Below are 57,671 nucleotides of genomic sequence, written 5' to 3'. Positions count from 1 at the left end.
CTGCTCCAGCTGCTGCTGGGCGTGTTGCTGGTGCTGGTGGCGCTGAGCTTCATGCCCGCCGCCTCGGCCGAGTCCACCGCGCGGGGCGCGCTCACCGCGGAGCAGACCCGGGCTCCCCGTGAGACGCCCACGCACCCGGGGGAGTCCGCGCGCCCGGGAGCACCACTCCCCGAGCGCTGCCCGGCCGACACGCTCTGCCTGCCGAGCCGCTGACACTCAGCGCTGCGGCAGGATGGCGGCGGCCACCTGGTTGACGAGCTTGAGCTGTCCGCGGGACATGCGCCGCAGCGTGCGCAAGAGGCGCCGCATCTCCGGCAGGTGGTCCTTGTCCCGCGAGTCCTCCTCCCACAGCGCCGCCCCCACCGAGGCCGCCGTCACGAGCCCCAGCCCCACGTCCGCCGACAGCCGCAGCGCCAGGCAGAGCCGGAACAGCGTGGGCACGCTGGGCATCATCTTCCCGCGCTCCATCCGCCCGTAGACCTCCGCGGCGATGCCGATGCGCTCGGCCACGTCCGCCTGGGTCAGCCCCGCGCGCATCCGCGCCGAGCGGGCCTCCTCGCCCACGCTCACCGCCAGCCGCCGCTCCAGCTGCTGACGCGACTGACGGGCACGGTCGCTCGGTCGGCCCTTGCTGGACGCGCGGGACGACTTGCGAGGGGTGGAGGAACCTGCAGGGTGGGTCTTCACCGCGTCAACCTTGTGAGTTCGGACCGAGGCCCCGGCCTGCACCGCCTCAGGCCTCCCTCGGACGTGTGTCCGGACCGGCTTATAACCCACCACGTCATCAGGCGAAATACCGATACGCCGGGTAGTCCTCGGACCCGGGTCCCGCCCTCCCAGGTCCTGGACATCCCTCGGAGCCCACCTCACACCTCCCATTCGCAAAACTGAAAATCAAGACTTCGGCCCAAGACTGTTCAAGGTCGGAAACAGGAACCACCCCGGGCAGGGGCTCCACCGTCAGCGGACGGATGGCGCGCGAAAGGAACGGGCGCTGGGAGCCGGCCGCGGTGGACGGGGCACGCACTACCCATGGGGTGACTTCCAGCCGGAGGACGAACATACTTTTCACGGTGCGCCCACGGGCCCATCGGGCCCATCGCCGTCGCAAGGAGAGCCGACCATGTCGCCCCCGTCGTCCGACGCCTCCAGGCCTCCGGAAGTCCTGCTGCGCTCCGGCCGCGCGTCGTATGAGTTCGTGAAGTCCTTGGGGGCCGCGCACCACGGGGAGTTGCTGCTCGCCCGTCGTCGCTACGAGGCGGACTTCTGCGGCTACGCGGTCATCAAGCGCCCGCTGGGCGAGGACGCCGCGGCCATCCACCGGCTGCTGGAGGAGGGCCGGCTCACCGCGCTGCTGCACCACCCCAACGTCGTCTCCGTGCACCACCTCAAGGGCCCGGACGACACGCCGGTGCTCGTCTTCGAGCACACGCCCGGCCACCGGCTGGACGCGCTGCTGGAGGCGTCCTCCCGCTCGCGCCTGCCCTTCTCGGAGGGCTTCGCGCTCTACGTCGCCGCTGAGATCGCCGAGGCGCTCCACCACGCCCACACCCTCACCGACGAGCACGGCCACCCGCTGCGCGTGGTCCACCGCGACGTGGCGCCCCACAACATCCTCGTCACCGAGCACGGCGCGGTGAAGCTGCTCGACTTCGGCGCCGCCACCTGCGTGTTCTCCGGGGACACCGCGCGCGCCGCGCCCCCCGTGAGCCTGGCCTACGCCGCGCCCGAGCACGTCGCGCGCCAGCCGCTGGACGGCCGCGCGGACCTGTTCGGCCTGGGGCTGGTGCTGCTGCAACTGCTCACCGGCCGCCACCTCTTCGAGGGCGCGGACCGCTTCGAGGCCGAGCGCCGCCACCGCCACGAGCGCGCGCTCACCCAGCCGCCGTCCGACGCCGGCGAGGCGCTGGAGGACGCCATGAAGAACGCGGTGGGCCTGGCCGCCGCCCGGGAGCTGCGCCGCCGCATCCGCGCCTACGGCCATGATGATTTGGAGGACGCGCTGCGCTCGGTGCCGGCGGCCTTCCAGCCGCTTCTCAGGGGCACGCTGGCGCCGGCGCGCGAGGAGCGCTTCTCCACGGGCGCGGAGCTGGCGCGGGCCCTGCGGCTGTACGCGCGCCGCGCGGGGCTGGTCTTCGGCCGGGCGGAGGCGCTCGCGGAGGTGACGGGCCTGCGCTACGCGGCGCTGCGCGTGCAGGCGGGCGAGTCCCCGGAGGAGGTGCTGGAGGACAGGCTGCTGCCGGAGGAGGACCCCGCGAGCTGAGCTTCGCTCACCTCCGAATCGCCCGATGTTCACGGGTGGACACCCGGGGCGTCCACGCGAGGACGTCTCGACGCGCCGCGGCTGGCGGATGTCGGACGCCGGTACGAGGCTGAGTCTCCATGTGCACGCCCAGCCTCGTCCTCCTGGTGGAAGACCACGTCGACAGTCGGGAGCTCCTGGAGGAGTTCCTCACCCTGGAGGGCTTCGCCGTGGAGACGGCCGGCAACGGCCAGTCCGCGCTGGAGCGCCTGTCGCGGCCGCCCTGTCCGGACGCGGTGCTGCTGGACCTGATGATGCCGGTGATGAGCGGCTGGGAGCTGATGCGCCACGTGCGCGAGGATGACCGGCTCAAGCAACTGCCCGTCGTCGTCGTCTCCGGCGCGGGCAACCACCAGGCCCTGCCCGAGGGCATCCAGGGCACCGTGCCCAAGCCGGTGGACCTCTCCGAGCTGCGCGCCACGCTGGCCCGCGTGGTGAGCACGCAGGGCTGAAGGAGGCCCCGCCCTGCTTCAGGCCGGCGGCGCGCGCGGCAGCGTCACCCGGAACACCGTGCCGGCCTCCTCTGTGGACGTCACCTCGATGTGGCCCCCATGGCCCTTCACCACCTGCTCGACGATGTAGAGCCCCAGGCCCAGGCCCCCGCTGTTGCCGCCTCCCTGGTGGCTGTGGCCCGCGCGGCGGAACGGGTCGAACAGGTGGGGCAGCGCGTCCGGGGAGATGGGCTCGCCCGGGTTGTGCACCTCCAGCACCACCGTGTCGCCCTGGTCCGTCAGCGTGAGGGTGACGGGCACATCCGCCGCGCTGTACTGGAGCGCGTTGCCGCCCAGGTTGCTCACCACCTGCAGCAGCCGGTCCGCGTCCCACTGCCCCTCGTAGCGCCCGTTGCCGCCCGCCACGCGCAGGGTGCGCTCCGGCCACGCGGCCTCCAGCTCCTCCACGCCCTGGCGCACCACGGCGCGCAAATCCCCCGCGGTGCGGTGCACGGGGATGCCGCCGCCCAGCCGGCCGCGCGTGAAGTCCAGGAGCTCCGAAATCATCCGCGTCATCCGCGCGCTGGAGCGGGCGATGCGCGTGACGAGCCGGCGCTCGCGCTCGGGCAGGGCCTCGCTGTGCAAGAGCTGCGTGGTGGACAGGTGGATGGCGTTGAGGGGGTTGCGCAGGTCGTGGCTGACGATGGCGATGAGCCGCTCGCCGAAGCGCGCCGCCTGCAGCGCGGCCTCCTGGGCGCGCCGGCGCTCGGTGACATCCGTCAGCGTGGCCACGCCCGCGATGATGTCCCCGTCCCTGTCGCGGATGGGCGCGCTGGAGACGAGCACCGTCATCGAGCGGCCATCCTCGTGCCGCAGCATCCCCTCCTCGCCCTGCACCACCTCGCCCGTGCGCAGGCTGCGCGACAGGGGCCACTGCTCCGGCGCGTACGGGCGCCCGTCCAGGTGGCAGGCGCCGTAGTCCCCCGCGAAGGCGTCCACGCTGGACATGGGCTGGAACGGGCGGCCGGTGAGCGTGGAGACCTGCCGGTTGGCGAGCGCCAGCCGGCCGCTGGCCGCGTCCGCGATGACCACGCCCGCGGGGAGCTGCTCGAGCACCGCCGCCAGCCGCGCGCGCTCCGACTCGATGGTGGACAAGAGCCGCTGCCGGTCCGTCTCCACCGCGCGCCGCTGGGTGATGTCCATCACCGTGGCCACGCGCTGGGACACCTTGCCCGTCTCGTCGCGGAAGGCCGTCACGTGGGTGAAGGCGGGGAAGCGGCTGCCGTCCTTGCGCAGGTGCAGGGACTCGTACTCGTGCGAGGGCTTGGAGCGCGCCGCCGCCGCGTGGCGCGGGAGCATGCCGCGCGCCTCCGGGGCGATGACCGTCTCCAGCGGCTTGCCCACCAGCTCCTCGGGCGCGGCCCCGTGCATGCGCGAGAAGGCGGGGTTCACGTCCAGCAGCACGTCGTGCTCGCCGGCCACCACCACCACGCCCACGCCCAGGCGGAAGAAGACCTCCTCCCAGCGCTTGAGGCCCGCCTCGCTCTCGCGAAGCCGCCCCAGCGACACCTCCGCCTCCTCGTGGGCCTCGCGCTCGCGGGCGTGCGCCTGCGCCTGCGCGAGCAGCGCGGTGGCCCGGTTCGCCATCGCGCGGAACAACAACAAGTCCTCCTCGGACAGCTCGCTGGTGGCGCGGCTGCCCATCAGCGCCACGCCGATGAGCGCGTCGTCGAGCACCAGCGGCACGCCGTACAGCGCGCGCACGTCGGAGGTGCGCACCACGTCCGAGCGGGCGCGCGCGTCACGGCTCGCGTCGTGCACCAGCAGGGGCTTGCGGGTGGCGGCGATGGTGCCGGCGAAGCCCTGGCCCACCGGGACGCGGCCCCCCACGTCCACGCCCTCGCCCACGGCGCTCTCCACGCGCAGCAGGTCGTCGCCCTCGCGCAGCAGCACCACGGCCACGTCCACCGCGGCCACCGTCTCGCGCAGCACCTGGAGCAGCCGGGGCAGGAAGCCCGCCACGTCGGGACTGCCCAGCGCCGCCGCGCTGATGCGGTCCAGCGCCTGGAGCGTGCGCTCGCGCGCGCGGGTGTAGCGGCTGACGGACGCGGCCACCGCCTCGTCCATGGCCTCGTGGAAGATGCGCTCCTCCTCCGGCCTCGGCGTGGCGCTCCCGCGCGAGGACCACAGGCGCAGCACGCACGAGCGCAACAGCCGGTACTCCGCCACCACCTGACGCAGGTCGAAGCCCTCGCCCAGCCGCTCCAGGGCGTGGTGGTCGCTGATGGCGCCCAGCCCCGTCGTCAGCTCCGGGCGGGGCTCGCGCATCATCAACGCGATGGTCTCCAGCAACCGGGGCAGGCCGTTGCGCAGCGCGGGGCCCGCCAGCGCCTGGGCGGCGGGGATGGAGCGCACCTCCACCTCCCAGGCCGACATGATGGCGTCGCGGTTCTTCAGCAGGAAGTCAGCCAGGGGGATGGGCAAGGGCGTGTCGGGGTGGGGTTCCGGGCACAGGGGCCCTCGGGTCTAGGTCACTCACGGAGCCCGGACAACCACCGAGATGGCTTGCACCATCCAGCCCACACTTCACGCCCTGTCCCTCACCCCCACGGGGAGGTGGGCGCGGTGACCTCCGTCAGCCGCAGCAGGCGGTGCTCCTGCTCCAGCAGGTAATGGACCCGGAAGCCCGACCCCAGGACCACCAGGCCCGCCTGTCCTGGAGACAGGGGACCTTCCAGCGGCAGCCCCGCGGCCAGCGCGGCCAGCTCCCCCTGGAGCTGCTGCCGGACCGGCGCGGAACACTCGCGGAGCGTACACAAGGCCTCGGGCATGAGCTGGAGTCGCAGTGCCATGGTCCATGTCAGGTTGACCACCTGCCCCCTCTGGAACAAGACGTGCCTGGGGTCCAAGGCACTCGTTCGTTTCCAACTTCCACGAATCTGGATTCCCCGCGAGCCGCCGCGCGTCAGTGCCCGGCTGTCCTCCAGCCAACGACGGGATTCGGCGGCCGCGAGCGCGAAAAGGTGGCGCGCGCTAATGAGAACGGGTCTCCTCCCCCCCATCCCTCATGTCTCACTCCGTACGCCATCTCCTCCTCGTCGAGGATGACCCTTCCTGGAGGAAGCGGTTGGCCGAGGCCGCCCACGCGGAGGGCGTCGCCGTGAGCCACGCCTCGGACGGCGTGGAGGCCCTGGACTGGCTGCGCACCCACCCGCGCGCCGGGCACCCCGACCTCATCCTGTTGGACCTGATGCTGCCCCGCATGGATGGCTGGGAGCTGTACGGGCAGCTGCGCATGGATGCGCGGCTGCGGCACCTGAACGTGCTGATGTTCTCCGAGGCGCTGCACGGTCAGGAGGTGCCGCTGGGCGGCGTGGTGGGCTACCTGCACAAGCCACCCGTGCCCGAGTCGATGATGGGCGCGGTGCGCTCGCGCCTGCGCTTCGCGGCGGAGCTCCCCGCGCGCGAGCCGGCCGGCGCGTACTCGCTGGAGCTGCGCGAGGACGTGTCCCTGCCGCTGCGCCTGTTGCCCGCGCCGGTGGGACACTCGGTCCGCATGCACCTCTTGCGCGCCGCGGAGCTGGTGGGCTCCGAGCTGCCCATGGCGTCCACGTGGCTGATGGCGCTGCCGGGCACGCCTCCCGCGCTGCTCGTCTCCATCGAGGGCGTGCGCGTGGTGCTGGACGTGGACGACGAGGCCCGCGTGCTGCGCGGCACCTCCGTCGATGTGCCGCCGGACCTGCTCACCCGCTCCTGAGCGTCCCCGTCGTCACGCGGCGACGACGTGGCGCACGGTGCCGTGCTCCAGGTCCAGGCACAGCACGCGGCCATGCACGTCGTACACGAGCAGCGTCGAGCCTCCCAGCCGCACGCGCGGCGGCGTGTCTCCCTCGAAGGTGAGGGTGAGCCGGGCGCGCAGGCCCCCCCGGGCGTCGAGCAGTCGCGCGTCCCAGCCCTCCACGCAGCGCACCACCTCCGCGCGCCACGTCGAGGTGAGGACCTGGTGCACGGGCTCACCGAGCCCGGCGTCGGAGACCCACGGCGTGGCCTGTCGGGGGATGTTGGGCGGCAGCCACAGCCAGTCGACGCGGCGGAACAGCGGTCCTTCGTCGACCATGAGCACGGCCGCGCGGGCCTCCCCGTCCGGCGTGAGCGCGCAGGAGCGCAGCCCCAGCACCTCCTCCGCCGGTCCCGACACCAGCGGTCCGCGCGCGCGCAGCGTGGGGCCGTTGCGCAGCTCGTACGTCCAGCGCTCCAGGTGGCTGGTGGCGAAGCTCAGCCACGCGTCGTCCGCGGCCAGGGAGCGCACGGTGCCGGGCACCTCCGCCACGCGCCACAGGGCCCGCGCGTCGGGGGCCTGGGCGTCCAGCATCATCACCGTGTGGCCGGACACGACGAACCAGCTCCCGCCGTCGTAGGTGGGCGCCCAGCTCTCCATGGCGAGGTCGCACCAGTGCGTGGCCTTGCGCGCCATCACGTCCACGCGGGACACGCGGTGCAGCTCGCCCCGGGGCGCCAGGGCCAGCACGCGGTCCGCGTGCAGCGAGGCCACCAGCGAGAAGGCGGGGACATCCAGGTGCGCGAGCCTGCGCCCCTCGGCGTCGAGCAGCACCGCGCCCGCCTCCCCCAGCGCGAGCAGCACGCGGCCGCCGGACAGCGCCACGGCATCGTGGACGAAGTGGGCCCCCGCGTCGGCGAGCGAGGCGGACACGACGACGGGAGGCAGCTTCGGGTCCGAGCCCCAGGCCGGGAGGCGCTGCGCGGGCAGCGTGGGCAGGTCCGCGCGCAGGGCGCCGTCGAGCAGCTCCTTGAGCAGTCGCTCGAGGAGGTCGACGGTGACGTGCGCGCGGCCCGCGGCGCGGTCCTTCAGCAGGGCGCGCACCGTGGGCTGGAGCAGCGTCGCGCGCGTGGCGGAGACGGACTCCTGTGACAGGGCCTCGGCGAAGGCGACCCGCTCCAGGCCGCCCTGGGGTGTCTCGTCATCCAACAGGGCCGACACGCGAGCGCGGGTGGAGGACAGGCCCTCCGGGAACGCGCAGGCCCAGCGGGCCAGCAGCCGCGAACCGGTGGGGCCCCCCACTTCGACGCCGCGCTCCAGCCACCCGCGCGCGAGCTCGCGCTTCTCCACCACGGGCCAGATGACCTGCACGGCCTGAGACCAGTTGCCCGCGTCGGCGTGGTCCTGGGCCCAGAGGAGCCTGAGCGCGCGGGCCTCCTCGGGGTGCGTGCGCTCCAGCCGGAGCACCGCGTCCGCGAAGCAGCCACTGCGCCGGGCGATGGCCACCGCGCGTCGGGGGTCCTTCGCGAGGAACCACTGGCGCACGACGAGCCCGGGGCCCAGGCCGCGGCCCTCGGCGAGCTCCGCCGCGAGCTGGAAGCGGCCGTGCTTCTCCAGGAAGGCGACGGCCTCCAGGTGCGCGCCGAGCAGCTCGGAGAGCACGAACACGGCCTCGTCGATGCGGCCCTCGCGCTCGAAGCGTTGGAAGGCCGCGCGGTAGCGTTGGCGCAGCGCCTCGTAGAGGTCCTCGCCGCCCGCGAAGGTGGTGGCGGGCCCCCGGGGCCCCAGCTGCAGCGTGAGCTTCTCGCGAGGCCCCGGCAGTCCGAGCGCCTCGCGGGTGTTCGCATCGGGGGCACCTCCGCCCAGCGGCACGGCGTGGCGCAGGGCTTCTCGCAGGTCCCCGTCCTCGAACATCTCGAAGAGGCGGCGCAGGTACTCCGCCTTGCGGCGCAGGAGCAGTTGGCTCAGCGGAGACTGGTGGATGAGCCATTGGGACAGGCGAGAGAACACCCCCGGGCTCGGAGGAGCGGGACGCGGCCCCGGAGCCTGGGCGTGAGCGCCCGAGGGTTGCGCGTCCTCCACGGTGGAGAACAGGGACGACAACCATCGACCCAACCAGGACGGCTTCCCCGGGATGAGCGCGCCGTCGCTCGTGGTGCCACCGCTCCCGAGCCATGCGGCGAACCGGCCGAGCCAGCTGCCCGTGCTCCCACCGGAGGCCCGAGTCAGCGCCGCCGGCTCACGTGCCTCCGCGCCGGCAGCACCTCCGCCGAACGCGGCGCGAAGCCGACTCCACCACCCCGCCGAGCCTTCACGCCTGGCGGCGGACGAGCTCGACCTCGAACCTGGACGAGCGCCCTCTCCTCGCCCGAAGGCCGCGCGCAGTCGCGACAACACCCCAGGACGCGTTCCTGAACCATCGCTCCCGCGCCGCGACAACCCACCAGGCCGCGCCTCATCCCCCGGTCCGAGGGCCGCGCGCAACCGCGACAGCAAGCCACCACGCGCCATCGCACCACCCCGCCCGAACGCCGCGCGCAGTCGCTCCCTCCACCCCACGGGCTTCACCGTGACGGGCGCCTCCACCACGCGCCCCTGCATGCGCGCCAGCACCTCCTTCGCCTCCGTCGACAGCTCAGGGACCGCGGAGCCGAAGAAGGCCCGGGTGAGCGGCGCCTTCGGCTCCACCACGGACGCCACGGGAGCCGGTGGCGCACCCAGCCCCCGCGTGGGCACCACCGTCCACGCCGACACCTCCAGCCACGAGGCCACATCCACCGGCAGCGCGCCCGTCACCGGATGCACGCAGGCCCGGCCCCCTCGCACGAGCACGAGCGAGCCTGGACGCGCCTCCACCCGCTCCCACTCCGCGGACGACAGCGGCGCCGAGACGAGCACCCCTCGCTCCAGCGTGAGCGCGAGGCCCGGACCCGTCCCCGCGTCACAGCGACGCGCGACAGGCAGGCGCAGCAGGTAACCGTTGGCGACCCACAGCACGGAGGCCCCCGGCGCCCACAGCGACATCACCCGCCGACGCGCCTCGCCCTCCGAGAGCAGCACCGGGTCGAACCAGAAGGCCACGGCGCTCACCGTGCCCCGATGCAGGTGCTGACGTGGCGAGGGAGAAGGACGCATCACCTCCCTCCCGTCGTCGAGCGGTAGAGCACCCGCCCCATCGTCAGGTCCATCACCACCAGCTCTCCGCTTCGCGTCAGCCACGCGAGCAGCGGCGCGGAGTGGCTGACCTCTGCGTGTGTCACCACATCCGACGCCTTCCTCAACACGGTCTCGCGCTTCTCCGTCAGCCACAGGAGCGTGCGCTGGTCCTCGGCCAGGACGAACAGTCCCACCTGGTGCTCCGCGACGTGACAGCCGCCCACGCCCACGACCCGCGCCCCCTCCGGCACGGTGATGTCCACCTGGTGGTCCGCGAGGAACATGCGCCACACATTCGATGCGTGTCGCGCCGCGAGCAGCCCCATGCCCTGGACCACCGGGACATCACTCGCCCAACCGAAACAGGCCTCGCCCATTTTCACGTTCAGCACCACGTCCTCGGCATCCCAGGTGCCCATGACGTGCAGCGACGTCCGGGGCGGAGGCGCGGGCGCATCCTCCTGCGGCGCGAGCACGAACACCGGCTTGCCGGCGTCCCCCGTCTGCCACGGCTCACGCCTCAGTCGCTCCAGCCGCGAGCTGACGGGCACCTTCGCGCCGCCACGGATGTAGACGAGCTTGTTGCCCACCTCCACCATCGCCGTCACCGGGTAGTCGAGCGCCACCATCTCGATGCGCTGCTCGGCCTCGACGCGATACACGAGGAAGAGCCCACCGGTGCGCGTCAGCAGCAGCACCATCTCGTGACGGCCCCGGTCCCGCCAGGAGAACAGTCGCCCCGGTCCCGGAGTCGCGGAGGGGAACGTGGGCGCATAGCCGGACGACCACCCGCCGATGATTTCGGCCGACCCCACGCCCCGGTGGATGCGCGGCTGGGACAGCGTGCCGTGGAGCACGTAGCGGTCCTCGCGCTCCATCAACGTGAGCAGCCCGCCGTTCGGACGCCAGCCCGCGGCCAGCACCGTCTGGTTCGGCTTCACCTTGATGCGCCGGGGCTTGGGGAGGGTGGCCGTCGGCGAGGCGGGGATGGCCATCGCGGACACGCTGCCATCCGCGTGGAACGTCACCAGCCGGCGGCCCTCCGCGGAGAAGTGGAACGACGTGGGCCGGTCCTCGGACAGGCGCACCACGGGCTTGGCGACGCGCGCCTGGAACGGGTCTCTCAGGAGCCGGACGCAGTCGTCCGCGGGCGGCAAGTCCAACACCACCGAGCGCACCTCACGCGACGCGGGGCGCACGTCCACCTGGAGCTTGCGCTCGCCAGGCTCCATCACCTCGCCCACCTCCACGCGAGACAACCCGCGTGCGCTCGGAAGCCGCGCCAGCCGGGCATCGCCGACAAGCCACGCATCTTCCGGAGTGGCCTCCAGCGCGAGCGCCTCACGCCACGCGGCGAGCTGCTCCTCCGTTGGCGGCGCGAGGTCCCTCGCGCCGAGCCAGGACAACACCAGCGACGACGTCACCTCGGAGTACGGGCGCTGCTTCGGAGGAGGCGCCTGGAGCACCCCCCACGTGAACGCCGCCCCCGCGGCCTCGGCGCGGCGGGCCATGACGATGAGCAGCGCCAGGTGCGCGATGCGCGGGTTGCCGAGCTGGTCCGGCCCCGCGTCCAGCAGCACCACCGTGCGACGCGCGCCCTGCGGCTGTCGGAACGAGGGTTTCAGGTACGACAGCTCTCCGAAGGCGGCGCGACGCACCAGCTCCTCGGGAGCCTCCAGCGCCCAGAGCCACTCACTGACGAGCAGTCGGTCGAACGAGCCGCGCCGGGACAGCCCGTCATAACCCTCGGGCTCACCGCCCTCCATGTTGGAGCGCGAGCGCATCCCACCCACGGCCGCCGCCAGTCGCGCGACATAGGCGCCGACGTGGAGCGACAGGGGCTCGGGGAACAGCGACAGGGACTCGGCCCAGGGACTCAGGGAGGGAGGCAGCGCGCTCATGAAACCCCGCCCTCCTCGTCCGCGAGCCACGCGGCGAGCGTGGCGCGGTGCACCGGCCGGGCCGACGCGACGGACAGCAACCAGGGCCCCGAGGGCAACACGGCCCACGGCGTGCCACCGACCTCCACGCGCGAGAGCAGCGCCCGCTCCAGCACGGACACCAGCACCTCGGGAGCCACCGCGCACGGCAACAGCAGCGACGGCGCGGAGACGTCTCGCCCCAGGTACGTGACGCCATCCACCCACGGCAGGGACTCGGAGGCGCCCAGCAGCACGAGCACATCCCGTCCCGCGACGCCACTCCACGTGGACAGCCGAGCGTCATCCTCCAGGAGCACGCGCCGGGCGAGCGCACGGGCCACGTCCCCCACGCCCACCACGGCCAGCGGCTCCAACGGCTGCGCGCGCGGGCCCCACCGCACCGGCAGGGCACCTTGTGTCTCACTGCTCATGCCCGTGCTCCACCCTGCGCGCCATCCGACGAGCAACGCCGAGCGCGAGCCTGCCGCACCCACGAAGCGCCCCACGACTCACCACGCATGTCCGTGCTCCACCGCGCGCCGCCCGACGAGCAAGGCCGAGCTTGAGCCTGCCGCACCCGCGAAGCGCCCCACGACTCACCACGCATGCCCGCGCTCCACCCTGCGCGCCGTCCGACGAGCAACGCCGAGCGCAAGCCTGCCGCACCCGCGAAGCGCCCCACGACTCACCACGCATGTCCGTGCACCACCGCGCGCCATCCGACGAGCAGACCGCCGCACCCACGAAGTGCCCTGTCTCCCACCGCGCCTGCCGGGGTTCCACCACACGCCTCGCACCAAGCACTCCGAGCCGAAAGCCTGCCGCATCAGCGTGGCATCGTGCGCCCCACGGCGCCTGTCCGTGCTCCGCCGCACACCCGCCCATCGTCCGCTCCCGGCGAGCACCCGCGTCACGCCGCGCCTGTCCATGCCTCGACACACACGCCTCCCCACAGCCTGTCCTCGCCAGGGTCCGAGCACCGGGGCCAGAAGACCCCTCGGTGCGCCTCAGACCCCTTGCACCCGGGCCACCGTCTCGGAAGTCGCCGCCCCATTCACGGCGAGCGCCTCGGTGAGCCCCGCGCGCAGCACCTTCAGGTCATCGCTCAGCGACTCCGGAGCGAAGCTCGCGTCCATCTCCCGCGCCACGCCCTCCAGCTTCAGCCGCCAGACCGCGAGCGCCTCCGCCGAGTCCGACGCGGGCCGCTCCGCGAGCAGCGCCTGTCCCGCCTGCGCGAGCCGCTGCGCGCGAGCCCGGGGACCGGCACTCGCCTCCAGCGCCGCCGCCGCGAGCGCCGGGTTCTCCGACGAGGCCAGCACCTCTCGCAGCACATCGCGCGCGAGCGCCTGTCCCTCCTTCGTCGGCACCACGTACACCAGCGGCCACAAATCCGAGGCCGTGGGCACCAAGCGCCCCGCGAGCACCCCCGCGGCCGCCACCAGCCGCTGCGCCTTCACCGCGCGCCGGTCCGACAACCCCAGCCCCGCCGCGCGCAGCGAGCGCAGCGCATGCGCCAGCTGCGGCCGGACGCCCGCGAGGTCCGCCTCCCGCGCCGCTCGCGAGAGCACATCGAGCGTCTCCAACGACACCCACCGCCCGCCCTCCGCGTCCCACGGCATCGCGCCGCCAGTGAGCAGGTCCTCCAGTCGCGGGTCCGGCACGGGCTCGACGAAGATGCGCGCCAGGAACCGGTCCGCGAACGCCGCGAGCGACTCGTCCTCCGGCAGCGCGTTCGCCGCGCCCACGCAGACGCGCAGCGGGCACTTCATCCGCGTGTGCCCCCGCCGGAACGTCCGCTCGTTGAGCAACCCCAACAGCGTGTTCAGGATGGCCGTGGAGCCGAGGAAGACCTCGTCGAGGAACGCGACGTCGGCCTCCGGCAGCATGCCCGTGGTCTGCGTCTCCACCAGCCCCTCGCGCAGCTTGCGCAGGTCCACCGGACCGAACAGTTCCGACGGCTCGGTGAAGCGGCCCAGCAGGTACTCGAAGTAGGAGCCGCCCAGCGCGCGAGCGGTGCGACGGACGGCCTCGCTCTTGGCGGTGCCGGGCGGCCCGATGACGAGCAGGTGCTCACCGGCGACCGCGGACAGCGCGATGAGCTCCACCATGGCCTCGCGCTCGACCAGCCCCCGACCCGCGTCGGAGAGGGCATCGCGGACGGCGCTGGCCGCGGCTTCGAAGGTGACGGACATGCACGAAAGCCTAACCGCCGGACTTGGCCGGCGCGAAGAGTCCCCGGACACCCTCCAGTCGACACACACCTGCCTCGCGGTGCCGGGATTCCAGCGCGAGAGGAATGGCCACGAGGCCGACCGGGGGCGCCTTCGTGACGGGACGCCGCCGGCCTTCATGACACGACACACCTCTTCATGCCCCGGCGTCGGGTCGGACATAGACTGCGTTCCATGAAAAAGATGTCGAAGTGGGTGGCGCTGGTGGGCGTGCTTGGTGTGGGCACGCAAGCGGTGGCGGATGGCTGGCATGGCTACGCGTCGCTGGGAGCGGGCATCACCCTGGACCACCTGAGCGACCTGCGCGCGAAGGGCCCCGCGCTGCACGGCTACCTGGGCGTGGAGTCGCCGCCGGGGCTGTCCATCGGCCTGCTCGCGGAGGTCTCCGAGACGTGGGGCAACGAGCTGCGGGACGCGGCCCGGCAGGACCGCCTGGAGCGGACGCAACTGGATTACAAGGCGGTGGGCATCGAGGCGCGGCTGCGCTTCTTCCGGGACAAGCCCATCAACCCGTGGGTGGGCGCCAGGCTGTCGAAGAGCTGGGGCAGCACCTTCGCGCCGGACGAGTTCGGCACCTTCCTGCGCAAGAACGTGGACACCACGAGCATGGCCTTCCGCGTGGGCGTGGATGGCTGGTTCAGCTCGCGCTGGGGCATCTCCGCCGCCACCGCGTTCCAGTTCTGCGACGTGAAGCTCACGCGCGAGTCGGTGAACGAGTGCGCCAAGCTCCTCCAATCCGTGATTGTCGGTCCGGTGGTCCGCTTCTGAGCCTCACCTTCCATCGTGCGCACCCTCGGCCGGACGGTGTAGACCTCCACGTGTGAGCGAGAGCTGGGAGCAGCGCAGACGACGCGAGGCGCGGGAGATGGACGCCGCCATCCGGAGCACCTTCGCACGCAGACAGTCCAACGCGGAGCTGCGCGCGGCGCTGGAGGCGCTCGCGCAGCGGCCCTGGTTCCGGGAGTTCTCCTGGCTGTGGGGCCCGTCGCTGCACGTGCGGGACCGCGTGCTGTTCCGTCCGCTCATCCTGTCGTGGCTGAGAGCGGGCAACCTCACCGCGACCGGGAAGTGGGTGGACCCCTGGCAGGGCGAGAACGCCGCCGCGCTGGAGACGTGGCTCGCGGACGCGGACCGCCACGACGACGTGGAGGTCTTCCGTCGGCTGTACGAGTGGCGGCAGCAGGGCCTGGGCCTGAAGAAGGCCGAGGCCCGCTGGCGCGAGGACCTCACCCAGCGCTTCCGTGATGCCAGGACGCGGGCGGCTCGGCAGCTGGTGCTGACCAAGCTGGACGTGGAGACGGGGCGCCTCGACGAGGCGACGGCGCTCGCGCTGGATGACGTGGACGCGGAGCTCGCCCGGCCCTTCATCCGTCAACGCCTGCCCTTCGCGTGGGGTCCCGGGGTTCCCCAGGAGAAGCAGCACGCGATGTGGACCACGCTGCGGGAGCGGCTGCTCGCGCGCGGCGACACCGAGCTCGCCTGGGCCCTCTATCGCCGGCTCGTCACCGAGGACGCGTGGCGCGCGGACGTGTTCGCGCTCACGCAGTCGGTGAAGGACTCCCAGGCGCTGGTGCGCGCGCTGGAGGAGCACCACCCGGACGTCGCGCCGACGGGAGCGGCGGAGGTCTTCGTGGAGCTGGCGGAGAAGCGCGGGCGCGACGTGGTGCCCTACCTGCTCGCGCACCTGTCCACGGTCTTCCCGCGTTGGGCCGGCCTTCGCGCCAGAGCCAAGAACGCCAAGGGCCTGCCGGACCTGCTGGAGCTGTGCCGGGTGCGCGGCTGGGAGGACGTATGGGGCGCGGCGCTGCGCACGTCGGCGACGGCGGAGACCTTCGACCAGGAGGTGCTCAAGCTGGTGCACGACGCGAAGGCGGACCCGGCGGTGACGCGCGGGCGGCTGCTCCAGGTCGCGGGCACCGGCGGCGAGTGGAACCGGCCCGGCCTCGGCGTCACCCGCGTGCTGCCGCTGACGGACGCCACGGCGGTGATGCTGTACGCGCGCTTCCCGGAGCTGCTCCGCGGCCCGTTCCGCATGCACGTGTCCTCCGGCTGGCACTCGTCATACCCGGAGCTGGTGGGGCGCGCGCTGGAGCGCCGGGACGAGGAGCTGCTGGACTTCCTCGCCAGCCGCGCGGCGACGCAGGCCCAGCCCACGCACGCGGGCAACAAGCGTCAGCGCGAGTGGGTTCGGGTCCTGGACGCGCTCGCCACACACTACGAGGAGCTGCCGAAGGAGGACGGCGTCTTCGCGCGCCGCGCCGCCAACGTGCTCGGGGCGATACCGGCGTACGCCATCTGGGCGGACAAGACGCTCCTGTCGCAGAACCGGCTCGCGCGGCTGTTGCTCATGCGCTCGGATGACCTCTACCTCGCGGACCCGCGCGCGGTGAGGGACCTGCTGGAGTCGCCGCAGATTCACGTGCAGGCGCTCGCGTTCCGGCTGCTCGGTCGCGACTCACCGCGCGCACGTGAGCTGGCCGCGAGCAACACGGACGTGCTCCAGGCCGCGCTCCTGCGTCCCCTGCACCGTCGCACGCGGCTGATGGCCTTCAGCGCGCTGACCAACGCGGCGCTGCATGACGTGGACACGGCGCGAAGGCTGCTCGCCCGGATGCGCGACGCCTTCGCTCTGCCCGACCAGCGCTATCCGAAGGAGGAGCTGGTGGAGCTGCTGGCGAAGGTGCTCCAGCGCTGGCCCGAGCTGCGCGGCCCCGCCGAGACACCCCGCGTCTTCTCCGCGTCCACGAAGGAGGCCTCGCCGTGACGACCTTCGGCCTGTCGTACGCGACGCCCTCCGTCTTCGAGTCCACGCGCGAGCGTTCGCTGTTGGGCCTGTCGGTGGACCAGCACCGGCCGGTGCGCTTCCACGCGAAGGTGGCGAAGGACGTGCTGCCCTTGCGACTGGCGCTGCAGGCGCTGGGGCAGCTCATCTGGCACTCGGACGAGTGGACCTCGACGTGGTGGGGAGTGCTGGACCCCATCATCACCGTGCACCCGGACCGGGTCTTCTTCGAGGCGTTCAGCCAGGACCAGAGCGCGTACGGGATGGTCATCGTGGACCGCGAGTGCTTCGAGCCCGAGGGCGAGGTGGCCTGCGGCACGACGAACGTGGACTTCACCGCGTGGCTGTGGTCCGCGCTGGGGGAGCTGCGCACGAGCCGGGACACGCACCTGCGCGTGGGCGCCGAGGGCTTCGAGGTGCGCACGGAGCGCGCGGGCGGACGCTTCGAGCAGAAGGTGGAGGTGCCGGACGACTGGGTGCGAGGCTTCCTGCAACTGCAGGGCGGCATGGCGATGCCGGGCACGAAGCTGACGGTGCGTCCGGTGGACCTGCTCGCCGCGGTGCGCTTCCTCACCTTCACCAAGGCGCGGGTGTCACCGCGAGCGCTGCGGTACGAGTTCACGCCGGACCAGGACGCGAGGCTGGTGCTGGAGCCCTGGGAGCAGGTGGTGCCGCTACGAGGCGCGGTGCATGGCCACACGGAGCCGCGCACGGTGCGCACGTGGGGTCGGCGTCGGCTGCGATTGCTCGAGCCGCTGCTGCCGTACGCGGACTCGGTGGAGGTCTATCTGAAGGGCCGCGCGCTGCCGCACTTCTACAGCGTGCACCTGGGGCCGCGCGTGCGCTTCGTGCTGGGGCTGTCCGGGTGGACGGCGAACCGGTGGACGGGCACGGCGGGGATGGACCTGCTCCTGGAGCCCGAGCGGGACGAGGCGCTGGCGGCACGCGTGCTCGGACTCCTGCGCGAGCGCTTCCACGCGTCCACGGACGAGGTCGTTCAGGCCCTGGGCGCGGACAAGGCGCGAGTGGCCACGGCGCTGGCGGCGCAGTGCGCGGCGGGACGGGTGATGTTCGACGTCGAGGCGCGGCGCTGGCGTCACCGTGAGCTGTTCGCGACGCCGGTGGACCTGGGACGGATGTATCCGCCGGACCCGAGGCGCGAGGAGGCGGAGCGGCTGACGGCGGTGGGCCAGGTGGTCGTGACCAGCGAGGACGTGCGCGAGACGCGCAAGGTGCGCAAGCTGCCGACGCCCGAGGGCCACGTGCTGCGCGAGGTCGTGCATCGCGACTGGGTGGTGCACGGGAGCGTGGGGCCGCAGACCGCCGTGGAGCTGGTGCTGAACGACGAGGACCGGCTGCTGTTCGGCACGTGCAAGTGCGAGTTCTTCCGCGAGAACCTGATGAACCACGGGCCGTGCGCGCACCTGCTCGCGCTGCTGCGGGTGGCGAAGGCGCGGCGCAAGGAGCGGGCGAGCTCGGCGGCGCCCTCGGAGGCCGCGCTGGAGGCGCTCCGACAGGCGGAGAGGCCCGAGGCCCGGAGCGAACAGGACGGCGAGGGCGAGACGCTTGACGAGGACGGCGGCGATGACGATAACCGGTGACGCTCACGGGAAGGGCTGGGGCTCACAGATGAGCCGTCGGTGCCGCGGTGTTTCGCCGCGGCGGTGTTTTGTCCCCACTTCTTCTCCAGGGTCCCTGCGTACGGAACGCAGGGAGCCCCGGGTCCAGCGCCTCGCAGGTCGTCCCCCGGTCCCTCCCGGAGCACCATGAGCTGGTTCGACTCGACGCTGGGTTGGTTCAAGGGGCTCTTCACCCCGAAGCCGGTGACGCGGGATGTCTCGCGGCTCGACGCCTCCACGCGCGACGCGAGCGGACGCGCGGCGGACGTGGTGCGGGAGACGGTGGCCACCTCGGGCCCGCTGAAGCCCGGACACCGGCGCGAAATCATCCGGGACGCGCGACTCCTGCCCAAGGGCAGGCGCGTCTACACCCCGGGCCGCAAGCCCCTGATGACCCGGGGTGAGGCGCGGCGCTTCTTCTCCACGACGTTCCGCACGCGCAACCGCGACGTGCGCGACCTGCTGACGGACGAGGCGCAGTTGAAGCGCCACGGGCTGCCGGTGTGGCGGACGGAGGAGGACGTGGCGGCGGCGCTGGAGCTCACCGTGGGCCAGCTCCGGCACTACGCGACGCACCGGGTCCGGGAGCGGGTGTCGCACTACGTGACGTTCTCGGTGCCGAAGCGCTCGGGGGGCACGCGGCTGCTGCATGCGCCCAAGCGCAAGCTCAAGGCGGTGCAGCGTCGGCTCCTGGCGTTGCTGGTGGCGAAGCTGCCTTGCAGCGAGCACGCGCACGGCTTCGTGTCGGGGCGCTCCATCAAGACGGGCGCGGCGCCGCACGTGGGGCGTCGGGTGGTGTTGAAGCTGGACGTGAAGGACTTCTTCCCGTCGGTCACGGTGGGGCGGGTGCGCGGGCTGCTGCTCGCATTGGGGTATGGCTATCCGGTGGCGGCGACGCTGGCGGTGTTGATGACGGAGGCGGAGCGTCAGCCGGTGGAGGTGGAGGGGACGGTGTTCCACGTGCCGGTGGGGCCGCGCTCGTGCGTGCAGGGCGCGCCGACGAGCCCCGGGCTGTGCAACGCGGTGGTGATGCGCTTGGACCGGCGGCTCGCGGGGCTGGCGCGGCGGTATGGGTATACGTACACGCGCTACGCGGATGACCTGACGTTCTCCGGGGACGACGTGGGGGCGATGGAGAGGGTGCGGGCGCTCGCCGCGAGGTACGTGAGGGACGAGGGCTTCGAGGTGAACGCCGCGAAGACGCGGGTGCAGCGTCGGGGTGGACGACAGCGCGTCACGGGCGTGACGGTGAACGCGGGGCTCGGGCTGTCGCGCGAGGAGCGGCGCAAGCTGCGGGCGATGATCCACCAGGAGGACGGCGGGGACGCGAAGCAGCGCGCGCGCATCGACGGGATGCTGGCGTACGTGAAGATGTTGAATCCGGAGCACGCGGTTCGTCTCGCGAGGCGACGCAAGCCGCGAGGGTGAGTGGCCCGCTGTCGAAAAGGCTGCGGGGGAGCGCGAGGAATGCACCGGTTCTCCACACCTGCCCTGCGGGCGCGTGGTGAGGGAGTTGAAGGGCCTCTACATCGGCGCTCCTCACCATCACAGGAGTCGCCCCATGGCCAACGCCGCCCGCTTCGCTTTCACGCAGCCGAGCTCCCCCGGTGTCGAGTTCGTCATCGAGCTGACGGACGAGAACACGATTGCCCACGCCCGGAAGATTCTCTCCGGCGAGGAGAAGAACCGAATCCACGTGCATGGGCGCATCATGAAGCGGCCCCAGCCTTACAACCCGAGGTTCTCGTTCCACCTGGACCCATCGACCATCCAGTTCTTCGAGGTGGCCATCGAGGTCTGCGACGCGAACATGACGTACGTGGAGGACCACCTGGACGAGGCGGGGGGCGCGTTCCTGCCGGGTGGCCATTGGTGCCCGTGGGACTCGCGGCTCGCGCGCGAGGTGAAGTGACCGGGGAATCACCTGAGCCGGGGGCCCGGGGCGACGTTACAGTGGAGGACATGAGCGACCTTCCTCCAGCGCCCGTGCCCCTGGCTCCTCGCTTCATGTATCTGCATGGCTTCGCCTCGGGGCCGGACTCGACGAAGGGTCTGGCGTTGAGCCGCCACTTCGAGCCCAGGGGTCTCCACATCGAGCGGTTGAACCTGCGGGTGCCCTCGTTCGAGGAGCTGAAGCTGAGCGCCATCACGGACACGGTGCGAGCGGCGCTGGGAGGCGAGCAGGACCGGGTGGTGTTGTTGGGTTCGAGCCTGGGAGGGCTGACGGCGGCGAGAGTCGCGGCGGAGGACGCGCGGGTGTGTGGCCTGGTGTTGATGGCGCCGGCGTTCCACATCGTGACGCAGCTGCGAAAGCGGATGGGCGAGGCGCTCTGGGAGCACTGGCGGACGTCGGGCTGGATTCCGACGGAGGACTTCGTGGAGAAGCGCACGTCGAAAGTCCACTGGGGTTTCGTCGAGGACGCGCTGGCGTTGGATGAGCGCCTGGGGAACTGGCCCGACGTGAGGGTGCCCACGCTGCTCATCCACGGGCGAGCGGACGACACGTGTGACATCGCCAACTCGCGCCAGTGGGCAGAGGGCCGTCGCAACGTGAAGCTGGTGGAGGTGGACGACGGCCACGAGCTGACCGCGTCCCTGCCCTTCATCCTGGAGCAGACGGAGGCGTTCCTGCGCCCCTGGGGCAGTTCAGCGTGAGGTCACTTCGGCGAAGGTGAGGCCATCGAGTCCCAGCGCTTCGACGGCGTCCTTGAAGCGCTCGGTGACGATGAGCAGCGAGGAGAAGTTCGTCAGGCGGAACAGGTCCAGGTCGGTGGGCAGCGAGGCCGCGTCGAGGATGGGCTTGTCGGGACGACGGAGCGCGAGCCGACCGCAGGTCGAGCAAGGCGCGAGTGTGTTCCGAGGGAAGCAAGCGGGATGCAGGGAGCTGCGAGAGAGGACCTCGAGTTCCACCAGGTCCGTCACGGGCTTCTGCCGAGCCGTCAGCGCGGTGGGGTGACCGGCGAGTCCTGTCAGTCCTTGTTCCTGGAGTGATTCCAGGTCGCCCTGGTTCACGACGAGCGAAGCGATGAACCAGGAGAATGAGGGGAACTTCCCGAGCGCCTTGCCGGTGAGGGGACCGAGCTCCGCCCCCGGGGGAAGTGGGGAACCGGGAGGGAGCAGAGGGCGGACGAGTTCACGCAGTCGCGCGAGTTCCTGGAAGGATTCGGGCCTGTTCTCGAACAAGCGCTGTTCCGCGAGGGAGGACAGGTCGACACTGGGGTAGGAGCAACCGAGGTCACTCCAGCTCGCGCGGCAACCAGGACAATCCTTCAGTGCGGGAAGGAACCACCGATGCTCGGCATCGAAGTTCCCGCCGTACCCCTCGATGACCTCCGTGTCTTCACCGATGCAGAAGAACCGCCCCATGTGACCTCCCTTCATCCAGCTTCAGCGCGGTCCTGTGACACGCTCGAATGTCACGCCAAGATTCCCGACTTCCTCCAGTGCGTTCTTGATCTCCTCGGAGACGATGAGCGCGGAGGAGTACCCCTGTATCCGAAAGACACGGGCTCCCGCTGTCTTGGACGGGTCGATGCGCAGCCCGTGAATAGCGCGGTACGTCCCCACCCTTTCGGGCGCGACACCCTCTGGAGGGTAGCGCTGCACTTCCAAGGAGTTCTCCTCATCGACGCAATTGAAGCACCGGGTTGCATTGATGATGTAGAGCGCCGTCTTCGCGCCCTCGACCTCGAGGAGGAAGGCCTGGACGTCGTCTGGGGCCAGCGTGAGAAAGACCCTCGCGACTCGCTCATCCGAGATAGGAGTGCGTCCCGAGTTCGCCACGGAGAAGGACCGCTGCGGTCCATCACGGAGCGGGCTGCTCCTCAGCGGTCCTGGGTTGGGAAGATGTCTTCCGTCTCCGAACATCCAGGGGTCGTCCAGTTCCCCACCAGCAGCCGGCACAGGTAGCTCCAGGACCCACTGAGGTAGATCCGCAATCCTCAGGTCGTAGAAGTTCTCACCGGACATCCACCACCCTCACTGGGAACAATCGAGCGTCGAAGCTCACGACCTGGAGTCGGAAAGTCAGCTGACATCCTCGCACAGTCCCACGCGGTCTCCCGAACGAGCCTCAACGAAGGGGGAGTTCGCGGAAGGTGAGGCCATCGAGCCCGAGTTGTTCGACTGCCTCCTTGAAGCGCGAGGTGCCAATGACCATCGTGGCGAAGTTGCCCACGCGGAACAGGTCGATGTCCGTGGGAAGAGAAGCCGCCTCCAGGAGGGGTTCATCAGGCCGTCGGAGTCCCAGCCGACCACAGGTCGGGCAGGGAGGCGGATGACTCGGAGGAAAGCAATCCGTGTGCAGTCGCCCCAGTGGCGGAGCATGCAGCTCGACCAGAGCTGGTGGATGTTTCTGTCTGAACCTCAACTCGGGAGGGAAGTCCTGAAGATCTCTGAGACCTTTCGCATGGAGCATCTCCAGTGCCTGCCGGTGGACCAGCAGCACCTCGACGACCCAGGCAAACGCCGGGAGCTTTCCGAACCCCGTGCCCTCCAGCGGTCCGAAGCCTGTACCGGGAGGCAGTGCGGCACCTGAGGGGGTGAAAGGGCGAACCAGCGCACGCAAGCGGTCGAGCTCGGGAAGAGGCTCAGGCCTCGCCCTCTCAAGTTCACGACGCTCTGGCAGCGAGGACAGGTCCACGCCAGGGAAGAAATGTCCGGAGCCACTCCACGTGGCATCACACGTCGGGCACCGCAGTAACCCGGGGAGCTTCCACTTGCGCCCGCCATGAACCTCACCGCCATGCCGGCGCACGGCCGCGTTGTCCTCGTCCACCCAGAAGAATCGAACCATCCGCCCTCACGTTCCCGGCCTTGAATAGTAAGGCTGAATCGGACCGCCGATGAGCTGGAACCGATGGATGAGTTCGCCGGCGTGCCTGAAAATCTCCTCGGGCTTCGCTTCAGCGTTCTGCCTCTTGAACTGCCGCCAGGCTTCGTTCCACTCGCCGCCGCGACCTCCGACCCTGTGGATGCGCTGGTGGACTTCGTAGGGAAGAGGGAGGACATAGTTGTGGATCTTGACTCCCTGTGCTTCGAACCACTCTCGCAGCTCCCTCTCTTGAGGAAAGATGTGGTGCTTTTCCCAGCGCCCGGTGGGGAGCTGACGTGACGGTGGCACGACCCGCTCAGGGGCTCCATTCCAGTTCGGGAACGTCATGACGGCCCCTGGAGGGAGTTTCTGCGCTGCTCCCCAGTTTCTCCTTGGACTGCCGGGAGAGGCGGCAGCCGCGGGTGGCCGAGCAGGCGGGAACCTGGCCAGTTCGAACGTTCCGGGACTGTCTTCGCAGCGGTAGAAGCCGCAGGCATCTCCGAGGCACGCGAGAAAGACGCACTGGTCTTCTCGGGGATCCTCGCACTCCAGCTCCGCCGCCTCCCATGCCATTTGCACTGGAGGCTTCTCGTTGGTGGCGCATCCCAGCCAGAAAAGGGTAAGCAGCCAGAGACAGAGGGGTCGAAGGGAGGGCATAGGCAACAGGACCTACCATCCCGGTCTGTCGTCGAACCGGCTGGGGGACTGGGTACTGCACGCCCCTCCCATGTGGAGGCTTCCATGACCTCGCCCCATCCCCCCTAGCAAACGAGCCGCGTTTGCATGAGTGGTCCGACACAGTCGTTTCAACCCACGCTCCTGAAAACGAGGAGGAGCGACCTCTCGCAATGCAACTGAACCAGCATGCTGGTTTCAACCCACGTTCCTCGCGATTACGAGGAGCGACATCGTGGTGAGCGTCGACCCCGCCACCGGAGAGAAGTTTCAACCCGCGCTCCTCGCGGTCACGAGGAGCGACCGTCATCACGAAAGCTGTCGACCTCTCGGCTAACTGTTTCAACCCACGCTCTTCGCGGTCACGAGGAGCGACGTACCGCGCCTGGGTGCGCCGCGCCGTGCTGGCGTTTCAACCCACGTTCCTCGCGGTCACAAGGAGCGACACCGTCGCGGCGAACTGGGGCTTGTTCCCCACGTAGTTTCAACCCACGCTCCTCGCGGTCACGAGGAGCGACTGCGCCGCATCGCGGGTGGCCACGCCCAGGGCGATGTTTCAACCCACGCTCCTCGCGGTCACGAGGAGCGACTTGACGGGCCTCGCCAACTACACCCGCGCCGGGTTTCAACCCACGTTCCTCGCGGTCACGAGGAAGCGACGGAGAATATGCCCGCCTACGTCCTCCAGTGGATGTTTCAACCCACGCTCCTCGCGGTCACGAGGAGCGACACGGACAGACACAGGCGGAGGCAGGAATAGTGCTGTTTCAACCCACGCTCCTCGCGGTCACGAGGAGCGACGCGCAAGGCGAGCGCGCACAGGGCGGCCGACGCGTTTCAACCCACGCTCCTCGCGGTCACGAGGAGCGACTCGGGGCGATGGTGGAGGGTACGCACCTGGGAATGTTTCAACCCACGCTCCTCGCGGTCACGAGGAGCGACGACCGCAGCATCCGGTACGTCGCCACCGTCGATTTGGTTTCAACCCACGCTCCTCGCGGTCACGAGGAGCGACCGGTCTCGTCGTAGACCCGAATGCCCGACGGGATGTTTCAACCCACGCTCCTCGCGGTCACGAGGAGCGACTCGGTCGCTACGCGTCGGACCCCGGCGTTTTCGGGTTTCAACCCACGCTCCTCGCGGTCACGAGGAGCGACGCGGCAACTCCACATCCGCGGTCGCCTGATTTGGTTTCAACCCACGCTCCTCGCGGTCACGAGGAGCGACCTCCCGGGGCACTCTGCCGCGTGTACCGACCCGGGTTTCAACCCACGCTCCTCGCGGTCACGAGGAGCGACTGCGCGGGCGTGACTACGACGCGCTTGAGGTGCTGTTTCAACCCACGCTCCTCGCGGTCACGAGGAGCGACTCCTGTCCAGCACCCACCCTTCAGCGCGCGAGCTGGGTTTCAACCCACGCTCCTCGCGGTCACGAGGAGCGACTTCCAGGCGGGCCGCGCTCGCCTCCACTGCGTCCTGGTTTCAACCCACGCTCCTCGCGGTCACGAGGAGCGACAGAAGTACGAGAGCACCGCCTCGTAGCGCCCCCAGTTTCAACCCACGCTCCTCGCGGTCACGAGGAGCGACCCACCGGCCCAACGTTCGCCACATCCTCCAGGAGTTTCAACCCACGCTCCTCGCGGTCACGAGGAGCGACTTGTCCGTGTCGCTGGGCCGCTCGAGCGGATTGTTTCAACCCACGCTCCTCGCGGTCACGAGGAGCGACGAACTGCACCTGGAGCCACGTCGACGTCGGCGCGATGTTTCAACCCACGCTCCTCGCAGTCACGAGGAGCGACTTCCCCGAGGTCATCCGGACCGTCTACGCCGAGTTTCAACCCACGCTCCTCGCGGTCACGAGGAGCGACTGCGTGAACGTCTGACGACTCTTCGGCAAGGCGCGTTTCAACCCACGCTCCTCGCGGTCACGAGGAGCGACTCGGCCGCTGGCCCGCGAACGTCGTCCTGGACGTTTCAACCCACGCTCCTCGCGGTCACGAGGAGCGACTCCTAGGGGTTTGCAGCAGAAGGCGCCTGCACCGGTTTCAACCCACGCTCCTCGCGGTCACGAGGAGCGACCGGTGAGGCGGGTGGAGCGGTCAGCAAGGATTGAGAGGTTTCAACCCACGCTCCTCGCGGTCACGAGGAGCGACAGCCCGAGGCCCCGCCCAAGCCGAAGGGGAACGTTTCAACCCACGCTCCTCGCGGTCACGAGGAGCGACAGTGCAGGCGGGCAGCATCGCGACCGTGAGCGAGTTTCAACCCACGCTCCTCGCGGTCACGAGGAGCGACCAGGAGCTTCCGCAGGTCGACGCGGCTGGTGAAGTTTCAACCCACGCTCCTCGCAGTCACGAGGAGCGACCACGCCAGTGCCGTGCTCGCGGAGCCGGCGAAGTTTCAACCCACGCTCCTCGCGGTCACGAGGAGCGACTTGAGACGAAGACCCAGCGCGGACAGCAAAGCGAGGTTTCAAGCCACGCTCCTCGCGGTCACGAGGAGCGACGTCCTTCCAGATGGTGACGCGCGAGGCGTACTTGTTTCAACCCACGCTCCTCGCGGTCACGAGGAGCGACTTCTCCGCAACGAAGGGGGAGAGCATGATCATCGTTTCAACCCACGCTCCTCGCGGTCACGAGGAGCGACACCGCGCAGAAGGCCGCGAGCAAGGACACCTCACGTTTCAACCCACGCTCCTCGCGGTCACGAGGAGCGACCTCTATGGCCCGGCGCGTGGCCGCCTCCTCGAGTTTCAACCCACGCTCCTCGCGGTCACGAGGAGCGACGGTACTGCGCCTCGAGGTCGATGAAGAGCAACCCGTTTCAACCCACGCTCCTCGCGGTCACGAGGAGCGACGTCACCACCCACCGTCTGCATCTGCCCGGTGAGGTTTCAACCCACGCTCCTCGCGGTCACGGGGAGCGACTACCGACGCGGCCACGCCTTGGTGCCGGGCGAGTTTCAACCCACGCTCCTCGCGGTCACGAGGAGCGACAGCACTGGGGATAGGCGGCGTTGTACGTGCCATGTTTCAACCCACGCTCCTCGCGGTCACGAGGAGCGACTCGGACACCGTGGGCGTCACCTTGCCGGTGTCGGGGTTTCAACCCACGCTCCTCGCGGTCACGACGAGCGACGCGCGACGCCGACCCTCACCACCACGTGCATCGGTTTCAACCCACGCTCCTCGCGGTCACGAGGAGCGACTCGGTACAGGTGGCGCACCACCACCGTGGGGAACTGGTTTCAACCCACGCTCCTCGCGGTCACGAGGAGCGACGAGGCGCGGGAAGGGTTTGCCGGCGGTGTCGATGCTTCAACCCACGCTCCTCGCGGTCACGAGGAGCGACCTCCGCGCAATCACGTACCACGACCTGCTCATGTTTCAACCCACGCTCCTCGCGGTCACGAGGAGCGACCTTCGGCTCGAAGGGCTGCTGACAGACCTGCGTGTTTCAACCCACGCTCCTCGCGGTCACGAGGAGCGACGATGGCCTCCACTATGGTCCGTGGAATTACTCCGTTTCAACCCACGCTCCTCGCGGTCACGAGGAGCGACCGGACCCGGTTCTGCCACCTCAACATGCAGTGGGTGTTTCAACCCACGCTCCTCGCGGTCACGAGGAGCGACGCGGGCGTGGTGGGGTGGGCTCTCGCGTGAACGTGTTTCAACCCACGCTCCCCGCGGTCACGAGGAGCGACCGGTCCTCTACCGCTCACCGGAGCCAGCACCGAGTTTCAACCCACGCTCCTCGCGGTCACGAGGAGCGACGCCTTCGCCTTCGCAACCAGGCCCTCGAGGACCCGTTTCAACCCACGCTCCTCGCGGTCACGAGGAGCGACGGAGTCAGGGATTCCGGCCCTGAGTCAGAGAGCGGTTTCAACCCACGCTCCTCGCGGTCACGAGGAGCGACGACCACTCCTCGGCCTTGCGCAGGTCGAGCGTCAGGTTTCAACCCACGCTCCTCGCGGTCACGAGGAGCGACTGCCCACCGCTGGCCCCCCGGCGCGGTGGGTAGCGCTGTTTCAACCCACGCTCCTCGCGGTCACGAGGAGCGACCGCCCACCGCACCAACAGGGCCTGCACCAACCGTTTCAACCCACGCTCCTCGCGGTCACGAGGAGCGACCGCGCACCCGCCCCCCGCGAGACGCCCACCTCCAGGTTTCAACCCACGCTCCTCGCGGTCACGAGGAGCGACATGATGCTCCGGTGGAAGTCGATTCTCCGGAGGAGGTTTCAACCCACGCTCCTCGCGGTCACGAGGAGCGACATTCCCGTCGGCGCGATGTACGTGCGGACTTCGGGGTTTCAACCCACGCTCCTCGCGGTCACGAGGAGCGACGCTATCAGTTCCTGTCGTCCAAGACGGGGCAGCCGGTGTTTCAACCCACGCTCCTCGCGGTCACGAGGAGCGACAAGCCGCTCAGGCCGCCTGTGCCGCTGCATCGGGTTTCAACCCACGCTCCTCGCGGTCACGAGGAGCGACCGGTCTGTCGGTGGCGGACGCGCACGAGTCACCCGGTTTCAACCCACGCTCCTCGCGGTCACGAGGAGCGACGCGGGCCGCCGTTGGAACGGCCGCCACCTAGAAACCGTTTCAACCCACGCTCCTCGCGGTCACGAGGAGCGACCAGACAGGCCCGCGCCCCGAGCACGGGAACCCGTTTCAACCCACGCTCCTCGCGGTCACGAGGAGCGACGAGGCCCAGCGCCACGAGGGCAGGAGCAAGAAGTTTCAACTCACGCTCCTCGCGGTCACGAGGAGCGACTTCCTGACGGGCGACGTCGACGCGGACAAGACGTGGTTTCAACCCACGCTCCTCGCGGTCACGAGGAGCGACAGGACAAGACGATCAAGGAGTTGGCGCTGTTGACGTTTCAACCCACGCTCCTCGCGGTCACGAGGAGCGACCAGGACTTGCTGGTGGGGCGTCCCCGCCTGCACCGGTTTCAACCCACGCTCCTCGCGGTCACGAGGAGCGACGACGCCGAGGCTCTCCCGGTCCATGATGGCGAAGAGGTTTCAACCCACGCTCCTCGCGGTCACGAGGAGCGACAACCGGGTGGCCCCGGGCTTCGGCCTGGCGCGGTGGTTTCAACCCACGCTCCTCGCGGTCACGAGGAGCGACGCCGTGACGCGCGCAATGACATGCATTTCGAGGTGTTTCAACCCACGCTCCTCGCGGTCACGAGGAGCGACGAAAGGCACTGCCACCCCGGCTCACATTTGCATATGTTTCAACCCACGCTCCTCGCGGTCACGAGGAGCGACCTACTCCCTTGCCCAGATGCGACAGCGCGAGCGGGTTTCAACCCACGCTCCTCGCGGTCACGAGGAGCGACATGACCCTGGGGCCGAGCAGCATCCCGAGCAGTTTCAACCCACGCTCCTCGCGGTCACGAGGAGCGACGGCGCGCCCCCGCCGGAGCCCGGGCAGAAGCGGTTTCAACCCACGCTCCTCGCGGTCACGAGGAGCGACCGGAGGCGTCCTTCACCTTCACCTTCAACTCGTTGTTTCAACCCACGCTCCTCGCGGTCACGAGGAGCGACTCTTCGGGATTTCGCAGACACAGTACGGCAAGTGGTTTCAACCCACGCTCCTCGCGGTCACGAGGAGCGACGACGTTGGCGTACCCCATCCCGCCCGGAGGCAGGTTTCAACCCACGCTCCTCGCGGTCACGAGGAGCGACACCTCGTGATGCGCCCGCCCAAGGCATTCATACCGGTTTCAACCCACGCTCCTCGCGGTCACGAGGAGCGACTGAAAGCCCTGGAGATCGTCGACTCCATGGGCGGGTTTCAACCCACGCTCCTCGCGGTCACGAGGAGCGACCGCCGCCGAGGCTGCCGCGCCGAAAGCTCCCAAGTTTCAACCCACGCTCCTCGCGGTCACGAGGAGCGACTCAGCCTCGCTAATCCACCCGCCCATGATGCGGCTGTTTCAACCCACGCTCCTCGCGGTCACGAGGAGCGACAGTCGCCCGGCCACCCGTACACGACGGTGGCGAAGTTTCAACCCACGCTCCTCGCGGTCACGAGGAGCGACCTCCGTGCCCGACTTCGGCCCGCGCGCGGTGCTTCTAGTTTCAACCCACGCTCCTCGCGGTCACGAGGAGCGACGTCCAACGTCCGGAGCTGCATGATGTGCTCCTGTTTCAACCCACGCTCCTCGCGGTCACGAGGAGCGACCGAGACTCTAGCCATGCTGCGAAACGACGAAGCCGTTTCAACCCACGCTCCTCGCGGTCACGAGGAGCGACCAGATGCCCGTGTCCAACGTCAGCAGGAGCACCTGTTTCAACCCACGCTCCTCGCGGTCACGAGGAGCGACCCAACGGCTGGAGCCTGGACCCCAGCAAGGTGAAGTTTCAACCCACGCTCCTCGCGGTCACGAGGAGCGACTGGACAGGCCGAAGCCGCCAGACCTCCCGCTCTAGTTTCAACCCACGCTCCTCGCGGTCACGAGGAGCGACTCCTCTCGCCCTGGCTACCTCTTGGCCACCGGAGTGTTTCAACCCACGCTCCTCGCGGTCACGAGGAGCGACACCGCGGCCGGCGAGGCGATGAAGTACATCCTCCCGTTTCAACCCACGCTCCTCGCGGTCACGAGGAGCGACCTCCAACCGCACCCTCAACCAGTCCATTGCGCTGTTTCAACCCACGCTCCTCGCGGTCACGAGGAGCGACCCGGGCCGGAAGGTCGAGTGCGACGTAGAGCGACGGGTTTCAACCCACGCTCCTCGCGGTCACGAGGAGCGACGTCCAGGCGCAACCGGTCGAGGGTGACGGACTGGTTTCAACCCACGCTCCTCGCGGTCACGAGGAGCGACGACCGGCGACGTCGCGAACGGCGCGACCGGCGAGTTTCAACCCACGCTCCTCGCGGTCACGAGGAGCGACTTCCCGCCCGCGTCGAGCTGCGCGGCGAGGTGCGCGTTTCAACCCACGCTCCTCGCGGTCACGAGGAGCGACGTTGAGCAGCCGCAGCGGTTCGACCGCGCGCTGTCCGGGTTTCAACCCACGCTCCTCGCGGTCACGAGGAGCGACCAGGCTCGCACCTGGGGAGGTGTGACATGGGCGGTTTCAACCCACGCTCCTCGCGGTCACGAGGAGCGACCACTCGGCGGCGTACCTGTCCACGCGCGAAGGTGCGTTTCAACCCACGCTCCTCGCGGTCACGAGGAGCGACAGTGCACGGTGTCTGGTTGCAACGTGGATGTGGAGTTTCAACCCACGCTCCTCGCGGTCACGAGGAGCGACAACGCAGATGGGGGTAGCCATGGCGAAGTCAGGCAAGGTTTCAACCCACGCTCCTCGCGGTCACGAGGAGCGACCGCCCAGCTCGCCGCCGGAGCCCAGGCCCTGAAGGTTTCAACCCACGCTCCTCGCGGTCACGAGGAGCGACGCAGATTCTCCGCGAGGGGCAGGAGGTGGTGTTCCGGTTTCAACCCACGCTCCTCGCGGTCACGAGGAGCGACTTGGACCAGCCGGATGGTGTCCGGCCAGGACAACGAGTTTCAACCCACGCTCCTCGCGGTCACGAGGAGCGACGCGTATCGCGGAGGCGACGTCCGAGCGCATCGCGTTTCAACCCACGCTCCTCGCGGTCACGAGGAGCGACCCGGCTGGCGTCGTCGCCCGACTACGTGAGCGGGTTTCAACCCACGCTCCTCGCGGTCACGAGGAGCGACTGGGCGGTGCGCATGCTCCGTCCACAGTCCGCCGAGTTTCAACCCACGCTCCTCGCGGTCACGAGGAGCGACTCTCTTTCAGGCCGATGCCCACGTCGTAGCTGTGGTTTCAACCCACGCTCCTCGCGGTCACGAGGAGCGACTTCGCGGACCAGTACCGCGTGCAGTCCTTCGAGTTTCAACCCACGCTCCTCGCGGTCACGAGGAGCGACTTCCCCGAGGTCATCCGGACCGTCTACGCCGAGTTTCAACCCACGCTCCTCGCGGTCACGAGGAGCGACCACCACATGACGCTCAACCAGCGCATCCGCACGTTTCAACCCACGCTCCTCGCGGTCACGAGGAGCGACGCCAGCAAACAACGCTGGCACGGTCGGTGCCTGTTTCAACCCACGCTCCTCGCGGTCACGAGGAGCGACATCCCAGTTTTCCACAGGCGACTGCACCACCCGTGTTTCAACCCACGCTCCTCGCGGTCACGAGGAGCGACCTTCCAGGGCTGGAAGGAGCATGGCCGCTCCGTCCTGTTTCAACCCACGCTCCTCGCGGTCACGAGGAGCGACATGCCCTTGTAGGGGACGGCGATGGTGGACGTCGTTTCAACCCACGCTCCTCGCGGTCACGAGGAGCGACGGAGTGGTCCTCCGAGTGCAAGTGCGCGGTGATTTGTTTCAACCCACGCTCCTCGCGGTCACGAGGAGCGACGGAGATTGAGTTCTACAGCGCGGCCGGCACGGTGTTTCAACCCACGCTCCTCGCGGTCACGAGGAGCGACACCGATGGTGGACCTCATCGCGAAGTTCGACGCCATGTTTCAACCCACGCTCCTCGCGGTCACGAGGAGCGACCCGCGACGGCGTATTTCATCTGCGCGCACGTGAGTTTCAACCCACGCTCCTCGCGGTCACGAGGAGCGACCACGCACATGGCCTACCAGAGCACCGAGTCCCGTTTCAACCCACGCTCCTCGCGGTCACGAGGAGCGACCCTCAGCGCAACCGAGACCAGCGAACTGGGTGAGGTTTCAACCCACGCTCCTCGCGGTCACGAGGAGCGACCCTGCCCGTCCAAGCTACCACAATCACTCGGGAATCCGGCCGGTCCGCGCGAACCTGGGTCCACAGGCCCGTCCATCCAGTCCGCGTGCCTCGTCACCTCCGCGTAACTCCCTACGACTATTGGAGATTTCAAAGAGCGCGAACCTCCGACGAAGCACGCACCGAGACAGGTTCGCGCGCCCCAGTCAGGGCAGGCAGGCCGCTCACAGGATGAGCGGCCCCTCGACATCCAATGGAACCCGCGTGCCATGGTGCTCCGTCTTCCGAGCGACATCCTCGCTCAAGAAGTAGAACCGCAGACTGTCGCTCTCCGCATCCATCTCCGAGAGCAGCCGTGCGCGCAGCACGACCCAATCCTTCGGCTCCAGCACGCACTCGAACACCGAGTACTGCACCCGGACCCCATGGTCCTTGCACATCCGAGCCATCCGCCGGAGCCGCTTGGGCCCCGTCGGGTCACTCACCTGAACGTCGTAGCAGACGAGCACGGTGACCTTCCGCATCAGCGCACCGCGAACGGAGGATATCCGTCCAGCTCCCCTCGAAGGGTCCTCGCCAGCAACAACGCCTGCAGGTGCGGCACCAGCCCCCAGCTCGCCTGCTGCCCCAGGAAGACATGCTGCACTTCCACCTGCTTCGCCGCCTGGTACGCCACGAGGAACGCCTTGCGCGCCTCGTCCCGCAGCATCACCGCACCCGCGGCCTCCTCCTTGAAGTCCTCCGGCTTGAGCTGCCCACGGTTCACCAGCGAGAACACCAGCCGGTCCACCACGGGCGCACGCAGCTCCTCCATCAAGTCCAACGCCAGCGACAGCCGCCCCGGCCGGTCCTCATGAAGAAACCCCACCGCCGGGTCCAACCCCACTCCCGCCAGCGCCCCCGCGCAGTCCTGCGCCAGCAGCGCATAACCAAACGACAGCAGCGCATTCAGCGGGTCCCTCGGAGGCCGCCGGTTGCGCCCATCGAACCCGAACCGTCGCGCCCCGCCCTTGAGCAGGCTCGGGAACACCTCGAAGTAGTCCCGGGCCGCGATGCCCTCCAGCCCGCGCACCTGCTCCAGTTCCTCCGCTCGCCCCACCGCACGCAAGTGCTCGGCGAGCTTCCGCGCCGCCTCCTCCAACGGCTGCGCCTGCTCCGCCGCCGCGTCCCGCTTCGCATGCAGGAGAAACTGCCGCGCGTTGCTCACCTTCCCCACCACCATCGCCCGAGCGATGGCCAGCGTCCTCCCCCCATCATCCGCCGCGCGGTACTGCTCGCGCCGCAGCAGCACATTGCCCCCAGGCAACCCCTCGACACGCGCCAGGAAGCGCCCCGTCATCCCGAAGAAGGACACGTGGATGCCCGCCTCGACACAGCTCTCCAACAGCTCCGGCGTCATCCAGGCCCGAGTCAGGCACACCACCGAGCGCAGGTGTCGCAGCGGCACCTCCGCCTTCTTCACGTCCTGGACCGTCACCACCACCCGCTCCCCTTCCTTGTTCAGGCGGGTGCCCTCCACGGTGATGAACAGCGTATTGAGCGCGGTGGTCACGACACCTCCTCCAGGCCCACCATCCGCCGCAGATGCTCGGAGGCACGCCGCTGTCCCGCCGTGACGTGCGGCAGGCACAGCGGCTCCAGCGAGCACGACTCACACTTCGGAGCCCTCGCCACCACGGGCACGCTCCCCCGCGCCAGCAGCTCATGCATCCGAGCCACCGCCTCCTCCGTCCGGGCCCGCAGCCGCGCATCCAGCACAATCACCTGCCGCCGATGCTGCGCGCCATGGAACAGCGCGCCCTCGGGAACAGGGACACCGTGCATCTCCTCCAGGCACAGCGCCTGGGCACAGAGCTGCACACAGTCCGCCTCGAGTGACTTGCGCTTCGCCCGCTTCACCTCCACGGGATACGGCCGCCACCCGGTGGGGCTCGAGGCATCCGGGTGGTACTCCACCAGGTCCGCGCGCCCCACCAATCGCAGCCGCTCACACCCCAGCCGCACCGCGCGCTCCACGCGCCGCCCGGGCCGAGCATCATGCCCGGGCAGGTCCACCCGCTCATGGAGCAGCCGCCCCGTCGCGGTGCGCACATCCTCCCGCCAGAGCTGCTCCACGTGGATGAGCGCCGCCTGCCGCTCACAGAACAACAGGTGCTGCAAGGCGGACAGCGCCACCCACGTCTCGCGAGCGGAGGTCATCCCGCCAGTTCCATCACCTCGATGCCCTGCGGCAGCTTCGCGGTGTCCACCTTCACCGTGTAGTCCTTGAACGAGCGCGCGGGCTTCTCCCCGTTCACGGGCGTCACCTGCACCCGGTCGAACAGCGCGTGCGCGGGCGCATTGCCCAGCTCCGAGCCGTGCTTGAACACGATGACCTTGCGCATGGACATCAGGCCGCGCGCCGCGCTGCGGTCCAGCTCGAACATGTTCAGGAACGCCTTGAACAGCAGGTCCAGGTCCCCCGAACTGAAGCCCGTCTGCTGTGCCAGGTGCGGCGAGACGAAGCCATGCGCGCGGTAGAGCCCATAGGGCACCGTGTTCTTCCGCCCCATGGTGCGGTTGTCGCCGCCCTGCTTCTCCGCCTCCGCCTCGGTGGCCACGGCCATGCGGGTGATGGAGTGCTCCAGCGAGACGATGGGCGTCACGGAGCGGGCGAACGTGAGCTGCACCGGCCCGCGGACCTGTCCCGCGTTGGCGCCCGTGGACATGACGGCGCCGAACGTCCGCACGTCGAAGAACGTCTTGCACATCCACGCACGGCCCTGGTCCACCTCGGAGCCCTGGGCCTCGCCCTTGGTGTTGCGCTTCTTGCCATCCTTGTCGCTCTTGGGCTTCTCGTTCAGGTCGACGCCCAGGTCCTTGTAGGCCTGGGCGATGGTGGAGTTCAGGACGGCCTTCTCCTTCACGAAGATGTCGAACCCGGGCTTCTTCTCCTGAGTCAGCAGGATGAAGTTGCGCACCTTGCGCTTGAGGCTGACATCCGTGACCAGGCCGTCTCCCGTCTCCGGGTCGATGCGCGGCAGGTTCCCCGCGTCGGGGTCTCCGTTGGGGTTGCCATCCTGGACGTCGAACAGCAGGACGAAGTCGTGGCGGTTCTTGAGCTCGGACATGGCGTTCTCTCTCTCGTATGGGAATCGTGGAAGCGGTGGTCAGTCGTCAGACTTGGAGGAAGCGTCCTTCGCGGCCTTGCCTTCGGCCTGCGGGCGCTTCGTGAAGAAATCCTCGCGCTGGTGGTAGTAGCCCACCGCGAAGAGCCCCTGGTTCTCGAGCGAGAGCACGGGCGGGAAGGGATTCTCCGAGGGCAGCAGCGCCATCACCTCGCCCTTCTTCTTCTCCAACCAGCCGCCAGCCTCCGCCTTCGAGGCGTGGTGCACGGAGAGCTGGAGCAACCGGGGGAAGACGGTGACGGGGTTGCGCGAGGCCGCACCGAAATATCGATCACGAATGCTGGCGTTGATGTCGCCCAGCGCCGCGCCCTGCAGGCGCTCCAGCACGGCGAAGAGCCGACCGAGGACATACGACTGGGACGTGTTGCTCTTGTCCAATGACACGGAGACCTCCAGGGAAGTGGGTCCACTGCGGGGAAGCCGGATGAGGGTGGCCTTGATGAGCGCGACGCGGAGGCGGAGCTGCTCGCGCTCGAGCTTGTCGTCCGAGGGGGGAAGCCGCAGACGGTCCAACGCCGCTGAGAGCAGCTGTCGCGGGAAGGGCTGTCCCCTCAACGCCGCGCCCAGCATCCGCGTCGCGACGTCGGGACTCAGCCCGCGTCCAGACGGGGCCTCGACGGCCTTGAGCAGGCGCCAGATGGGCGTGGGCTTGTCCTGTGCCACCGCGCCCAGCCGCAGATCCGCGAAGTATCGGCGAAGGCTCTCCTTCACCTCACCGACGCTGGTCTGGAACCAGTCGCGCACGGCGACACGGCCGGAGTTGCCAGCGAGGGTGACGGCATAGAAGCGCCTCGTATCCAGCGCTCCAGGCTCCAGCCCGATGAGCGGCGCCTCCAGCAAGCGCCGCAGGTCTTCCTCCGTGGGGTCGAGCAGGGCCAGCAGCTGGCTCTCCTGCTCGGCGGTGCTGTTGGTCCAGAACACCAACACCGAGCCATCCCCCAGCTGGATGCCTTGTCGGAACCGGCGGGTCTCCGACTTGCGGAGCAGGTCGTTGAGCGCGAGCACGTACCCGAGCGCGGCCTGCTGCGAGACGGGTGCGTTGTCTCCCTGCTCCATCCCATGCGACTCGAAGGCGTCCGCGTTGAACGACACCAGGGCCGCCCCCGCGCCCTGGGCCTCCGGGATGTTCTTCAACTTCGGATGGGTCCGCGCCACCACGCCCACGGTCCCGGTCACCAGACACAGACCGACCTTGCCCTGGGCGGCGGCGTGCGCGCTCCGCTTCTCCCACCATGCACGGACCTCGGGGAGCTGATGCACGGGGTCGAGCGAATCGCCCACGACGAAGGCGAACAACTCCGAGCCCGTCCACTCATCCGCCGCGCGCTCCTCGACGACCTTCGCGCGCGCCGCGTCGTCCTCGAGGAACTTCTCCACGGCGCGCAGCTCGGGCACCTTCGTGTCCGCCGCCGCCTCCTTCACCAGCTTCACGAAGGCAGCCAGCCGTGGAGCCCCCTTGTCGGCCTTGCCCTCCCGGGCCTCGGGGTCATGGCCCAGGACGTACTTGGTGTTGTCCGCCAGGAAGCCCGCGGCGATGTTCACGGCGCGCGTTGGCAGTCTCGGAATCGACAGGGGCTTGCCCCGTCCCTTCTCGTCCTGCGTGGGCTCCAGTCCCAGCAGCTTCCCCTTCGCGCTCAGGCGGATGAGGAAGTCCACGGGCTTCGTCTCGTAGAGCGGGTCGTCCACCAGCCCGCGCTCGCGCGCGAAGTCGTTGAGCGCCGTGAGCATCATGGCTGGCCTCCGTTCTGCTTGAGCACTTCGTCCCGGTCCGGCACGTGGAGCACGCCCCGGTCCAGGGACGCCTCGAAGAACAGCGGGCGCGTCGCTTCACCGAACTCGAAGTCGTAGAACACGAGCCCCAGCGGCCTGCGCTCGACCTCCAGGTCCACGGGCCGGACGTCCTCCACCAGCGGCTCCACGCGCGCGGCGAACTCGCGGCAGCCCAGGTACGGCGCGTGGAAGAACTGTCCCTTCTCCAGCCGCCGCTCGAACATCTCCTCGAACTTGCGGACGTTGTCCTCGGGGCCCGCCTTGCCCGCCACGAGCGAGAACGACGCGGTGATGGCGTAGTCCACGTCCCGCAGCGCCACCGTGTTGCGCTGCGCGCGGTCCTCGTCCGCCGCGTAGTCGAACTTCCCCACCACCGCGCGGCTGTTCACCTCGTTGCGGCGGAAGCTCGTCCACCGCACGGGCGCGAGGACGGCGATCTCATGGACCTGCCAGCGGATGGCCGGCTTCCAGAGGATGGCCTCCAAGACGCCCCTCGCCGCCGAGGGTGTCATCACCTCGTAGCTCACCCGCTCGGCCTTCATCTCCGGGCGGGTGAAGCAGGCCACGGGCCCTCGGGCCCGCACGCGAAACCGCTTGCTCGTCTTCATCCACACACCTCCTGAAGTTCGTCAGCCGGGAATGAGGAAGGCCGGGTCGAGCACGCCCACCCGGTCGCGCAGCAGCCCGAAGGTCTCGTCGTAGGCTGACCGATGCTCGGGCCCGAGGAACACCACCGTCTCCGCCGCGACGCCCGCCAGCTCCCGCTCCACCCAGACCTCGCGGAGCTTGCGCGGCACCGTCACCGTGAAGCGCTGCAAGGCCCGCAGCCGCTCACGCGAGGGCCCCAGTCGACGCACCTCGTCGAGCACCGCCTCACAGCCCTCGAAGGGCACGACGACGGGCGCGCTCCAGTCGTCCTCCACGAGCCGGAACTTCGTGGAGACCTCCTCGTACTTGAGCGCCGCCCGCGCCTCCTGGATGCCCTTCCCATCCCGAGCCGCGTTCGCGTAGAGCCGCTCGAAGTACCGACGGAAGCTGTCGGGTGAGAACAGGTCCAGCGCGGGGTCCTGCGCCAGCAGCGTCCGGGTCACCGCCAGCGCCGCCTGCGGCACACCGGGGGGCGGCTGCGTCTTCGCCTCGTACACACGGAGCTCGCCGAGCGTCTCCATCCGCCCCTCGCGATTGCAGCGCCCCGCCGCCTGCGCCAGCGAGTCCAATCCCGCCAGGCTCCGGTAGACGACGGCGAAGTCCAGGTCCACGCCGGCCTCGACCAACTGCGTCGCCACCAGCCGCACCGGCTCCCCGCGCCGCTTCCGCTTCTGGATGTCCGCCAGCACCCTGGAGCGGTGCTCCGGGCACATCAGCGCGGACAGGTGCAGCGTCGTCCCCTCACCGACACGCGCGTCCACCAGCGCGCACAGCTCGCGCGCGTCATCCCGACGGTGGACCACCGCGAGCACATCGCGCTCGCCGGCCACGGCCTCCGCCAGCGCCTCATAGGACATGGGCTCGCGGCTCGCGGGCCAGCGCACCGTCACGCGGCGCAGCCGCTCGAAGGCGTTCAGCTCCGGCGGCACCAGCTCCTGGACCGAGGGAAAGCCCTCGGGAAACCCAGGACGCATGCCCAGCGCGGGCTGGGTCGCGGTGCAGATGACCACCGAGCAGCCGTAGTCCTCCACCAGCGTCTTCAGCCCATCCAGGATGGTGGTCAGCAGCGCGGGAGGCAGCGTCTGCGCCTCGTCCAATACGATGACGCTCCCGGCGATGTTGTGCAGCTTGCGGCACGCCGAGGTCCGACAGGCGAACAGGCTCTCCAACAGCTGCACCGTGGTGGTGACGATGACCGGCGCGTCCCAGTTCTCGCTGGCCACGCGGTTGAGCGCTGTCTCCCGCTTGGGGTCCACGGACGAGTGGTGCTCGATGACGGCGCTCCCCAGCTCGCCAAAGGCCTCCCGATACACCCCCGAGCTCTGCTCGATGATGGACGTGTAGGGGATGGCGACGATGACCCGCCGAAGCCCTCGTGCCCGAGCATGCTCCAGCGCGAACGCCATGGAGGTCAGCGTCTTGCCGCCGCCCGTGGGCACGGTGAGGCTGAAGACTCCCGGCGGACTCGGTGCGCGCGCGAGCACCGCCGAGAGCACCTCGCGTCGGACCCGGTTCACCGGCGTGTCCGGCGCACCGCTCTGCTTCTGGTCCATGAAGGCCCGCAGCGCTCGCGCGAGCTGCTCCAACGTCGCGCCGACGCGCCGCGCTTCGACCCTGGACGCGTCGTAGAAGGCCTCCGTGTCCAGGAAGTCCGCGTCGCACAGGGACGAGAACAGCATCCGCGTCCAGAACTCGAGCCGGTGCTTGGAGAGCTTCTCGAGCCAGCTGAAGTCCAGCCCTGGCGTCAGCGAACGCAGGTCTTCCGGAACACCCGCCGTCAGCGCTTCCTCCAGGAGCTTCAGCTTCTCGGGGTCTCCTACGCGACTCCGGAACTTCTCCGCGTCACGCAGTCCGCCGTGGTGTCCCGCGATGGCCATCGCCAGGGGCCCCAGCCGCCGCTCCATGCGCAAGGCCCACAGCGCGCCGGCCGTCGCATGGTCCTTGTCCGAGGAGTTCCCCACCTCCAGGTGGGCCTCGAAGCCGTTCTCCTTGCGGATGCGCGACTGGAAGTGAGGCCGGTACTTGCCCAGGTCGTGCCAGCGCCCCGCCAGCTCACAGAACACGCGCATGTCCTCGCGGGCCGCGAACAGCGCGGCCAGGCGCCCCACCTCCATCAAGTGCTCGCGGAGCAGATGCGGACGACCCTCCGCCGTGACGTGAGCCAGCGGCTCCGCCGTCACCCCGCGCGAAGACACATCACCAGACATCATCCCCCCACACCTGCCATCGCAGGTCCAATCCCTTGTCACTGTCCATAGCCATGACACAAACCCACGCGCGTTTCCATCGCACGTAGGGAGCTATGACAGCTTCATGAAGGGTCGTCCCTACCTCCCCGGGGGTATGGACCGTCCCGCGATAAAGACAGTCACCGCCCCAGACGTCCCCTGAGTCAACCGCGCCCGGGGAGCCGGGGTTCACCTCGACACACCCAGGGGCATCTGGTACGCGCCGTCCAGTGCACCGCGAGCCCGCGCATCGTCAGCCCTGGTGGCCCCTGCTGCTCATTGCGGCCGGCGCGTGGCTCCTGCGCATCGCGGGCTTCTTCCACCGGGGCGGCGCGCTCGGCCATCCCGTCGACTATGACGAGGGTGTCTACTTCAGCGCCGCCGCGCTCCTCTCCCAGGGCCTGTTGCCCTATCGCGACTACTTCTTCGTCCACCCGCCCGGCATCACCGTGCTGCTCTCCCCCGTGGCCGCGCTCTCACACGGCCTCGGCCCCGCCCTCGCCTTCTCCGTCGTCCGCTGGCTCATGCCGCTCGCGGGTGCACTCAGCACCCTGCTCAGCGGCCGCATCGCCCAGCAGCGCTGGGGCACTCGCGCGGGCCTCGTCGCCGCGCTCGCCTACGCCGTCTACCCCGAGGCCGTGTCCACCGAGCGTGGCCCCTTCCTCGAACCCCTCCTCAACCTCACCTGTCTCACCCTCGCGTGGGTCTGGCTCCGCCCCTCCACCACGCAAAGACAGACACAGCGAAGAGACCTCCTCGCCGGAGCCCTGCTCGCCACCGCCTGCGCCATCAAGCTGACCGCGGGCGCCTGGGTCCTCGCCGTCGCCTGGGCTCGCGGCATGTCACGCGAAGGCTCGCGCGTCGCCCGCGTCATCCTCGTCGCCGCGGGCGTGGGCCTGGTGTGGCTCGGCCCCTTCTTCCTCCTCGCCCCGGACGCGATGCTCCAGGGCCTGCTGCGCTTCCAGCTCCTGCGCCCTCCCGACGGAGACTCGAGCCTCACCAGCCGCCTGCTCTCCATCCTCGTCGACGGACGCCTGGGCCTCACCCTCGTCACCGTCATCGGCGTCACCGTGGCCCTCGCGCGCGCGCGTCAGCAGGACGCCGTCACCGAGCGCCTCTTCAGCGCCGCGTGGCTCCTCACCGTCGCCACCTTCCTCGCCTCCAAGAGCTACTGGTCCCAGTACAACGCGCACCTCGCCCCCACCACCGCCGTCCTCACGGGCCTCGGCGCGGACTTCATCGTTCGCCAACTCCACGGCGCGCGCACCCAGCGAATCGCCCTCGCCGTCACCGCCCTCCTCATCCTCACCACCCTCCCCGGCGTCCTCCGCGCCGCGAAACAGAAGGACCGCTTCCTCCTCCCGCTCGGTGAGACGCTCAGGTCCACCGTCCCCACGGATGCAGCGCTCTGCGCCTTCGAGCCCGCGTGGGCCATCGCCGCCGACAGACTCCCCGGCCTGCCCCTCGGCAATCCCGCGTTCGTCGACCCGTACGGCCTCATGTTGAACGACGCGCTCTTGGCGCCCACGCGCTTCCCCAACGCGGAGGCCGCCTTCCAGGACGCGCACTCGCAACGCACCGCGCTCCAGCTGCTCCCACGTTGCGACGTCCTGCTCCTCCTCGGCCGTGGCGAGTGGCAGCTCTCCGACACCAGCGAGCAATGGGTCCGCGAGCACTTCACCCGCGACGCGGAGCTCTGGCGTCGCAATCCCTGACATCCCCCGCCCACCCGGCGGAGCCGTCCACCCAGGGCCTCGCCCGCTTGCCCAGACATCCTGCGCGCGCGTGACGATATTCGCCCATGCCGCGACCCGTCATGAACGCGGCCTCGATTCTTCGCGGCGAATCCCGACGCGCGAGGAGGTAGACCCATGTCGCAGATTGAACTCGTTGGCGAGCCCCTGCTTCACCTCGAAAGCTCCCGCCTGCTGGCCGAAGCCCGGCGAGTCGTCCCCGAGGCCTTCGACGCCCAAGGCCGTCTGCTCTCCCCCATCGCGGGCTCCTGGGTCCACCCGCCCGCGTGGTTCGACGCGCGCTCGCCCATCGACGGCCAGGTGCTCGCGTCACTGCCGCTGCTCTCTCAAGCCCAGGCCGTCCAGGCCGTGGAGAAGGCCACCGGCGAGTTCCTCCCCTGGTCCGCCCGCTCGCTCAACGCGCGCATGCACGCCGTCCTCGACGCGCTGGACTCGCTCGAGGACCACCGGGACCTGCTCGTCCGCGTCCTCGCCTGGGACATCGGCAAGACGCTGCCCACGGCCAGCAACGACGTGGACCGCTGCCTCACCGGCCTCGAGTGGTACCTGGAGAACATCGGCCCGATGCTCGAGTCCCGCGCGCCGCTCGGCCTCGTGTCGAACATCGCCTCCTGGAACTATCCCTTCTCCGTCCTGCTGCTCAACGTGCTCGTGCAGACGCTCGCGGGGAACTCGGTCATCGCGAAGATTCCCACGCAAGGGGGCGGCGTCTCGCTCACCCTCGCCTTCGCGCTGATGCGCCGCGCGGGCCTGCCCGTGTCGCTCGCGGGCGGTCGCGGCAAGGACCTCTCCGAGGCCCTCGTGGGCCACCCGCTCATCGCCGGGGTCGCCTTCATCGGCGGCCGCGCCAACGGCGCCGAGGTCCACCGCCGCCTGCGCGACACGAACAAGCGCTACGCCCTGGAGATGGAGGGCGTGAACGCCTACGCCATCACCCGGTTCACCGACTGGGACGGCCTCTCCCGCCAGATTCGCGCGGGCTTCGACTTCGGCAAGCAGCGCTGCACCGCCTACACCCGCTGGGTCGTCGAGAAGTCCCTCGTCCCCCGGTTCGTGCGCGCCTACGTGGACGCCGCGTCCTCGCTGCGCGTGGGCCACCCACTGCTCGGCGGCGACGTGGACTTCGGCCCGCTCATCTCCGCCAGCAAGGTGGCGGAGCTGCGCGCGCTCATCGACGACGCCCGCGAGCGCGGCGCCGCGGTGCTGCACGAGGGCACGCTCGCCGACGACGCCTTCACCCCCACCCAGTCGCGCGGGAGCTACCTCGCCCCCACCCTGCTCTTCGGCGTGCCTCGCGACAGCGAGCTCTACCTGCGCGAGCCCTTCGGCCCCGTCGACGTCCTCATCTCCGTGGACTCCGAGGAGGAGCTCATCCGCGAAGCCAATGTCTCCCAGGGCGCGCTCGTCGCCTCCGTGGCCACCGATGACCCACAGCTCGCCGAGCGCCTCGCCTCCCAGCTGCAGGCCTTCAAGGTCGGCATCAACAAGCTGCGCTCCCGCGGAGACCGCGAGGAGCCCTTCGGCGGCAGGGGCGGCTCCTGGGCCGGCGCCTTCGTCGGTGGCACCCACCTGGTGCGCGCCTTCACCCAGGGCCCCCACGCCCTCGAGGGGAACTGGCCGGACTGAGGCCTGGGGTGCTTCCTTCCAGCACTCGACACCCGCCCCAGCGAAAGCGAGGTCCGTCAGGACCACACGCACCTGACGTTGCCCGTCCTTGACGCGGCGCGGTTAAGCTCGCGCCCCATGAACCGCGAATACCACCGCTGGCATAGCGCGCGCCTGCATCGGGACATGGAGCTCCTGCTCTACGGCCACTCGGGAGAGCCCGTGCTGCTGCTGCCCACCAGTCGCGGCCGCTTCTTCCAGGCCGAGGACTTCGGCCTCATCGGCGCCATCGCCGACCGCGTCCAGTCCGGCCGCTACGTCATCGTGTGCCCGGACTCCGTGGACGAAGAGTCCTGGTTCAACAAGTCCGTGCACCCGCATGACCGCGTCGCCCGGCACCAGGAGTGGGAGCAATACCTGCTCAACGAGGTGGTGCCGCTGCTGATGAGCCGCAGCACCGGCGGGCGCCTCACCCTGGCCGGGTGCAGCTTCGGCGGCTTCCACACGTACAACGTGGGCCTGCGCCACCCGCACGTCTTCCGCCGGCTCATCTCCATGGGCGGCAAGTTCGAGACGGACGAGTTCCTCGACGGCCACCAGGACAACGACGTCTACTTCCACTCCGCCACGCAGTGGCTGCCCAACGTCCACGACAACAGCCAGCTCGCCGCGCTCCAGCGCGTGGAGATGGTGCTGGCGGTGGGCGAGCACGACTTCTGCCGCCCCTCCAACGAGCACCTCTCCAGCCTGTTGTGGAAGAAGGACATCGGCCACCAGCTCGCCATCTGGCAGGGCGGCAACCACGACTGGCCCGTCTGGCGGGAGATGCTTCAGCAGTACCTGCCCTGGTAGCCGGCGAGGACGCCGCGCCCGCTCACGACTCGAGCGGGCGCAGCGTGCCGGCGCTGATGCGGTTGAAGCGCCAGAGCAGCGACAGCGCCACCGCGATGAGCCCCGCGCACAGGCCCCACCAGATGCCCACCACGCCCAGCCCCAGCTTGAAGCCCAGCAGCAGCGTGAGCGGCAGGCCGATGGCGTAGTGCCCCACCATGTTCGCCAGGAACGTGAAGCGCGTGTCGCCCGCGCCGCGCAGCACACCCGCGCCCACGCCCTGCACCCCGTCGAACACCTGGAAGATGGCGCTCACCATCAGCAGGGGCACCACCAGCGGGAGCACGTCCTCGGGGGCGCCCGCCAGCCGGGCCAGGGCCCCGGGGAAGAGCGCGAACGCCAGCGCCCCCAGCGCCATGAAGCCCGCGCCGCCCGCGAAGGCGATGAAGCCGCTGAGCCGCGCCCGGGGCGTGTCGTGCGCGCCCACCGCCCAGCCCACCCGCACGCTCCCCGCGTTGCCGATGCCCATGGCCACCGTGAAGGTGACGCTCGAGTACGCGATGGCGATTTGATGCGCCCCCACGCTCGCGGGTCCCAGCCCCGCCGACAGCACGCCCGCCAGCGCGAAGACGCCAATCTCCGCGGCGATGTGCAGGCCGATGGGCACGCCCACCCGGGCCGCCTGGGCCAGGTCGCTCCACACGGGCCGACGCACGGGCCGCTCGCCCTCCGGCGCGGGCAGCTTCGCGATGGCCAGCACCACCACGCCCAGCTGCAACATCGTGCACAGCGTCGAGGCCAGCGCCGACCCGGCCACGCCCATCGCCGGCACGGCCCGCAGGGGGCCGAGGTACCCGGGCAGGTTCGCGCCGCCGAACACCAGCAGCACGTCCGCACCCAGGTTCAGCACGTTCGCCAGCACCGTCGCCACCACCAGCGGCCGCGTGTACGCGGTCGACTGGAGGTAGGAGCGCATCGTCAGGAAGGCCAGCATCAGCGGCAGGCTCGGCCCGCGCCACAGCAGGTAGTCCCAGACCCCCGCGATTTCCGTCTCGCCGATGCCCGCGAGCGGCAGGAGCAGGGGCGACAACATCAGCAGGCTGAACAGCAGCAGCCCGGCGAACAGCGACATCCAGCCGCCTTGCCACAACAGCCCCCGTGCCCTCGCCATGGCGCGCCCGCCCACCGCCTGGGACAGGAGCGGGTCGAACCCCATCATCAGCCCCATGCCGAAGCCGCTGACGGCGAAGAACAGGCCGTTGCCCAGCCCCACGGAGGCCAGCGCCGACGTGCCCGCCCGCCCCACCACCAGCGTGTCCACCAGCCCCATGAGCGACTGGCCGCCCTGGGCAATCGCGATGGGGATGGCCAGGCGAGAGAGCGCGCGCAGCTCCGCCAGGATGGCGGCGCGACGGGAGCCGGGCCGGGGCGACGACGAGGAGGGTGCGACGGCGGTGGACATGGCGGCCTCGGCCTATAGCGCCTTCCGCCATGGAATGCGCCAGCCGAGAGCGACGCCCCCGCGCTCCCTCTCCTGACCCCCTGGGGTGCCCACGAAACGAAGGGGCCCCGGGACCCACATCGTGTCCCGAGGCCCCGAGCCGTCACACCGGTGCCTCAGGGCACCGGCGCGTCGAAGTACGTGGTGGCCAGGGGCGTCTGGAGGGCCCCCACGTTGGCCACGCGGATGCCCGCGTCGGTGATGGCGTACACGAAGTCATCGGCCATCACACTGCGGCGCACCTCCGGCGCCCAGTACCAGCTCCAGTGCGGGTGCTCGAAGCGCTGGAACATGTCCCGCGCCGACACCGCGCCCACCGGCGTGAAGCCCGTGGCCGTGTCCACGCGGAACACGCGCAGCTCGCTGGTGAAGCCGGACCAGTAGTCGGGGCGGCTGTAGTCCCAGTCCACGAAGGGCACCGCCACCAGGCCCTTGGCCGCGAAGTAGTTGAACGCCTTGTGGTCGTGCAGGGCCTCGCTGTTGGAGCCGCTCGTCCCCATCCGGTGGGTGAAGGCCTCGCGGGGGTTGGCCAAATCGCTCACGTCGAACAGCGACAGCTTCAGCGCGCGGTTGCGCCAGCCGCCGTCCTCGTCGCGGTCCTCGCCGAAGGTGAGCAGGTGCGTGTCACCCAGCGGGTGGATGTACGTGGAGAAGCCCGGAATCTTCAGCTCGCCCACCTTGCGCGGGTGCGCCGGGTCGCTCAGGTCGAAGGTGAAGAGCGGGTCCGTCTGGCGGAAGGTCACGATGTAGCCCTTCTTGCCCACGAAGCGCGCGCTGAAGATGCGCTCGGTCGGGGCCAGGTCCTCGCTGCGCCCCAGTTCCTCCAGCCGCCCGTTCTTCGGGGCGAACGTCACCAGCCGGCTCACGGTGTCCGGGCCGCTGGTGGTGGGCGTCGACACGCCGTCACCATTGCCCTCCGTGCGCCACGTCGTCACCGTGGTGGCCACGCGCAGCACGCCCTCGTGCTCGTCCATGGCGAACTGGTTGACCAGCACTCCGGCCACCGAGCCGCTGCCCACGTACGTGGCGCGCGCCGGCTCACGGATGTCGAACTTGTGGATGTACGAGTGGTCGGACTGCTCCGCCACCTGCTGCCACCACCAGTGGTTGGCGGACAGGTACAGGGACTCCGTGGACGCGTACACCACGCCCGGCGCGGACACCACGCTGGTGCGGCCCAGCGGCGCGGCGCCCTCCACGGTGTCCAGGTCCAGCGACAGCACCGTCACGAAGCCCAGGCCCGTGGGCGCGTTGGCGTGGAAGAAGTCCGAGCAGGAGAAGGGCAGCGCGGTGGTGGTGCCATCCGCCGCCACCCGGCGACCGGGCTCCACCCAGTCCGCCAGCGTCTGGTCGCGGATGAGCTTCTCGTTCTTGACGATGAGCGCGTCGAGCGCCGCGTTCATCTTGTCGCGGTTCTCCAGCTCCCGGGAGTACTCGGGGTAGAAGCGCACGTCCGAGGGCCAGCGGAACTCGTCCGTCATCACCAGCCGCACGGCGCTGTCCACGCGGCGCGCGGTGAGGTAGCCGCCCGGCAGGAACACCTGCTGCTTCACCTGGGGCGACGCCAGGTCCGACACGTCCACCACCGTCACCTTCAGCGTGCCGCCCTGCATGTAGCCGCAGCGCGGGCCCGCGCAGTCGGGCAGGTCCATCATGGGCGCGGCGCCCCACACCGAGGGGCGACCGGGACGCTCCTCGTACACCTGCGACGCGATGACCAGCCGCTGGCGCTCCTTGTCGTAGAGCATCTCGCGCGGCTGGCCTTCGATGGCCAGCGACGACACGCGCGTGAGCTGGTCCGCGGGCCAGGAGCGGTTCACATACAGCTTGGAGCCGGACAGCACGAAGATGTGGTTGCCGTCGTTCTGCACGAAGTCCGCCTCGTGCACGCCGGCCACCTGGTTGTTGGTGCCCGTGTAGTCGTCGGGGCCGCGCGGCGCGCCAGCGCCACCGTTGTCCTCGGAGGGCATGGGCGCGCCCGTGGGAGGCGCCGCGCCGTCGCCGAACCACCACTGCAGACCGCGGGGCCGCATCGACTCCACCGACGCGCGCATCCGCTTGGTCGCCGTGTCCTCGATGTGCCGCTCCAGCGCCTCGCAGCCCTCGAAGGCATCCAGCCGCGCCTCCTGCGCCACCGGCTCGTTCTCCACCTGCGCGTACGTCTTCTCGTCGTCACAACCCACCGCAGCCACCGCCACCAGCCCCACCCATCCGTAGCGCTTCCATCGCCGCATGAGATTCCTCCCGGTTCGTGTCTGTTGGCCCCATCCGCGGCGCGAGCTGGAATCCCCCAGCCCGCCATGCCCGGATGACGGCACGGCCCGGGCGCGCTCTTGCCACCCCCGTGCCAGCAACCACGCTGACTCGGGACACCGGGATTTCCAGGGGCTTGCGGGCGCCAGGGCCTCTCAGAAACCTGAGGCGCGTGGAGTCCCCGTGGGGGGAAATCCGTGAGTCCGCGGCACGAAGCGGACGAACTGCTGCGTCAGCGCCGGGTCCATGCGCTCCAGGCGCAGGCCCATGCCCGCCGGTGCACGGAAGGCGCCGGGGGCGCGCGGCGGGTTGGCCCAGACGACGGTGGCCTCGGCCGAGCACGGTGAGCGCTGTCCGGCGAGCGACACCTTCAACGACAGCCGGGTGCCCTCGCGCGCCGGGGTGAGCGTGCGCACGAAGAGGGCCTCGGGGCTGGCGTCGTGGCTGAAGCCCGTCAGCGCGGCGCCGCCGGCCAGCGGGGCGAACTCCACCACGGTGAAGAAGGGCACGCGCTCGGCGGCCCGCAGGGGGACGCGGTCGGGCGTCAGCCGCGACAGCACGCGCCCGAGCAGCTCATCGGCGCCCAGGTGGCGCTTCTCCAGCAGCGGCGCGCCCGACAAGGCCTGCGCCCGGGCGAGCACCTCACCGGACTCCTCCGCGCGCGACAGGAGCACCAGCGGCTTCTTCGGGTTCGCGTCGCGCAGCCGCGCGGCCAGGGCCAGCGTCTCGCGCGGGGCCCGCGACACGTCGACGAGGAAGCCGTCGAGCTGCGCGCCGTGCTCGGCCGCGAGCGCCTCCGCGTCCTGCGCGTCGCGCGCGTAGAGGACGTGCAGGCCCTCCTGCTCCAGCGAGCCGCCCAGGAACGTGTGCAGGAAGCGGCCGCCCTCGACGAGCAGCACGCGGCGGCCCTTGGGAGGCCCCTCCTTCGCGCGCTCGCGGGCGCTGCGCACCGCCACCAGCTTGGCCTGCAGCGCCTCGAGCGCGACGGGCTTGGGCAGGAAGTCATCCGCGCCCGCGCGCCAGCAGTGCATCACCTCGTGCGGCTCGCCGGCGGAGGTGAACATGATGACGGGCACGTTGCGGCCCGCGGGGTGTGACTTCACCGCGCGGCACACCTCGTCGCCCTGCATGCGCTCCATGCGCAGGTCCATCAGGATGAGCATGGGCGCGCGGCGGGCCAGCTCCGCCAGACACGCCTCGCCGCCCTCCAGCGTCACCGGCTCGCAGCCCAGCCGGGCCAGGTGCAGCCGCACCACCTCGCGCGCCGTGCGCGAGTCGTCCACCACGAACACGGCTTCCCGCGTGGTGGAGCCGGGCGCGTTCATCAGGCCCGCGGCTCCTGCTTGCCGCCGGACAACAGCTGCGTGAGCTGCCGGGCGATGGCGGCGCACTTCGCCGCGTCCTTGCTGTCCAGCGCGGTGCGCCCGCCGTCGAGCAGCTTCTGGACCGTGCCCACCGCGGCCTCGGCCTCCGGGCTGGGGTTCTCCTGCGCGCTCTTCTGGAGCATCCGCGCCAGCTTCTCGCCGCGCTCCAGCAGCTTGCGGAACAGCTCCTCGGCACGCTTCGCGTCCACCACGCCCTGCGACTTCGCGTAGTTCGCCTGCTCCGCGCCCAGCTTCTCCGCCTCGCCGTGCGGCAGGCCCGCGCGCGCCTCCAGGCGCACCGTCTCCATGTTGCCCGTGGTCAGGTCCGTGGCCTTCACGGACAGGATGGCCTCACCGGACAGCTCGAAGACGACCTCCAGCGGCACGTCTCCGCGCGCGGCCACGTGCAGGTTCTTGAGCACCACCTCGCCCAGCTTGTGGTTCTCGTCCTGGAACTCGCTCTCGCCCTGGTACACGGGGATGCGCGCCTCGTGCTGGCCGGAGGTGCCGGGGAAGAAGATGTCGCGCGCGACGACGGGCACGCCCGTGTTCTTCGCGATGAGCCGCTTCACGCGCCCGCCCAGCACGCCCACGCCCAGGCTCTGGCTGGCCACGTCCAGCAGCAGCGCCTGACCGGACTGACGGAGCAATTCATCCGCCTGCACCGCGGCGCCCAGCGCCACGGCCTCGTCCGGGTGCACGTCCGTGGAGGGCTGCCGACCGAAGAAGTCCGCGACCAGCCGGCGCACCAGCGGCACGCGCGTCATGCCGCCCACCAGCAGCACCACGTCCACCGAGCGCGGGTCCATCTTCGCCTCGCGCATCACGCCCTCGCACACCTCCAGGCAGCGGCGCGACAGCGGCTCCGACAGCGTCTCGAAGAACGAGCGCGTGAGCACCGTCTCCAGCTCCGTCGTGCGCCCGCCCTTGCCCGAGTGGTCGCCCAGCCCCGTCACGGAGATGGTGGACTCCTCGTGCTCGGTGAGCTCGCGCTTGGCGGCCTCGGCGGCGACCTTCAGGCGCCTGAGGCTCTGCGCGTCCTGCGACACCACGTGGCGCAGCTCATCGTCCACCTGGGCCAGCAGCCACTGGACGATGCGCTGGTCGAAGTCCTCGCCGCCCAGCCGGGGGTCGCCGCCGGTGGCGCGCACCTCGAAGACGCCGGACTTCACGTCGAGGATGGACACATCGAAGGTGCCGCCGCCCAGGTCGAACACCAGCGCGTTGCCCTCGAAGCCACGCGACAGCCCGTACGCGAGCGCCGCCGCGGTGGGCTCGTTCACCAGCCGCACCACCTCCAGGCCCGCGATGGACGCCGCCTCGCGCGTGGCCTGGCGCTGGTTGTCGTCGAAGTTGGCGGGGACGGTGATGACACACTTGCTGACGGGGCGGCCGAAGTGCGCCTGCGCGTCCAGCGCCAGCTCGCCCAGAATCATCGCGGAGACCTGGGTGCAGGGCATCACCCGCCCGGCCAGCTTCACGCGCACGTCACCGGCGGGGCCCGCGACGAGCGGATAGGGCACCAGCGCCTTCGCCTGCTGCACCAGCTCCGGCGTGTAGCGTCGTCCGAGGAAGCGCTTGGTGGCCCAGACCACCGCGTCCGGATGCTCCTCCGCCAGCACCTGGGCCTGCTGGCCCACGACGCGCTCGCCGCTCTTGGTGACGCCGAGGACGGAGGGGGTCAGGCGGCCACCCGCGCGCGAGGGAATGAGGCGCGGCCGGCCATCTTCCACGGTGGCCACGGCGCTATTGGTGGTACCCAGGTCGATGCCGATGACGGGGTCGTGCATGGGGGGCGGTCGGGACCCCACGGTACGGGTCTTCCCGCCTCCTCGCCAAGCCCCCTCGCGTCGGACCTGCCCTCCGCCTGTCGCTTCCCTGCCCGCCCGGGCACGACGGCCGCGGGGGTGGACGGCCATGGGGCACCATGCTAAGGGCGCGACCCGTCATGGTGAACGTCTCCATCGCCCGCCGCTACGCCCGTGCCCTCCTCGACGTCTCGTCGGAGGCGGGCCGCATCGATGCCGTCGCCGAGCAGCTCACCACCTTCGCGGACATCCTCGCGAAGAACCCCGAGCTGGCGGACGTGCTGCACAACCCCGCGTACTCCCGCTCCCAGCGCGGCCAGGTCGTCGAAGGGGTGATGAAGCTCATCCCCGGGCTGGAGCCGGTGCTCGCCAACACCCTGCGCCTGCTGGTGGACCGCAACCGGCTGGTCTACGTGCCGGACATCGCCCGCGTGTTCCGCGACATGGCGGATGCCCGCGCCGGCCGCGTCCGCGGCAACGTCACCAGCGCCGCGGCCCTCCCGGCCGACACCCTGGCCCAGCTGCGCCAGACCCTGCAGCAGCTCACCCAGCGCGACGTCATCCTGGAGACCCGCGTGGACCCCAGCCTGCTCGGTGGCGTGTCCGCCCAGGTGGGCAGCATCCTCTACGACGGCAGCCTGCGCACCCAGCTGGACCAGATGCGCCGCGAGCTGAAGTAGCACCCGCCGTCCGGGGCGTGTGGCCGCATCCTCGCGGCCAACGCCCCAGGTCGTCCACGCACCCGGTAGTCCGGGGCAAACCGGCATTTCCAGCAGCCCTGGGACAGAGGTATACTCGGGGGAACACGGGGCAACCCCGGGTTTTCTGGACGACCTCAACATGCCGCAGTCCCTGTTTCACCCCCTTCCCGGTGGCCCGATGTTCGCCGTGGCCCCCGAGGAGGCCTGGCCCTTCCTCGGCGCGCTGCTGAACGCGACGGGTTGTGGCATCGCCCTGCTGGACAGGGAGCTCAGGCCCGTGTGGGTGAATGGCGCGCTGACGTCGCTGTCGGGGCTGGAGACCCGGGCCTATCTGGGGCGTCCCCTGGTGGACGTCTGGCCGAAGGTGGCCTTCTCGCTGGCCCCGCTGCTGGCGCAGGCCCTCTCGGGGGAGAACGTGGTGGAGGCGCCGCTGACGGGGGTGCTGGCCGCGGGCTCGGGCGAGAAGCACCTGCGGGTGGGCCTGTCCCCGGCGCACCAGGCCGGGGTGCTGGCGGGCGTGGTGCTGTGGGTGCGCGACGAGACGGAGCGCGTGCGCGAGGAGGCCCGGGTGCGCGAGCGCGAGGCGCACATGCGCAGCCTGGCCGACGTGGCCTGTGACGGGCACTTCCTGCATGAGAACGGCGTGGTGCTGGACGCCAACCGCGCGCTGGCGCACCTGTTGGGCCACGACTCGCCCCGGGAGTTGATCGGCCACCACCTGGTCGAATGGGTGGCGCCGGAGTACCGGCCCGCCGTCATGTCCGCGGTCGCCCGGGGCGTGGAGACGCCCTACGAGGTCATGTGCGTGCGGCGCGATGGCCAGCGCATCCCCTTGGAAGTGCTGGGGAAGTTCGTGACGTGGGAGGGCCGGCAGGTGCGGCTGGCCGCCATCTGGGACATCAGCGGGCGCAAGGCGGCGGAGGAGCGCGCCGAGCGCACCGAGCACTTCCGGGAGCAGCTGCTGGGCGTGGTGGGCCACGACCTGCGCTCCCCGCTGGAGAGCATCCAGTCCGGCACGAGCGCGCTGCAGCGGCTGGAGAACCTGGAGGAGCCCCAGCAGCGGCTGGTGGGGCACGTGGCCCAGGCCGCGCGGCGCATGGAGCGGATGATCCACGAGCTGCTCGACTTCACCCGGGCCCGGCTGTCCGGCGGGCTGCCGGTGCGCCCGGAGCCGCTGGTGCTGGACCGGCTGGTGGAGAAGGTCCTGGAGGAGCGGCGGCAGGTGCACCCGGGCCGCACGCTGCTGATGGAGACGCAGGGCGACCTGCGGGGCCACTGGGACGCGGGGCGCATCACCCAGCTGGCGGACACGCTGCTGGGCAGCGTGCTCCAGCACAGCCCGGAGCCCACCCCGGTGTGGCTCAAGCTGGTGGGCGCGGTGGGGGGCGTGACGCTGTCCATCCGCAACGACTCGCTGCTGGTGCCGCAGGAGGAGCACGCCACCCTCTTCGAGCCCTTCCGCCGGGGCCGCCCCGCCAGCGCCGAGGGCCTGGGTCTGGGCCTGTTCATCGCCCGGCAGGTGGCCGTGGCCCACGGGGGCCGGCTCACCGTGGAGTCCTCCCAGGGCGGAACGCGCTTCGTCGTCTGGCTGCCCCGCGAGTCCGCCGCCCGCTAGAGAGCGCCGCGAGGGCCCGCGCGCCCTCGCTCGGCCGGTGTGGGAGCGCCGGGACTTAAGGGGTTGATAATGCCCCGAGAGCCCCGAATGTCGTGCGCATTGCAGGGGCCGGGGGTGCGTGGTAAGGGGCCCCGACTTCTTAAGCTTTGGCGGACCCGAACCGACCCGGCCCGCCCCCTGTTCGAGGACGCAAAACGCCCATGGAAATCCGCGCCGACGAGATCAGCAGAATCATCCGGGAGCAGATCAAGGACTACGGCAAGAAGGTCACCGTCGCGGAGACGGGCACCGTGCTGTCCGTCGGCGACGGTATCGCGCGCATCTACGGCCTGGAGGGCGTGCTGGCCGGTGAGCTGGTGGAGTTCACCAACGGCGTGAAGGGCCTGGTCCTCAACCTCGAGGAGGACAACGTCGGCGTCGCCATCATGGGTGACTTCCAGACCATCCGCGAGGGCGACACCGTCAAGCGCACCCAGCAGATCGCCTCCGTGCCCGTGGGCAAGGGCCTGCTCGGCCGCGTGGTGGACCCGCTCGGCCAGCCCCTGGACGGCAAGGGCCCCATCGAGGCGACCGAGACGCGCCGCCTGGAGGTGAAGGCGCCCGGCATCGTGAAGCGCAAGAGCGTGCACGAGCCCCTGCAGACGGGCATCAAGGCGCTGGACGCGCTGGTGCCGGTGGGTCGTGGTCAGCGCGAGCTCATCATCGGTGACCGCCAGACGGGCAAGACGGCCGTCGCCATCGACACCATCATCAACCAGAAGGGCCTGAACGTTTACTGCATCTACGTGGCCATCGGTCAGAAGCAGTCGACCGTCGCCCAGGTCGTGGAGAAGCTCACCCGCTTCGGCGCCATGGAGTTCACCACGGTGGTGGCGGCGAACGCCTCCGACCCGGCCCCGATGCAGTTCTTCGCGCCGTACGCCGGCGTGGCCATGGGCGAGTACTTCCGCGACAACAAGATGCACGCCCTCATCATCTACGACGACCTGTCCAAGCAGGCCGTGGCGTACCGCCAGCTGTCGCTGCTCTTGCGCCGCCCGCCGGGCCGCGAGGCGTACCCGGGCGACGTGTTCTACGTGCACAGCCGCCTGCTGGAGCGCGCCGCCAAGCTGTCGGACGAGGAGGGCGCGGGCTCGCTCACCGCGCTGCCCATCATCGAGACGCAGGCCGGCGACGTGTCCGCCTACATCCCGACGAACGTCATCTCCATCACCGACGGGCAGATCTTCCTCGAGACGGACCTGTTCTTCTCCGGCGTCCGCCCGGCCATCAACGTCGGTCTGTCCGTGTCCCGCGTCGGATCCGCCGCGCAGATCAAGGCGATGAAGCAGGTCGCCGGCACCATGAAGCTGGACCTCGCGCAGTACCGCGAGCTGGCCGCCTTCGCCCAGTTCGGCTCGGACCTCGACAAGGCCACCCAGGAGACCCTGGCCCGTGGCGCGCGCATGGTGGAGCTGCTCAAGCAGGGCCAGTACGAGCCGCTCTCCGTCGAGCGTCAGGTCATGCAGATCTACGCCGCCACCAACCGCGACGACCCCAAGAAGCGCGGCTGGGTGCGCGACATCCCCGTCTCCGACGTGGTGCGCTGGATGCGTGAGTTCCTGGAGTTCGCGGACGGCAAGCACCCGAACGTCGCGAAGGACATCGCCTCCAAGCGCGAGCTGACCAACGACATCAAGGCGGCGCTGAACAAGGCCATCTCCGAGTTCAACGACGTCTTCCAGCCCACCCCGGGCGCGAAGGTCTAAGCAGCCTCAGGCCGCCAAGGCCCGACGCACCGAGCCCCGCGCTCCCTTCACCGGGAGGCGGGGCTTCGTGTTTCCGGGGGCGGCGGGGGCTCGTGGTCCGCGACTTCGCCGCGTCCTCGCCGCGCTGGTGCCTCGCGTCCGTGGTGCCGATGCCGCGGGCAGGGGGGTGCCTGGCGTGGTCGCGGTAACCTGCTGCTTCGCCTTGTCCTCGCGCGCTGGTGCCTGGCGTCCGTGGTGCCCACAGCGCGGACGCTGGAGTGCCTCGCGCGATGTGCTGAGCCGCTACTTCGCCCCCTCCGCGCGGGCCGGCACCTCGCGCACCGCGGTGCCGATGGACTCGCCCGTCCACTCGGGGTCCACGGGGATGATGAGGTAGCCGTCCTCGGCCTTGGGCGCGGGGCGGTCGTCGAGCGGCGGAGGGTCCCCGGCCTCGGGCGCGGGCACGTCCGTCCAGGAGATGAAGCGCGCCTCGAACTCGCGCACACGCTGGCCCCCCGCCAGCTTGCGCTCCACCGGGTGGGGCAGCAGCACCGCGTCCGCGCCCATCAGACACACGGTCTCCTGGAGGAGCTCCTTGCGGCCCTCCTCGCCCAGGTACTCGTTGGTCGTCATCGACAGCGTGCCCACCTCGGCGTAGGGCCTGGATGGCTCGCCCTGCTCGAAGACCTCGAACGCGCAGCCGGGCGCCTTCGCGGGACGCGTGACGGAGGCCTGCGGCCGGCTCACCACCGTCTGCGGCGAGGACGCGCACGCGGCCCCGAGCACCGCGGCGAAGAGGCACATCGACAGCGGACGACGCGGGCCCATGGACACCCCTGTTGCCGAATCGCGAGGACGCGGGGCATTCGAGGCCCCGCCTCCTGACTCAACGCGGCCTCCGGGCCCACCATATCGCGCGCGCTCAGCGCAGCCGGGGCAAGAGCGCGTGCAGGCTCTTGTCCACGCCGCCACGGGCGCCGAGCTGCTCGATGGCCTTCAGCTCGTACGGCAGCACGTTGTCGCGCGCGACCAGTTGCACGTGCGCGCCCAGGGCGGCCGGCAGCGCCAGGTCCAGCTCGTAGATGTCACCCGCCACCAGCGTCTGGTCCGGCCGCGTGCCGGTGGTGTCCCAGATGCGCTTGAGCGCCTCGAAGTAGCGGCCCCGGCGCAGGTACACCGGCCGGCGCAGCACCCCGTCCAGCGTCTGCGTCTCCGGCAGCGCGTCGAAGCGCGCGTCCGCCACGTCCGGCGGGTCCAACAGGAACTTGCGCGCGTCGCCGGACACCTTGAGCCGCTCGCGGCCCTTGGGGGCCAAGGTGTCGAGCTTCTTCACCACCAGCTCCGTGTGCGCGTTCGTCACCACCGTGACGGGCAGCCCCGTGGCGAGCAGCGCCTCCAGCACCTCCTTCGCCTCCGGCTTGAAGGCCGTGGCCGAGTGCACGTACGAGTCGCGATACAGCTTCTGCACCGCCTCCGAGCGCGTGGCCTCGTCCGTGCCCACCGACAGGCGCTGGAAGATGCGGTGCGCGGCCGTCGTCGCCGTCAGGTACGGGTCCGCCGTGGCGGGCGCCACCACCCTGCCGCCCAGGTTCCAGCCGAGGAGGTCCGCACCCGCGCGCAGCGCCGCGACTTCTTCCTCCCACGCCTGCTCCACGCCCTGCCCCAACGCGTGGGCCAGCCCGTCACGAAAGTGTGTCAGGAAGGGCGCGCTCTCCGTCGCCACGTCCGTGAAGGTCCCGTCGAAGTCCAGCACCACGCAAGCAATCGCCATCAGCCCACCGACTCCCGAAGTTGGAGGAAAGGGGCCGGATGACGCCCCGCCACGGCCCGCGAATCAAGCCCGTGACTCCGGTTTCCGCCCTGTAAACTTGAGGCCCCCCTGTAAATCGGTGGCAGGGCCGCCACCTTGAGGCCTACAGCGGGGGACTCGCTAGCCTTCGGGGGGCATGGAAGCGACACGGCGAAACGAGGCGGCGCGGTGGCGCCGGGCGTGGTTGCCCTGGGGTCTGCTGGCCGGAGCGTGCGTGCTGGGCGCGACGGGCGCCTGGGCGGGCTCGCGCTCCGTGTCGGCGCTGCACGAGCGCCGCGTCCAGCTGGAGCGCGAGGCGGCCGAGTCCGAGGCCCGCGTGGCGGAGCTCCAGGCCCTGCGCGAGGCCATGGCCCGGCGGCTGCGCGTGCTGGAGCAGCAACACCAGACGGCCCGCGAGGAGGCCCTCAGCGCGGCCGCCGCCTGCGCCGAGCCCCCCGCCGAGCCGCCCCC

The 57,671-nt window shown here is 70.3% G+C and carries 41 protein-coding genes and 1 CRISPR repeat array (1 of these 42 running past the window's edge); of the genes, 17 read left to right on the top strand and 24 right to left on the bottom strand.

Annotation, left to right across the window (positions count from 1 at the left end; translation table 11 throughout):
- A protein-coding gene (locus tag FL311_RS03830; protein WP_141323504.1) for a hypothetical protein crosses the window boundary here: on the top strand, window positions 1-213 show its 3' portion. The gene continues 39 nt to the left of window position 1, outside the view; 213 of the gene's 252 nt are visible here — the last part of the coding sequence; its start codon lies off the left edge, out of view; its stop codon occupies window positions 211-213.
- Window positions 214-216: 3 nt separating this feature from the next.
- Here FL311_RS03830 and FL311_RS43950 read toward each other — a convergent pair whose 3' ends face one another.
- Window positions 217-687 (bottom strand): helix-turn-helix domain-containing protein, encoded by a 471-nt coding sequence (locus FL311_RS43950; protein WP_324289143.1) that lies wholly within the window; start codon window positions 685-687, stop codon window positions 217-219.
- A 436-nt stretch (window positions 688-1,123) separates the two neighbouring features.
- Between FL311_RS43950 and FL311_RS03820 the strand changes: the two genes are divergently transcribed.
- Window positions 1,124-2,263: a protein kinase gene (locus FL311_RS03820; protein WP_141323502.1), complete on the top strand. Its 1,140-nt coding sequence runs from the start codon at window positions 1,124-1,126 to the stop codon at window positions 2,261-2,263.
- 119 nt (window positions 2,264-2,382) lie between these two features.
- Window positions 2,383-2,754, top strand: coding sequence for a response regulator (locus FL311_RS03815; protein WP_141323501.1), 372 nt, complete (start codon window positions 2,383-2,385; stop codon window positions 2,752-2,754).
- 18 nt (window positions 2,755-2,772) lie between these two features.
- On the opposite strand, the gene FL311_RS03810 is transcribed toward FL311_RS03815, so the two are convergent.
- Together FL311_RS03810 and FL311_RS03805 are read right to left on the bottom strand one after the other, a co-directional pair.
- A complete protein-coding gene (locus tag FL311_RS03810) occupies window positions 2,773-5,169 on the bottom strand; it encodes a PAS domain S-box protein (protein ID WP_368668541.1) in 2,397 nt (798 codons plus the stop codon).
- Window positions 5,170-5,333: 164 nt separating this feature from the next.
- The gene (locus FL311_RS03805; protein ID WP_141323499.1) at window positions 5,334-5,585 is read right to left on the bottom strand and encodes a hypothetical protein; all 252 of its coding nucleotides are present in this window, start codon (window positions 5,583-5,585) and stop codon (window positions 5,334-5,336) included.
- A 215-nt stretch (window positions 5,586-5,800) separates the two neighbouring features.
- On the opposite strand from FL311_RS03805, the gene FL311_RS03800 reads away from it, so the two are divergent.
- Window positions 5,801-6,490 carry a response regulator gene (locus FL311_RS03800; RefSeq protein ID WP_141323498.1) on the top strand — a complete coding sequence of 230 codons (690 nt, stop codon included), beginning with the start codon at window positions 5,801-5,803 and terminating at the stop codon, window positions 6,488-6,490.
- Window positions 6,491-6,502: 12 nt separating this feature from the next.
- Here FL311_RS03800 and FL311_RS03795 read toward each other — a convergent pair whose 3' ends face one another.
- The 4 genes from FL311_RS03795 to FL311_RS03780 form a co-directional block, all read right to left on the bottom strand.
- Window positions 6,503-9,646 carry a bpX6 domain-containing protein gene (locus FL311_RS03795; RefSeq protein WP_141323497.1) on the bottom strand — a complete coding sequence of 1,048 codons (3,144 nt, stop codon included), beginning with the start codon at window positions 9,644-9,646 and terminating at the stop codon, window positions 6,503-6,505.
- Window positions 9,646-11,568 (bottom strand): hypothetical protein, encoded by a 1,923-nt coding sequence (locus FL311_RS03790; RefSeq protein ID WP_141323496.1) that lies wholly within the window; start codon window positions 11,566-11,568, stop codon window positions 9,646-9,648. Before FL311_RS03790 ends, FL311_RS03795 begins: the two co-directional genes overlap by 1 nt.
- The gene (locus tag FL311_RS03785) at window positions 11,565-12,020 is read right to left on the bottom strand and encodes a hypothetical protein (RefSeq protein ID WP_141323495.1); all 456 of its coding nucleotides are present in this window, start codon (window positions 12,018-12,020) and stop codon (window positions 11,565-11,567) included. Before FL311_RS03785 ends, FL311_RS03790 begins: the two co-directional genes overlap by 4 nt.
- A 576-nt stretch (window positions 12,021-12,596) precedes the next feature.
- A complete protein-coding gene (locus tag FL311_RS03780) occupies window positions 12,597-13,781 on the bottom strand; it encodes an AAA family ATPase (protein ID WP_141323494.1) in 1,185 nt (394 codons plus the stop codon).
- A 213-nt stretch (window positions 13,782-13,994) separates the two neighbouring features.
- Here FL311_RS03780 and FL311_RS03775 point away from each other — a divergent pair, with 213 nt between their 5' ends.
- The 6 genes from FL311_RS03775 to FL311_RS03750 all read left to right on the top strand — a co-directional run bounded on the left by FL311_RS03775 (window position 13,995) and on the right by FL311_RS03750 (window position 20,876).
- Entirely contained in the window at window positions 13,995-14,588 is a 594-nt protein-coding gene (locus FL311_RS03775) for a hypothetical protein (RefSeq protein ID WP_141323493.1), read from the top strand.
- Window positions 14,589-14,640: 52 nt separating this feature from the next.
- Window positions 14,641-16,584: a gliding motility protein gene (locus FL311_RS03770; protein ID WP_141323492.1), complete on the top strand. Its 1,944-nt coding sequence runs from the start codon at window positions 14,641-14,643 to the stop codon at window positions 16,582-16,584.
- Entirely contained in the window at window positions 16,581-18,203 is a 1,623-nt protein-coding gene (locus FL311_RS03765; protein WP_141323491.1) for an SWIM zinc finger family protein, read from the top strand. Before FL311_RS03770 ends, FL311_RS03765 begins: the two co-directional genes overlap by 4 nt.
- Before the next feature lie 165 nt (window positions 18,204-18,368).
- Window positions 18,369-19,649: a reverse transcriptase family protein gene (locus FL311_RS03760; RefSeq protein WP_141323490.1), complete on the top strand. Its 1,281-nt coding sequence runs from the start codon at window positions 18,369-18,371 to the stop codon at window positions 19,647-19,649.
- A 133-nt stretch (window positions 19,650-19,782) separates the two neighbouring features.
- Complete coding sequence (locus tag FL311_RS03755) at window positions 19,783-20,133, top strand: calmodulin (RefSeq protein ID WP_141323489.1); 351 nt, start codon at window positions 19,783-19,785, stop codon at window positions 20,131-20,133.
- Between the two features lie 50 nt (window positions 20,134-20,183).
- Window positions 20,184-20,876, top strand: a complete 693-nt coding sequence (locus tag FL311_RS03750) for a YqiA/YcfP family alpha/beta fold hydrolase (RefSeq protein WP_141323488.1) — start codon at window positions 20,184-20,186, stop codon at window positions 20,874-20,876.
- Here the strand turns inward: FL311_RS03750 and FL311_RS03745 are convergent.
- From FL311_RS03745 to cas3, 11 genes are all read right to left on the bottom strand, one after another.
- Complete coding sequence (locus tag FL311_RS03745; protein WP_141323487.1) at window positions 20,868-21,587, bottom strand: double-CXXCG motif protein; 720 nt, start codon at window positions 21,585-21,587, stop codon at window positions 20,868-20,870. The two genes, FL311_RS03750 and FL311_RS03745, sit on opposite strands and share 9 nt — an antisense overlap.
- A 21-nt stretch (window positions 21,588-21,608) precedes the next feature.
- Window positions 21,609-22,190: a DUF1629 domain-containing protein gene (locus tag FL311_RS03740; protein ID WP_141323486.1), complete on the bottom strand. Its 582-nt coding sequence runs from the start codon at window positions 22,188-22,190 to the stop codon at window positions 21,609-21,611.
- Between the two features lie 103 nt (window positions 22,191-22,293).
- A complete protein-coding gene (locus FL311_RS03735; protein ID WP_141323485.1) occupies window positions 22,294-23,016 on the bottom strand; it encodes a double-CXXCG motif protein in 723 nt (240 codons plus the stop codon).
- 6 nt (window positions 23,017-23,022) lie between these two features.
- A complete protein-coding gene (locus FL311_RS03730; protein WP_141323484.1) occupies window positions 23,023-23,691 on the bottom strand; it encodes a TIGR02269 family lipoprotein in 669 nt (222 codons plus the stop codon).
- A 146-nt stretch (window positions 23,692-23,837) separates the two neighbouring features.
- Window positions 23,838-32,460: direct repeats of the CRISPR family, unit length 37 nt; unit sequence GTTTCAACCCACGCTCCTCGCGGTCACGAGGAGCGAC.
- A gap of 203 nt (window positions 32,461-32,663) precedes the next feature.
- The gene (gene cas2, locus FL311_RS03725) at window positions 32,664-32,963 is read right to left on the bottom strand and encodes a CRISPR-associated endonuclease Cas2 (protein WP_141323483.1); all 300 of its coding nucleotides are present in this window, start codon (window positions 32,961-32,963) and stop codon (window positions 32,664-32,666) included.
- A complete protein-coding gene (gene cas1c, locus FL311_RS03720) occupies window positions 32,963-33,991 on the bottom strand; it encodes a type I-C CRISPR-associated endonuclease Cas1c (protein ID WP_141323482.1) in 1,029 nt (342 codons plus the stop codon). The genes cas2 and cas1c overlap by 1 nt, the downstream gene beginning before the upstream one ends.
- On the bottom strand, window positions 33,988-34,638 hold the full coding sequence (gene cas4, locus FL311_RS03715; protein WP_141323481.1) for a CRISPR-associated protein Cas4: 651 nt from the start codon (window positions 34,636-34,638) through the stop codon (window positions 33,988-33,990). Before cas4 ends, cas1c begins: the two co-directional genes overlap by 4 nt.
- The gene (cas7c, locus tag FL311_RS03710) at window positions 34,635-35,549 is read right to left on the bottom strand and encodes a type I-C CRISPR-associated protein Cas7/Csd2 (protein WP_141323480.1); all 915 of its coding nucleotides are present in this window, start codon (window positions 35,547-35,549) and stop codon (window positions 34,635-34,637) included. Before cas7c ends, cas4 begins: the two co-directional genes overlap by 4 nt.
- Window positions 35,550-35,588: 39 nt before the next feature.
- Window positions 35,589-37,337: a type I-C CRISPR-associated protein Cas8c/Csd1 gene (cas8c, locus tag FL311_RS03705; protein WP_141323479.1), complete on the bottom strand. Its 1,749-nt coding sequence runs from the start codon at window positions 37,335-37,337 to the stop codon at window positions 35,589-35,591.
- Window positions 37,334-37,984 (bottom strand): type I-C CRISPR-associated protein Cas5c, encoded by a 651-nt coding sequence (gene cas5c / locus FL311_RS03700; RefSeq protein WP_194869042.1) that lies wholly within the window; start codon window positions 37,982-37,984, stop codon window positions 37,334-37,336. Before cas5c ends, cas8c begins: the two co-directional genes overlap by 4 nt.
- Window positions 37,985-38,005: 21 nt before the next feature.
- Window positions 38,006-40,234, bottom strand: coding sequence for a CRISPR-associated helicase Cas3' (gene cas3, locus FL311_RS03695; protein WP_141323477.1), 2,229 nt, complete (start codon window positions 40,232-40,234; stop codon window positions 38,006-38,008).
- Between the two features lie 248 nt (window positions 40,235-40,482).
- On the opposite strand from cas3, the gene FL311_RS03690 reads away from it, so the two are divergent.
- The 3 genes from FL311_RS03690 to FL311_RS03680 all read left to right on the top strand — a co-directional run bounded on the left by FL311_RS03690 (window position 40,483) and on the right by FL311_RS03680 (window position 44,463).
- Window positions 40,483-41,967 carry a glycosyltransferase family 39 protein gene (locus FL311_RS03690; RefSeq protein WP_141323476.1) on the top strand — a complete coding sequence of 495 codons (1,485 nt, stop codon included), beginning with the start codon at window positions 40,483-40,485 and terminating at the stop codon, window positions 41,965-41,967.
- 156 nt (window positions 41,968-42,123) lie between these two features.
- Complete coding sequence (locus FL311_RS03685; RefSeq protein WP_141323475.1) at window positions 42,124-43,632, top strand: aldehyde dehydrogenase family protein; 1,509 nt, start codon at window positions 42,124-42,126, stop codon at window positions 43,630-43,632.
- Between the two features lie 117 nt (window positions 43,633-43,749).
- Window positions 43,750-44,463 (top strand): esterase family protein, encoded by a 714-nt coding sequence (locus FL311_RS03680; RefSeq protein ID WP_141323474.1) that lies wholly within the window; start codon window positions 43,750-43,752, stop codon window positions 44,461-44,463.
- A 22-nt stretch (window positions 44,464-44,485) separates the two neighbouring features.
- Here the strand turns inward: FL311_RS03680 and FL311_RS03675 are convergent, their stop codons facing one another.
- The 4 genes from FL311_RS03675 to FL311_RS03660 all read right to left on the bottom strand — a co-directional run bounded on the left by FL311_RS03675 (window position 44,486) and on the right by FL311_RS03660 (window position 51,350).
- Complete coding sequence (locus FL311_RS03675; RefSeq protein WP_141323473.1) at window positions 44,486-45,904, bottom strand: MATE family efflux transporter; 1,419 nt, start codon at window positions 45,902-45,904, stop codon at window positions 44,486-44,488.
- Between the two features lie 155 nt (window positions 45,905-46,059).
- Window positions 46,060-48,177 (bottom strand): beta-propeller domain-containing protein, encoded by a 2,118-nt coding sequence (locus FL311_RS03670; protein WP_141323472.1) that lies wholly within the window; start codon window positions 48,175-48,177, stop codon window positions 46,060-46,062.
- A gap of 174 nt (window positions 48,178-48,351) precedes the next feature.
- Complete coding sequence (locus FL311_RS03665; RefSeq protein ID WP_141323471.1) at window positions 48,352-49,521, bottom strand: TIGR02266 family protein; 1,170 nt, start codon at window positions 49,519-49,521, stop codon at window positions 48,352-48,354.
- On the bottom strand, window positions 49,521-51,350 hold the full coding sequence (locus tag FL311_RS03660) for an Hsp70 family protein (protein WP_046716815.1): 1,830 nt from the start codon (window positions 51,348-51,350) through the stop codon (window positions 49,521-49,523). The genes FL311_RS03665 and FL311_RS03660 overlap by 1 nt, the downstream gene beginning before the upstream one ends.
- 158 nt (window positions 51,351-51,508) lie before the next feature.
- On the opposite strand from FL311_RS03660, the gene atpH reads away from it, so the two are divergent.
- From atpH to atpA, 3 genes are all read left to right on the top strand, one after another.
- Complete coding sequence (gene atpH, locus FL311_RS03655) at window positions 51,509-52,048, top strand: ATP synthase F1 subunit delta (RefSeq protein ID WP_141323470.1); 540 nt, start codon at window positions 51,509-51,511, stop codon at window positions 52,046-52,048.
- 199 nt (window positions 52,049-52,247) lie between these two features.
- Complete coding sequence (locus FL311_RS03650; protein ID WP_228556656.1) at window positions 52,248-53,684, top strand: PAS domain-containing protein; 1,437 nt, start codon at window positions 52,248-52,250, stop codon at window positions 53,682-53,684.
- A gap of 200 nt (window positions 53,685-53,884) precedes the next feature.
- Complete coding sequence (atpA, locus tag FL311_RS03645; protein WP_141323468.1) at window positions 53,885-55,432, top strand: F0F1 ATP synthase subunit alpha; 1,548 nt, start codon at window positions 53,885-53,887, stop codon at window positions 55,430-55,432.
- Window positions 55,433-55,714: 282 nt separating this feature from the next.
- Here the strand turns inward: atpA and FL311_RS03640 are convergent, their stop codons facing one another.
- Entirely contained in the window at window positions 55,715-56,239 is a 525-nt protein-coding gene (locus FL311_RS03640) for a hypothetical protein (protein WP_141323467.1), read from the bottom strand.
- A gap of 94 nt (window positions 56,240-56,333) precedes the next feature.
- Window positions 56,334-57,182 (bottom strand): HAD family hydrolase, encoded by an 849-nt coding sequence (locus FL311_RS03635; RefSeq protein ID WP_141323466.1) that lies wholly within the window; start codon window positions 57,180-57,182, stop codon window positions 56,334-56,336.
- A 223-nt stretch (window positions 57,183-57,405) separates the two neighbouring features.
- Here FL311_RS03635 and FL311_RS03630 point away from each other — a divergent pair.
- Window positions 57,406-57,671 (top strand): hypothetical protein (locus tag FL311_RS03630; protein ID WP_228556655.1); only part of this gene is annotated, 266 nt, incomplete at its 3' end.

The sequence above is a fragment of the Myxococcus sp. AB025B genome (genome assembly GCF_006518215.1).
Classification (GTDB): Bacteria; Myxococcota; Myxococcia; order Myxococcales; family Myxococcaceae; genus Myxococcus; species Myxococcus fulvus.
Note: the sequence above shows the minus strand (reverse complement) of the source record. Positions and strands in the feature narration are given on the sequence as shown.

Coding starts and splice junctions, on each gene's coding strand:
- FL311_RS03820 (WP_141323502.1), top strand. CDS start 1,124: ATGTCGCCCCCGTCGTCCGACGCCTCCAGGCCTCCGGAAGTCCTGCTG.
- FL311_RS03815 (WP_141323501.1), top strand. CDS start 2,383: ATGTGCACGCCCAGCCTCGTCCTCCTGGTGGAAGACCACGTCGACAGT.
- FL311_RS03810 (WP_368668541.1), bottom strand. CDS start 5,169: ATGTCGGCCTGGGAGGTGGAGGTGCGCTCCATCCCCGCCGCCCAGGCG.
- FL311_RS03805 (WP_141323499.1), bottom strand. CDS start 5,585: ATGGCACTGCGACTCCAGCTCATGCCCGAGGCCTTGTGTACGCTCCGC.
- FL311_RS03800 (WP_141323498.1), top strand. CDS start 5,801: ATGTCTCACTCCGTACGCCATCTCCTCCTCGTCGAGGATGACCCTTCC.
- FL311_RS03795 (WP_141323497.1), bottom strand. CDS start 9,646: ATGCGTCCTTCTCCCTCGCCACGTCAGCACCTGCATCGGGGCACGGTG.
- FL311_RS03790 (WP_141323496.1), bottom strand. CDS start 11,568: ATGAGCGCGCTGCCTCCCTCCCTGAGTCCCTGGGCCGAGTCCCTGTCG.
- FL311_RS03785 (WP_141323495.1), bottom strand. CDS start 12,020: ATGAGCAGTGAGACACAAGGTGCCCTGCCGGTGCGGTGGGGCCCGCGC.
- FL311_RS03780 (WP_141323494.1), bottom strand. CDS start 13,781: ATGTCCGTCACCTTCGAAGCCGCGGCCAGCGCCGTCCGCGATGCCCTC.
- FL311_RS03775 (WP_141323493.1), top strand. CDS start 13,995: ATGAAAAAGATGTCGAAGTGGGTGGCGCTGGTGGGCGTGCTTGGTGTG.
- FL311_RS03760 (WP_141323490.1), top strand. CDS start 18,369: ATGAGCTGGTTCGACTCGACGCTGGGTTGGTTCAAGGGGCTCTTCACC.
- FL311_RS03755 (WP_141323489.1), top strand. CDS start 19,783: ATGGCCAACGCCGCCCGCTTCGCTTTCACGCAGCCGAGCTCCCCCGGT.
- FL311_RS03750 (WP_141323488.1), top strand. CDS start 20,184: ATGAGCGACCTTCCTCCAGCGCCCGTGCCCCTGGCTCCTCGCTTCATG.
- FL311_RS03745 (WP_141323487.1), bottom strand. CDS start 21,587: ATGGGGCGGTTCTTCTGCATCGGTGAAGACACGGAGGTCATCGAGGGG.
- FL311_RS03740 (WP_141323486.1), bottom strand. CDS start 22,190: ATGTCCGGTGAGAACTTCTACGACCTGAGGATTGCGGATCTACCTCAG.
- FL311_RS03735 (WP_141323485.1), bottom strand. CDS start 23,016: ATGGTTCGATTCTTCTGGGTGGACGAGGACAACGCGGCCGTGCGCCGG.
- FL311_RS03730 (WP_141323484.1), bottom strand. CDS start 23,691: ATGCCCTCCCTTCGACCCCTCTGTCTCTGGCTGCTTACCCTTTTCTGG.
- cas2 (WP_141323483.1), bottom strand. CDS start 32,963: ATGCGGAAGGTCACCGTGCTCGTCTGCTACGACGTTCAGGTGAGTGAC.
- cas4 (WP_141323481.1), bottom strand. CDS start 34,638: ATGACCTCCGCTCGCGAGACGTGGGTGGCGCTGTCCGCCTTGCAGCAC.
- cas7c (WP_141323480.1), bottom strand. CDS start 35,549: ATGTCCGAGCTCAAGAACCGCCACGACTTCGTCCTGCTGTTCGACGTC.
- cas8c (WP_141323479.1), bottom strand. CDS start 37,337: ATGATGCTCACGGCGCTCAACGACTTCGCGCGCGAGCGCGGGCTGGTG.
- cas5c (WP_194869042.1), bottom strand. CDS start 37,984: ATGAAGACGAGCAAGCGGTTTCGCGTGCGGGCCCGAGGGCCCGTGGCC.
- cas3 (WP_141323477.1), bottom strand. CDS start 40,234: ATGATGTCTGGTGATGTGTCTTCGCGCGGGGTGACGGCGGAGCCGCTG.
- FL311_RS03685 (WP_141323475.1), top strand. CDS start 42,124: ATGTCGCAGATTGAACTCGTTGGCGAGCCCCTGCTTCACCTCGAAAGC.
- FL311_RS03680 (WP_141323474.1), top strand. CDS start 43,750: ATGAACCGCGAATACCACCGCTGGCATAGCGCGCGCCTGCATCGGGAC.
- FL311_RS03675 (WP_141323473.1), bottom strand. CDS start 45,904: ATGTCCACCGCCGTCGCACCCTCCTCGTCGTCGCCCCGGCCCGGCTCC.
- FL311_RS03670 (WP_141323472.1), bottom strand. CDS start 48,177: ATGCGGCGATGGAAGCGCTACGGATGGGTGGGGCTGGTGGCGGTGGCT.
- FL311_RS03665 (WP_141323471.1), bottom strand. CDS start 49,521: ATGAACGCGCCCGGCTCCACCACGCGGGAAGCCGTGTTCGTGGTGGAC.
- FL311_RS03660 (WP_046716815.1), bottom strand. CDS start 51,350: ATGCACGACCCCGTCATCGGCATCGACCTGGGTACCACCAATAGCGCC.
- atpH (WP_141323470.1), top strand. CDS start 51,509: ATGGTGAACGTCTCCATCGCCCGCCGCTACGCCCGTGCCCTCCTCGAC.
- FL311_RS03650 (WP_228556656.1), top strand. CDS start 52,248: ATGTTCGCCGTGGCCCCCGAGGAGGCCTGGCCCTTCCTCGGCGCGCTG.
- atpA (WP_141323468.1), top strand. CDS start 53,885: ATGGAAATCCGCGCCGACGAGATCAGCAGAATCATCCGGGAGCAGATC.
- FL311_RS03640 (WP_141323467.1), bottom strand. CDS start 56,239: ATGGGCCCGCGTCGTCCGCTGTCGATGTGCCTCTTCGCCGCGGTGCTC.
- FL311_RS03635 (WP_141323466.1), bottom strand. CDS start 57,182: ATGGCGATTGCTTGCGTGGTGCTGGACTTCGACGGGACCTTCACGGAC.